Below are 42,041 nucleotides of genomic sequence, written 5' to 3' on the forward strand. Positions count from 1 at the left end.
GATTATGTTGTTTATGATAACCTTCCCGAGGAAGATCACCTGACTGGAAAGACGTTTACTCAGCGTATAGAGAGAACGAATTTAACTCAGCGTACTCGAATAAAAAGACTGAATAGAAAAACTATCAGTTATTCAAAATCCGAAGAAATGCACGATAAGGTGATAGGAACTTTTATTGAGCGTGAGTACTATTTTTGATATTCAATCTAACTATTTAATACATGACCGAAAACTCCTCTTCTTCCAGGTTAGGCTCTAAAATTTCAGGAGTAGGTTTTGTTTTAAAATACGGACTTAATGTCATAACATATACCTCATTTGTGAGACTTATAATTGTCTATATCTATTATTTCAAATTTAGGTTGGTGTAAAAAATCCATTACTGCTTCAGAAACACCTCCTGAAGTTTTACCTTCTGGAACCCAATGTTGGTTTGCTCCGAATTCGTTTCCAGAAGGTACTTTTAGATTTCTAAAATCTTCTTTCTTGATATAAACCGCCATAGTATCTGAATTGCTTAAATACCCTTTATTCAAGCCTGATTTTTGCTCAACTAATATCTAATTACTTTTAGATTAAATCATTATTTGATCAAATTCTGACGCAGGCATAACAAATCCACCATCCGGCCCGGCTGTACCATAATTTTTGTATGAGTTTTTAGACGTAAACTTAACCGCCCATCATCAAATTTAGATAGGTGGGCATCAATTTTAGACTTAGGCATATACGTCGTTGGATCAGGTCGGTGCCCTTTTTGGTCATGTATTCAATTTGTTGTTCATCGTGTATACTCCCTATTTTTTGTAGGGAGTTAAATGGCAACGGTAGAAGTAAAATGTCGATTTTGTCGACAAACAGAGTCGGTGAGAAAACATGGTTCCGCTCAAGGTGAACACCAGCGTTATCGTTGCCTGTCCTGCCGTCGCACTTTTCAGCTTGAATAGACTTATCGAGCTTGTCAGGCGGGCATAAAAGAACACGTTGTGGATCTTGCGATGAATAATGCAGGTATCCGTGACACTGCGCGGGCATTGCATATTAGTATTAATGCCGTCGTTCGTGTTTTAAAAAATTATCCCCACGATGTGTAACCTCATTATCGTTGGATAATGTGGAAACTCAGATCATCTGCGAAGTTGACGAGATGTAGTCATTTGTCGGAAATAAAAAGCAGCGACGTCGGTTATGGTATGCGTGGGAACCCCGAATGAAGCGCATTGTTGCCCATACCTTCGGCAGACGAAGTAAAAAAACATTGAAGAAATTACTCAAGAAATTATCCCAATTTAAAGTGGCTTTTTGGTGTACAGATCATTTCAAGGCTACAACTTGTTGCCCGCAAATAAACACCTCACCGGGAAAAGTTTCACATAGCTTATTGAACGTGAAAATCTCACCCTTCGAAACCGAATTAAGCGGCTGAATCGCAAAACATTGGGTTATTCAAAATCACCGGAAATGCATGACAAAGTCATCGGTACTTTTATCGAAAGAGAATATTATGTTTAAGGCTAATCAACATTTTTAATATGTGACCATTTATCCCATATTTTCCTGCTGCGATCACCCAAAACATGGGCCACAATGCGTTTCATTCGGGGTTCCCACGTATACCAAAGCCAGCGCTGATTCTTCTTACTTCCTACAAACGACCCTTGTTCATCTATCTCGCAGATAAGTTGAATATCACTGCCTCCAGACGGTAAGGTAGTCACGTTCCGGGGATTGAGTTTTTGAGTGTTGTCATGACGGTAGAAGTGGCAACTTTCAGTACATGCGCAGTATCACGAATACCGCTGTTATTCATTGCCATATCCACAATCTGCTCTTGAACGCCTAGTTTACAAGCTTGGTAGGTATATTCCCACTGCAAGACCTTACGACAGGCATAGCAGCGATAACGGGGATGCCCTCCGTTTCCTTTTCCATGTCCTTTAACGTCTTCTGATTGATGACAATAACGACAATGAACATCAACTTTAGCCATATTTCACCATAAAAAAGGCAGAAGCATATCATAACAACTAACTATTCAATACATGACCTTTGTATCTTGTTCTACCTAGCAAATGTCGTCATTCAGAGTATTGCTGTTTTCTTAATTATTAATGGGCTGGGATACTCAATCGACTATGACACCATATCACCTATTCTACAGGCTGTAGTTACCGCCGCTATATGGATACCTTATTTTATGGTATCTGTGAGAGTTAAGAGAACTTTTGTGAATTAATCAGCTCAACGCATTCTTTTGCATTCCCTGCAATCACCTAAAATGTGGTAGTTATTGTAGTCCTAATTGTTCAAAGGCTAACTGACACTGTGTTTTGATATATCTCAGCAACCACAGGATCACCTGTCTGAGGTGGCAATGTTTTCTCCGATTTCAAATTGGAAAATTTGCAACTTTCAACATGCGGGATACATAATCGGCGCATCAAATCAGTGAATGAGCAAACCTATTACACTGATGACGAACTGTGTGATTTACCTGCTGGGACTAGGCTGGACGTCCGTGTCCAGATGCTGGCAGATTCGGTGTGGAATCAGAAAATGGTAAAAACCATACCTGATATCGCCTGATCTGAATAACAGGAAGGGATAAGGGCAATGTGTTCTTATTGTTATTTTAATTCAGCTAATTTTTGTTGCTGTTGATTCCAAATAGAATCCTCTGGCATTTGCACTCTAACTGAAACAAACCTGCCATCAGGGATATCGATCAAATCACCGTCAGCGTAGCCTTCTCGTATATTTCTGGCGAAAGCAGGGACGTTTGTGTGTTCACGGTGGTAGGTCATTAATTTGATGGAGCCATCGGGCAGGACTTCGTGATTGACCCAGATTAATGGTAGATCGTTTTGGCATCGAGGGGTTTCTATGCTACCCGATACTCCAGCGGCATTGAAGCCCTGAACATTTTTGATGAGGTAAATACCCTCAGATAGATGCTCAACAGTAGCACCTTCGGATTCGTTGTTCGTGGTGAAATTGCTACCTCCACCGGAACCACCGGGGATGACTACGCTGGGGGCTGTTTTATAATATCCGCTGTCATCCACAGTCCACATATTTGACGTCATAACCGTGTAGTTTTCCCATGCATTACCACCGACATGCCTCTTTACGTACATGATAGTACGACCATAATTTGGCATTATAATCATCTGGTGATTACCGGAGTTGTAACACGTTTTAATAACAGAGCCAAAATCGCCTAATCGGTTAGATGTGCTAGATGTATACGAATAACACCCTGTTTTATATCCAAATTCCTCCATATTGCCCATGTGAGATTGATCAACCATACTGCTTGTACCAACGCCATAATCCCCCACTTTCAGTGCATTTTCTAACCCAATATTCCTCACAAATACCTTTTTATCTGGAATATCTGCCCCGTTCTGCTCTTTAGATAAACGAATATTTGCATTATCATTTGCGTTGTTGGCATTTCGATTGGCTACATTTGCTAAATCGTATGCCGTTTTCACTGCCTTGGATGTAGCAGCATAAGTCTCGTCATCTCTATCTACTGCGTTACTCAGGATAACGAAACCTTTTTCTCTGAGTGTTGCATCTGGATGGTTGCGGCTTTTGGCGTGGTCTTCAATTGCTTCTTTAACTGAGTTTTTGACATATTCCGGAGTTGGAACGACAACAAAATCACCATCTTCTGAAACAGGTATATCAGGCTTTTTATCTTGAATACTCATATTTATTCCCTCATTTAATCAACAATACAGATTGCTAAATATCATGAAGGCGGTGGGATACTGCTCCGCCAGTGAACATCAATAAAATCGGTTTATCAATACTGGAGAGTACGGCTTGACTAACTGCAATGGGTGAGTGGCATATTTTGATGGCAGGATGACATAAAATAACAAAGGAAGGATCAATAAAATCTGTTCCTCTACTGATAAAACATGATAGGGGTTAAAAAGACAACTCCTCTTTAACCTAATCCCTTGATCTTCCTTATTTCTGTCAGAAATGAGAATTCCCGTCCTGAGTAGGAATTAAGTAAAGTCAATAACTTATATAAACGCAGAATTTCCCGATTTTAAATCGGGAAATTCTTTTAGCTGATATTCTGCATGTTAAAGAGCAGACTTCTGGCCTATAGTGACAGTAGTTTTTCCCCTAACTTGTATACAACGTTACCTCTTACGACCCAGAATTTAATATTATTAATTTTTGATATTGTTTTGGAAAATATCGAAAAAATTCATGAAACGTCAGACGTTGCTAGTAGATTAATCTATTAGTGATATTTAAGAGGGTAGAATAATGACTGCTACACGCGATAATATTCATCAATATAATATTCAAACTCGCCATGCTGGTATTGCAGTAATAGATACCGGAGGTAATGGATTGCCTATTCTTTTCATACATGGCAATTCAAGTTGTAAAGAAATATTTCGTCATCAAATCAACTTATTGAGAGAGAAATATCGGGTTTTAGCACTGGATTTGCCCGGCCATGGGGCATCATCAAATGCCAGTGACCCACGTCAAGCGTATTCAATGCCCGGTTATGCACATACTGTCATTGAGGTATTGGAAAAAATTGGTATTAACAGAGTGGTGGTTTTTGGTTGGTCATTAGGAGGACATATTGGATTAGAAATGTTGGCTCTGTTTCCTAAAATGATTGGGTTAATGATTTGTGGTACTCCGCCAGTATCAAATGGTGTAGATAATGTCGCTAGCGGTTTTCGTCCTAGCAAACATATGAGACTTACCGGAAAAGCCGAATTTACTGAGGAAGACATTAAAAATTTTGCAGCTGAGACTTGTGGTGTTAATGCACCGCATGAACCGTTTCTTATTGAAGCGGTAGCAAGGACAGATGGATTGGCACGGCAGTATATGTTTGAAGCCTTTCTTTCTCCTCAAGCAACGGATCAGAAAATATTGGCTGAAAACAGTAAAATACCCTTGGCTATTGTTAATGGTGCGAGTGACCCATTTATCAACATTGACTATATTAATGGACTAATTTATCAAAACCTTTGGAAAGGGCAGGTGTTTAATTTAGCAGATGTTGATCATGCACCTTTCTGGGAAGCTCCTGAGTTATTTAATCCTATTTTGGCTGATTTTATCAATGACTTTCAATAGGCATAAGTAATAAAACTACAACTTAAAAAACGACAGATATAATAGTAAGTTAGGATACCCGTTCAATTAAGAATGGGTATCCTGATTTTTTATTCATATATCCATTTTATTTTTCAGGTTAAAAAATTTTTGATTATGCTACACCATGTGTAGCTAGTAGAATTTTTAGTTTGCAGAATATAGCTTATACACAAGCTTTGTGAGCAATGTCCCACGGGATTTTGTCACAAAAATTTTTAATGCACATATCTTTGAATGTATCATTAAGGCCATTACAAAGATATGCACTAGCGTTAGCGGTGACGGTTGTTCCGATAACAAATGCAAGTATACAAGCAGCTAATTTTCTGTTCATGATTTAATACCTTATATTGAATGTGTTGATAATTATGTGACAGGGTTTGCACTAACTTTACAGCAACTGCATTTACATTATTTTCTGTGAAGGATGTTGTTGTTTAATAATATCTCATGATAATAGTGAGATGCTTTTATCCTACTTTTTTGAGGGTGAAAGCATGATTAATGCATTGTAATAAATGAATTTTCTATTATTACAGTATATTTAATTCATGTCAGTTACTAACTTAATTGTATTTCACATGTTTTTAGAATTTTAAATACATTTATTGAATGTGAAAATAATAATCAGGTAAACTAATTTTCGCTCTTCATGGTTTATGCTCATTAATTTTAGAATCTATGAGGATAAACACATTAAGTATAATCACAGTGGCATTCTTGCAAAGGTTTTATCTTTTTACTATTTATTTTTTATTTGAGTTGATGGTTTATTTAAAAAACAAGAGTTATATTTCTTGAGTTTTTACTTTTAAAATAATGGCGAATGATATTTAAATAATGCTTTCAATAGGATGAGGGGATTTTAATGAGTTAATTTTCTTAGTGTAATTATAAATTAAGTTATTTATTGCATGTTAACTAGTGGAGGGATTTTTTATTTTTTAAGTTATATCTCTGTTGATTAAACCTATTCACCCAGACAAGTTATTAACTATAAAAAAAATCCACGCATTTGCGTGGATCTTAAGTACGTTATTCAGCCTCTGTAATATCGTGTGATACCGAGAGGCTTAAACAATTTAAACATTAAACAAGAAATTCATCACATCACCATCTTTAACGATGTATTCTTTCCCTTCAGCACGCATTTTGCCGGCTTCTTTCGCACCTTGCTCACCTTTGTAAGCAATAAAATCTTCAAACGCGATAGTCTGAGCGCGGATAAAGCCTTTCTCAAAATCTGTGTGGATTTTACCCGCTGCTTGTGGTGCAGTCGTACCGACAGGAATTGTCCATGCGCGGACTTCTTTCACGCCTGCGGTGAAGTAGGTTTGCAGGTTCAGCAATTCATAGCCAGCGCGGATCACACGGTTCAGGCCTGGTTCTTCCAAACCCAGTTCAGCCATGAATTCTTCGCGGTCAGCATCTTCCAGCTCTGCGATATCAGATTCAATAGCAGCACAAACTGGAACAACAACAGAGCCTTCTTTTTCTGCAATAGCACGAACGGTATCAAGGTGTGGGTTATTCTCGAAACCGTCTTCATTGACGTTGGCAATGTACATGGTTGGTTTTAACGTCAGGAAGCTCAGATAGCGAATCGCTGTTTTTTCTTCTGCACTCAAGTTTAAAGCGCGCAACATTCCCGCTTGTTCAAGGTGAGGAAGGCATTTTTCCAAGGCTTCCAGTTCAGCTTTCGCGTCTTTATCTCCGCCTTTGGCTTTTTTCTGAACGCGGTGGATAGCGCGTTCGCAGGTATCCAGATCCGACAGGGCCAGCTCGGTATTAATAATGTCAATATCGGTGGCAGGATCAACTTGACCGGAAACATGGATGATGTTGTCGTTTTCAAAACAGCGTACAACATGGCCAATAGCTTCTGTTTCACGGATGTTGGTCAGGAACTGGTTACCCAGACCTTCACCTTTTGACGCGCCCTTTACCAGACCGGCAATGTCTACAAATTCCATAGTAGTTGGCAGTATGCGCTGTGGTTTGACGATTTCGGCCAATTGGTCGAGACGTGGGTCTGGCATCGGCACAACACCGGTGTTTGGCTCGATAGTGCAGAACGGGAAGTTTGCTGCTTCGATACCTGCTTTGGTCAGCGCATTGAATAATGTAGATTTCCCAACGTTAGGCAGGCCAACGATACCGCATTTGAATCCCATAGATTTATCACCTTAGATCACTTATAAACCAACGAGCTTACGCCTGTCGGTGGGTTATAAAAAATTGGCGCTATTATACACGCAATAGCCCTTTGCGCCATGCACTCCCAACTAGGCGCTGGCTTTAAATGCATGTAAACGGTTAATCGCCTTGTTCATGCCATCTTTAATAAGAATGTCAGTGCAGCTCAATGCTTCACTGATAGCATCGTCAATCAGTTTTTGTTCATTGGAGGTTGGCTTGCCTAGTACGAAACCCACGACTTTATTTTTATCACCCGGATGGCCGATACCAATACGCAGGCGATGAAAGTTAGGGTTATTGCTGAATTTGTTTTGGATATCTTTCAGACCATTATGGCCACCATTGCTGCCACCCTGTTTCATTTTTGCCACGCCGGGAGGGAGATCCAACTCGTCGTGAGCCACCAGAATTTCGTCTGGCTGAATGCGGTAGAACCCAGAAAGGGCAAGGACTGATTTGCCACTGAGGTTCATGAAAGTGGTTGGTACCAACAGACGGATATCCTGCCCATTAATGTTAATACGGGCGGTATAGCCAAAAAATTTACTTTCTTCTTTCAGGGACTGGTTATGGCGTTGCGCTAATAAATCGACAAACCATGCTCCGGCGTTATGTCTGGTCTGTGCATATTCAGCTCCAGGGTTTGCCAGGCCAACGATTAATTTTATGTTACTCACAGTCTTGGTTCGCTTATTGGCAATATACTCTTCATCGTTCAAATGGCCATTTCATCGGTTGCCATTCTAAATCTATTGAGTATAAAACAAAAAAAGAGGTTCATTTTACCTGCCTCAATGCTTGAGTACAAAACTCATTATGATATTAAAACATGTCATAATGTTTATCTGTAAATTACCTCGGTTACAAATTTATTGGGCCTAAGGTGCTTTTAATAAATTTTAATGTGTCAGAATGTAAAATATTAGGTGTAATTTCGTACAATTCGTGATCTTTGCCGCAATAACCTTTTGGATGCTAAGGCTATAATCAATACAACAGGAGATATCTACTACTTTCGTGCTTTTGAGTTCGTTACGTTCAAAAAAAGTATTGGAGGTTGGTTATGAAACGTAAAATGATTCTTGGTAACATTCTGATGGGATTGGGAATGGCGGGAATGTTTGTCAGTCTGGCTTATGTATTGGTCAGCCATATCTTCAATATTGAGCAATCTGAGTATCTGACAGGTATTGCACTAATGGGGCTATTTGTAGGTGCCCTGATTTGGCTGGTAGGGGCCAGTGTTGGTGGAAGAGAGCGGGTTACTGACAAATATTGGTGGTTGAAAAATTACGATGAACGTTATCGCCGTAAAAAACCTCGTCACCCATGATTTTTATAAATGTTAAAATACAGCACATCTAAACAAGGCGGCAATTTTTTCACCGCCTTGTTTGTGTTTTTTGTCTGCATTTTTCTTGTCTTATCATTTGTTCGGCATGTTAAAAGCGAACATTGATACCAAAATTGAAATTATAGTTATTTCTTGCTTCTGTTCCTTTATCTTCATGAGACACGGCTGCGAATGCCCGAAAGCCATTGTTCAGATTGGCATTGACGCCGATTGTGTATTGAAAACGATTTCTATCTTGTTTTTCTCTCTTTTGTACAAAACTTGTTTTGGTGGAGTTGATGGCACTGCGAAGTGTGCCGCTTTCATTGTCGAATTGATGATTAAACAGGATAGAAGCGTAGGGGTTGAAACTGCCTAATTGGGTATCTAAGCTCCAGCCCACGGAGCCACTTTGGGAGTTATAGTTTTGATCCCCAAAATGCATGGAAGTGCTATTGTTGCCGGATTCCCGATAGCTACTAATACTTCCTTTGTCCCAGACATATTGAAGAATTGGGCTGGTCGTCAGGTAGTTGGTGATAGGGATATTCCAGCCTGCCGTGATGCGTACTCCCCATTGGTTACCTGTGGTAGAGCCGATTTCCCTCCGTGTGGCCTTTCCAAGTTGGATGGTACGGATCAGACTATCATAATTGGCATGTGAATAATGTACGTCACCGCTCAGCCAACCTTTGTGATAGTAATTCAGCAGCGCATAAGCGGTTACAACGTGAGCTGTATCTGCATAGGTAAAGTCAGAGCTTGTATTTTGTTCATCCCGATAACGTGAAACTGTTGCTCCCAGCAGGAAATTATCTGTCAGTTGATAATCGCTCCCTAATGTGAAGGTGTTATTGCGGTATCCTGTATAACCCCCGAATACACCAATTTCTCCTTGGGCATTACTTCCATTGCGAAGTTGTTGCAGGTGCCCGTCAAGTGAGGACTGAGCGGCTGTAACAGGCATTCGGTTGATTTGATTAAGCACCATCACCTGTAACGGTGCGTTATAGATAGACATAATATATTGCCCGATCACCTGATGAGCATAAGGTGTGGGATGAAAGCTATCGGAAAATAAGAATGATTGACTTTTATCAAAATCGGGATCAGTCGAATCGCATAAAAGAGCAAGAGAACCTTGTGGGCAGGCATAACCGAGAGTATTGGAGACACCATAAATGGTGGGGTTATCGATGACTTCTCGTAAAAGGCGATTAACGTCGGCTCGTAAGATATTCCCATTACCGAGTTGATTGTCTACTTTCTGGTTATATTCGTCAGAAGATTGGGAAGCAATTTGGCTGTTTTTATCGTAGGCGGTAAGGAGTTTCAGGTAGATTTTTTGAGCCTCGATGGGATCTTTGGCTGCTGCATTATCAGCAACTTTTTTAAAAATCCCTTCAATTACTTGACGTCTGATCGAGGTATTAGGGGTCGGGTATTTATTGATGGTTTCGTGAGTTTGTTTCAGGATTGCATCAATTTCTTCGCTGGGAATTTTGCTCTGTTCTAATGCTCCATTAAGTACTTTTTCCAGCACCTTTGGCGTGGTACCAATATCGGGAACATTGGGAACAATAATCAGACCTGCACCGGCATTAATCAGTTGATTGACTTGTGATGCTGCGGCTGTGGAGCTGGTGTCAATGATCCTTTGTGCCTCGTCTTGATTACCCTTTGCCGCATACTCAAGGGCTTCAGAAAGATTATTTCCACCGACCCAATGTATATACAGGCCATTAGGTTCAGCGCGTCCAGCGTGTGTATCCAGATAATTATTAACCTGTTTTTTAGTCGTAGGGTCAAATAATATTTCCTTAGTCACCCAGTCAGTTGAACCATCCGCCGTCGTGCCACCTTCGGCATAATTGGTTCCACCGTCATTAGATGTGATTAGCTTTTTACCAGTGAGGATTCGGGCTATATACTCATCGTATAGCTCAGAATCGTTTCCATTTGTTGTGAATCTTCCCAAATTTCCGCCGTCACTTAAACTATCACCAAAAACATATACATTGTTATAAGCGTAGGCATTTGTGATGAAGTTAATTAAAAATACTGTTGTAGCTGATGTTACCCAATATGCTGTTTTCATTGGCGTTCTCCTAATAAGGTAGCCTGATGATTACTAGTGAGTACTATTTCAAACCACATAGATAGAGAATTAACACTACATTAACATGTGTATATAAATGCTGAATGACGAGAAAATAAAAACGCAAGGCAGTGATATTGTGCCCTGCGTTTTGAATTGGGTATTCTAATTCTGTTTTTCTACGGTTTTGTGGACAACGGTTTTGTACACAAGAAAATTAAAAATTAGAAACTGGCGTTAATACCTAAACTGAAGTTGTAATTAGGGTCTTGAGCACTGCCTTCATTACGGGTAACGGACGCAAATCCACGCACGTTATTAAACAGGTTTTCATTCACTCCTACAGTATATTGACGCCAGTCGGTGCTCTGTTTACTGCTTTCCTGCACAAAGGATGTTTTGGTGGAGTTAATGGCGCTGCTCAGTTTATATTTCGTATCACCAAATTGATGATTTAATTGGACAGAAGCATAAGGATTGAAGCGACCTAACTGAGTATCGACTCTCCATCCCAGTGTTCCGACTTTGGAGCTATAGTTTTGGTCGCCAAAGTGCATGGATGTGTTGTTGTTGCCGGATTCACGATAGCCATCGATATCACCTTTATCCCAAGCATACTGAACGATTGGGCTGGTGCTCAGGTATTGAGTGACAGGGATATCCCAGCCTGCTGTAACGCGCATACCCCATTGCTTACCTGTGGTAGAACCGGTTTCGCGACGTGTGGCATCACCAAGTTGGATAGTACGGGTCAGGCTGTCATAATTGGTACGTGAATAATGGAAATCACCACTCAGCCAGCCGTTATTATAGTAGTTCCACAGTGCATATCCCGTCAGGATATGACCAAGACCTTCATAAGAGAAGTCGGCGGCAGGTGTGCGCTCATCTTTATAGTTAGAATACATGGCTCCTAACAGCACGTTATCCAGCAACTGGTAATCACCGCCCAGCGTGAAGGTTTTATTCTGGCTACCGGTATAACCGCCGAAGACACCGATTTTGCCTTGATCGTTGCCGCCATTACGCAATTGTTGCAGATGGCCGTCTAAGGATGAACGGGCACTTTTGACCGAAGTACGGTTAACTTGATTCAGGGTCATTACCTGTGTTGGGGCTGTGTAGATAGAGGTAATGTATTGCCCCATGAGTTTGTGCGCCAACGGCGTTGGGTGGAAATTGTCAGCGAATAAAAATTGCTTGTCTCTTGTGAATCCTGGGTCATTGAGGGAACAATTATTGGCATCTTTTCCTTGTTCACAGGCATAGCCTAACGTATTTTGGATGCCATAAATCATTGGATTGGCGATCACTTCACGTAGCAGGCCATTGATATCAGCACGTAAGATATTGCCATTACTTTGGCTGATTTGCTCATCGACCAGATTGTTATAGAGATCAGTGAGGTTTGAGGCCCCTTTGTTGGCTTTAGCGTAAGCGGCACTAAGCTTCTCATACGTCTTCTCCGCTTGGGCTTTGTCAGTTGGGAATGCGCCTTCTGCGATTTTTTTCAAAGCACCTTCAAGGACTTGACTGCGGTAATCATTATTAGGAGTAGGAAATGTGTTAATGCCATCGTGGGTTTGTTTCAGTGCCCCATTGATTTTTTCATCGATGGCATTTTTTTGTTTTTCAGGTAGGTCTTTATAATTTTCAGGGGATAAAGCTTGACGAAGCAATGTTTCTAAAAATTTAGGTGTAGTACTAACATCGGGAACGGTAGGTGAAATAACTAATCCAGCCCCTTTGCTGACAAGCTCGTTGATTTGAGCAGCGGATGCATTGGCACTGTTTTTAACAATGGAGTAAGCATCAATTGGGTTTACTTGTCCGTCTTCTAAAGCTTTGGCAAGGTCATTACCTCCGACCCAGTGAATATAGATGCCGTTAGGGTCAGCTTTTCCATTATGGGCATTAAGGTACTCATTTACCTGAGTTTGTGTATTAAACCCATATTTACTGTATTTCTCAAGAGCTGTAGCTCCGCCTTGAGCATAATTAGTACCACCTTTATTGGATGACGTTAATTCACTGTTCGTGATTTGTTGCGCAATATACTCATGGTATAATTGACTGATTGCTCCATCTGTCGTATATCTTCCGTTATTTCCACCATCGCTCAGGCTATCACCAAAGACATAGACTTGGTTGTAGGCATTGGCAGTAGAAATAGCATTGATTGAAAGCGCTAACAGTGCAGGTGTGAATAAAAATGCCTTTTTCATTGGCACTCTCCTTAATAGTAGTTTTTTTATTTATGTATTAGCATCTCGTCTTTTAATGAAAAGCGTCCGGCGGCTCCATTGATGAAATTGGAGATGCTGATATGTTTAGATTTCAAATAAATCGACGTTATACCCGTTATCTTTCAGGTACCGCTATTCTCATCCCAGTTACTATAGTTTGCTGTGCTCCTGAGAATGCGTTCTTTTGCCACCACGCTGTAACTCGAAATCCATTGGGATATAGGCAGTTAGCTTATTGACAATGACTGTCTTTTGTTAAGTATGGTTCCCTGTCAACGATATTCCATATTGCTTTGAATTTTTTATATAATGTGATGTTAAAACGTTCAGCCTTTAAATATTTCCCTCAACATAATTTGGCAAAGTACTCCTGTACTGGATTCAAGTTGGAGGACGCTATGACTTTAGTTTTAGATATCGATAGCTCACCACATAAATAATACTTATTTTTTGTCATAGGAAATATTAATTATCGATACTATTTTGGTATTAACAATTGATATTTTTTTATTGATCGAACACTTAATGCTTATTTGGCTTACGGCAAAATGGGTAGAAGGGAGTCGTACTTCATTTTTCCAAGGGAACCAACATAACGCCAACAGGTCTAAACCTACCGCTATCGACTTAGCCACAGGTTAGCAGCAACCTTTTAATGACACCAGTATTTGGCTACTGGACGTACCAGATGAATTGGTATACTTGCAGAGTATTAATTTGTTGTTGTTTATAACTTCAGCGGTTCATTGTGTTTAAATAGGCTAAGAAATACCTTAATTAACTTATTGATAAAATTAATTATTTTCTTTGGTTTAATATTTCTTTAAATTATTAATCCACTATGAAATTATTATTTTTGTGTGTTTTATATACAGAAATCCCCGTTGTCGCATTTGCGGCAACGGGGATTTTTAAGCAATGATTAATTTAATCACTTGAATAAGTTAGCGCTTAATATCGACGCTAAGGCTTAAACATTAGTGTTCAAACATAGCAGAGATAGATTCTTCATTGCTGATACGACGAATAGCTTCAGCAAGCATGCCTGACAGTGTCAGAGTGCGAACTTTGTTCAATGCCTTAACCTCATCAGACAGAGGAATAGTGTCGCAGACAATAAATTCATCTATCACTGAGTTCTTGATGTTTTCCACTGCATTACCAGAGAAGATAGGGTGGGTTGCATAAGCAAATACTCGCTTCGCTCCACGCTCTTTTAATGCCTCAGCCGCTTTGCACAGTGTGCCACCTGTATCGATCATGTCATCAACCAGAATGCAATCACGGCCAGCCACGTCACCGATTATATGCATCACTTGAGAAACGTTTGCACGTGGGCGACGTTTATCAATGATAGCCATATCGGTATCATTCAGCAGTTTGGCAATCGCACGGGCACGAACAACACCACCGATGTCTGGAGAGACAACAATTGGGTTTTCCAGATTTTTCTGGAGCATATCTTCCAGAAGGATTGGACTACCAAATACATTATCAACCGGAACATCGAAGAAACCCTGGATTTGTTCGGCGTGCAGGTCAACTGTAAGAACACGGTCTACACCAACGCTGGATAAAAAGTCTGCGACGACTTTAGCCGTGATAGGCACACGAGCTGAACGGACACGACGATCCTGACGAGCATAACCGAAGTAAGGAATAACGGCAGTAATACGACCCGCGGAAGCACGACGAAGAGCATCAACCATAACGACTAATTCCATTAAGTTGTCGTTGGTTGGCGCACAGGTGGATTGGATGATGAAAACATCACCACCACGTACATTTTCATTGATTTGAACACTGACTTCACCATCGCTAAAACGACCGACGGCTGCGTCTCCCAGGCTAGTGTACAGGCGGTTGGCAACACGTTGTGCTAGTTCAGGTGTGGCATTACCAGCAAAAAGCTTCATTTCGGGCACGGGAAAAACCTCAGGCTTGCGTCCAGAGAGATATTGTTGACCAATCGAACAAATATTGCTCATTGGTTCAATAACACGGTTATCCCAGAGCGGAATGTATGCAACGGAGAGATGTTGACACCACGCGCAACAAAGCCCTGCATCCACTCTGGGGCTTGATTTAACACCTTACGGGCCGATGCTTCTGATTCGAACTCGCCGAAAACACATGCACCGGTTCCGGTCAGACGTGACGGTGCGTATTCTAACAGCCATAAAAGAAGCTGTTCAACCTTACGAAAACGTTTTCTTGCGATTGGTTCACAATCATTTGCGAATGGTGCCTTTAATAATGCGGGGAGAGAGCGAATCGGAGAATTTCTTTTTAATTCAGGATCTGTGAAGATCGTCGGGGTTGAGATCTCAATTCCGGGATGAATAACCAAAAACCATTTCTCTTCCGGTGAGGCTGGTTGGAGTTTATCCCCGATACCTTCAGCAAAAGCGGCATGGCCTTTGACAAAGACCGGAACGTCTGCACCAAGGCTGACACCGAGCTGTGCCAGTTCGTCATCGGACAGCTTGGCTTGCCAGTGATGGTTCAGAGCAATTAATACCGTTGCAGCATTGGAAGAACCTCCCCCCAGGCCACCGCCCATCGGTAAGCATTTATCAATGCGGATATCGGCTCCCAAATATTCGGTGCCAAATTGGCTTGCTTCACCGTGATCCTGCAATGCCCGCTTTTGTAATAGATAATCCTGCAATAATCGGGCAGCCCGAACGATTAGATTATCATCGTGAGCTACACCGACAACTGGCGTTAGTAGGTGGATTTGATTATCCTGACGGGGCGTAATGGTGATTTCATCGCCATAGTCTAGAAATTGGAACAGCGTTTGCAGTTCGTGGTATCCATCAGGCCGTTGTCCTGTGATATACAAAAATAAATTCAATTTTGCCGTTGAAGGCCAGGTTAAAGTCATTATTGCGTCGTCCAGTTATCCATTTTTAACTTTATGCGGTTTTTTCCTTGAGTGAGTTCCAGACGATTGGGTAAAGCAGGGATCGTGGATGTATCGTATCCCTGATAATTTACCTGCCAAACGTCGCCATTTTTTCGATCACTCACAGATTTAAGCAAATAATTAGCATCCAGTTGGAAGTTTTTGGCATTGCCGGGCAAGCCGATAATCCAATTTTTCAGATTATCCAAAGGAATATCCATATCGGTAAGCTGATGAATCAACGTATCGGGGTCATCACTAAAATATTTCTTTCCTTCATTATCAGTTAGTTGGATCATGTTTGGTTTGACGAATAGTTCTAATTCTGTTGTGCCCAGTGGATTCAGCAGCAGTAATTTATAATTATCAGGCGAGTATTGTTGCCAGAAAAAACGGGCATACACTTTTTTCTTATCGGCCAGATAAGCGAAAGAGCCTCGGGTCTGGTAATGTTCCAGTTTTTGCAGTTGCTGTTCTCGGGCTTGCCATTGTGGGGTATTCGCTGATCCCGTCCCTGTAGGAGGCTGAGTGATTGTACAGGCAGTCATTAATACAGCGGATAGGGGAAGTAAGCGGAAGAATGAAGATATTTTCATACGGTAACCCTTGGCAATAAAATAGTCTAATGGGGGTGGTTTTTGTGATTGGATTGTGCCACCAAAGTCTATAATCAAAGCGTTAATTTAGCGAAAACTTGGCAATAATTCTCGAATAAATTACAGCAGAACTGTCCGATTGACTTTTATTGAACTGATGCATCAAGTAAAATGCTCAGCCATGAGAGTCCTTATGAAGGGTGTGAGTTTATGAAAATGGTTCTTAATATCAATGATGAATTTGATCCATGTGATAGCTCAACGCAGTTAAAATGACTTTATTAGCACTCGGTATCAATCATAAAACAGCGCCTGTTTCTTTACGTGAACGGGTGGCCTTTTCTCCTGACACGATAGGGCTTGCGCTTGATAACTTGCTCCAGCAGCCGCTGGTGCGAGGTGGTGTTGTGTTGTCAACCTGTAATCGCACGGAACTTTATCTTAGTGTTGAACAACAGGATGATTTTAAAGAGGAATTAATTAATTGGTTTTGTGGGTATCATCAGCTCAATCCTGATGACCTGAAATCAAGCCTCTATTGGCATCTGGATAATGAAGCAGTCAGCCACTTGATGCGAGTTGCAAGCGGTCTGGACTCACTTGTCTTGGGGGAGCCACAGATTTTGGGGCAGGTGAAAAAAGCCTTTGCCGAGTCGCAAAATTATCAATCCCTATCGGGCGAACTGGAACGGTTGTTCCAAAAATCGTTTTCGGTAGCCAAACGAGTCAGAACAGAAACAGAAATTGGGGCAAATGCCGTTTCTGTGGCTTTTGCTGCTTGTACGCTTGCACGGCAAATTTTCGAATCTCTTTCCCGACTGAGCATTTTGCTGGTGGGGGCAGGGGAAACTATTGAATTGGTGGCGCGTCACCTCAAAGAACATGGCGTGCGTCAAATGATGATCGCGAACCGTACGAAAGAGCGGGCACAGACACTTGCCAGTGAAGTTAACGCAGAAGTTATTTCTTTGCAGGATATCGATACCCGATTGTCTGAAGCGGATATTGTCATCAGCTCTACCGCAAGCCCACTGCCGATTATCGGCAAAGGTATGGTCGAACGAGCATTGAAATTACGCCGAAATCAACCGATGTTGTTGATCGACATCGCTGTTCCCCGTGATATTGAACCGGATGTTGAAAAATTGAGTGATGTTTATTTGTATAGCGTTGATGACTTACAGACCATCATTCAGCAGAACCTTGCCCAACGTAAAGCCGCTGCGGTTGTTGCGGAAAGTATTGTGCAACAAGAAAGCAGCCATTTTATGGATTGGTTGCGTTCTCAAGGGGCTGTTAATACAATTCGTGAATATCGGGAGCAGGCAGAGAAAATCAGGGCTGAGATGACGGCAAAAGCGTTGATGTCCATAAAGCAGGGTGCTGATGCTGAACAGATTATCAACCAATTGACTCACCAATTGACGAATCGTCTGATCCATACACCAACTAAATCACTCCAACAGGCCGCCAGTGATGGCGATTTGGAACGCCTGAATCTATTACGGGACAGCCTCGGGCTGGATCATAACTAACCCTATTCTAAATAAGGTCTGATATTACGAATGAAGCCTTCTATTGTCGCTAAATTGGAAGCATTGCAAGAACGCCATGAAGAAGTTTTGGCTCACCTCGGTGATGCTGAAGTGATCGCTGATCAAGAGCGTTTCCGTGCGTTATCAAAGGAATATGCTCAACTTACCGATGTGACTAACTGTTTTAAATCCTGGAAAAACGTTCAGGATGATATCGAAACAGCCGAAATGATGCTTGATGATCCCGAAATGCGGGAAATGGCGCAGGAAGAACTCAAGGACGCAAAAATTCGTAATGAAGAGATGGAACAGCAGTTACAGCTATTGTTGTTACCGAAAGATCCGGATGATGAACGCAATTGTTTCCTTGAAGTTCGTGCAGGCACAGGTGGTGATGAAGCTGCGATATTTGCCGGTGACTTATTCCGTATGTATAGCCGCTACGCAGAATCCCGCCGCTGGAAAGTTGAGATTATGAGCGCCAATGAGGGTGAGCACGGTGGATATAAAGAAGTCATTGCCAAAGTTTCCGGTGATCAAGTTTATGGGCATTTGAAATTTGAATCGGGTGGTCACCGTGTTCAGCGAGTGCCGGAAACAGAATCTCAGGGGCGCATTCACACCTCTGCCTGTACTGTGGCCATTTTGCCTGAAATTCCAGAAGCAGAGTTACCGGAAATTAGCGCCAGTGATTTGAAAATTGATACATTTCGTTCTTCCGGTGCGGGTGGTCAGCACGTCAATACCACCGATTCCGCGATTCGAATTACCCACCTTCCAACGGGTATCGTTGTGGAATGCCAGGATGAGCGTTCCCAACATAAAAACAAGGCAAAAGCGATGTCTGTGCTTGCTGCGCGTATTCGCGCTGCGGAAATGCGAAAACGTCAGGAAGCTGAAGCTTCTGAGCGTCGTAATTTGCTCGGTTCAGGCGACCGCTCAGATCGCAACCGCACTTATAATTTTCCGCAGGGACGAGTGACTGATCACCGTATCAACTTGACGTTATACCGTCTTGAGGAAGTAATGGAAGGCAAACTGGATATGCTTATCCAACCAATCATTACTGAGTATCAGGCAGACCAATTATCCGCATTATCAGAGCAGGATTAATGAATTACCAACGTTGGCTACAATTTGCAGCGAAGCAACTGTCAGAGAGTGACAGTCCTAAGCGTGATGCGGAAATTCTGTTGGGGCATGTGACAGGGCGTTCCCGTACTTACCTGATTGCTTTCAATGAAACACGCATTTCAGAGGAAGAATCTCATCGGCTTGAAGGCTTGTTGGCTCGCCGTATCAACGGTGAGCCTATTGCTTATATAGTTGGTGAAAGAGAATTTTGGTCATTACCGCTTACGGTATCGCCAGCAACATTGATTCCTCGTCCTGATACCGAATGTCTGGTTGAAAAGGCGTTAGAATTATTGCCGGATTCGCCCGCCCAGATTTTAGATCTCGGAACAGGAACGGGCGCGATTGCGCTGGCGTTGGCAAGTGAACGGCATGATTGCCATGTGATGGGCGTTGATATTAACCCTGATGCTGTAAAACTGGCGAAACATAATGCAGAGAAAATAACGGAAAAATTGGCGATTCACCGTATGGATTTTTTGCAAAGTGAGTGGTTTGCTGCGGTGGGTAATCATCAATTTGATATGATTGTTAGCAATCCTCCGTATATTGATGAGTCTGATCCTCATTTAAGCGAAGGGGACGTCAGGTTTGAACCCGCCACGGCATTGATCTCCGCCCAAAATGGCATGGCGGATTTGCAGATAATTGTAGAGCAAGCCCGCCACTTTCTGTTACCAAATGGATGGCTATTATTGGAACATGGCTGGAGACAGGGAACCGTTGTCAGAAACCTATTTTTGGAGAAGGGTTATCAACAGATAGCGACTTTTCAGGATTATGGTGGTAACGAACGTATCACGGTAGGTCGATGGAATAAAAATGAAACCCATAGTTAATTATGAATTCAATAATGCTCCCCTGATTGACGGTATTATTTTAGTAACACAGGCCATTCGCCCGGATTTTCCTCAAACTTCGGTGGCTGAACAGTTATCGGGTTTGGTTGAAGAAGCCCGGCAGAAACTTTCTTCTATTACTGATCCAAAAATAAAATTGCAGTCATTATTGACGCTTTTTTATCGGGAATGGAAATTTGGCGGGGCGAATGGAGTGTATTGTTTATCTGATACCCTGTGGTTGGATAGTGTACTGCGGACACGGCAAGGTGCGCCAGTGGCACTGGGGACAATATTTATACACATTGCTCAGGCGCTGGCTTTGTCAGTACAGCCTGTGATATTCCCCACCCAATTGATCTTGCGGATGGATTTGGCTGAAGAACCGACATGGTTTATTAATCCCATGAATGGCGATTCTCTTAATGAACACACACTTGATGTCTGGTTGAAAGGCAACATTGGCCCTACAGTTCATCTGGAAAAAAAAGATTTACAGGAAGCGGACAATGTCAGTCTTGTCCGCAAAGTCACCGATACCATTAAAGTTTCCCTGATGGAAGAGAAAAAGATGGAATTGGCGCTTAAAGCCAGCGAAATTGTGCTGATGTTTGATCCGGATGACCCATATGAAATCCGCGATAGAGGGCTGATTTATGCACAACTCGATTGTAGTCACATTGCTGTCTCGGATTTGAGTTATTTTGTGGAGCACTGCCCTGAAGATCCTATCTCAGAGATGATAAAAATGCAGATTAACTCCATTGAGCAGAGATCGATCGTTCTTCATTGAGCAGCATCATAAGAATAAGACGAAACTTCTCGGCTCCCATTTATTTTTTATGGATACAGCAAATTTATTTGCCCTTAACAAGAAGGTATAAGCATGCAACAGAAAGTGGTTAATATTGGTGATATCAAGGTCGCGAATGATCTGCCTTTTGTACTGTTTGGTGGTATGAATGTCCTTGAGTCACGGGATTTGGCCATGCGCATTTGTGAGCATTATGTGACCGTGACACAAAAACTGGGCATTCCTTATGTTTTCAAAGCGTCTTTTGATAAGGCTAACCGTTCTTCTATCCATTCCTATCGTGGGCCGGGTTTGGAAGAAGGAATGAAAATTTTTCAAGAACTGAAACAGACTTTTGGCGTGAAAATTATCACAGATGTGCATGAATCGGCACAAGCCCAGCCTGTTGCAGATGTGGTTGATGTTATTCAGCTTCCTGCTTTCCTTGCTCGTCAGACCGATTTGGTTGAGGCAATGGCAAAAACCGGCGCCGTGATTAATGTTAAAAAACCACAGTTTGTTAGCCCAGGACAAATGGGAAATATTGTGGATAAATTCAAGGAAGGCGGTAACGAGCAAATAATCTTGTGTGATCGCGGCAGCAACTTTGGTTATGACAACTTAGTCGTTGATATGCTGGGCTTTGGTGTCATGAAACAGGCAACTGATGGTGCTCCAGTGATTTTTGATGTCACGCATTCATTGCAGTGTCGTGACCCATTTGGCGCAGCTTCCGGTGGTCGCCGTGGTCAAGTTTCTGAGCTGGCTCGTGCGGGTATGGCGGTAGGGATTGCGGGTCTGTTCCTTGAAGCTCATCCTGATCCAGAAAATGCGAGATGTGACGGCCCGTCAGCGCTGCCACTGGCAAAATTGGAACCCTTCCTGATGCAAATTAAAGCGATAGATGATGTGGTGAAAAACTTTCCTGAGCTGGATACCAGCAAATAATCACATAATCGGTTGAGTTTTTTTATGGGGCGATTACAGGTCGATAACCTGTAATCGCTTATTTTGATATGGTTTGATAAAAGTAATATATTAATAGTGGGTTGATAATAGGGGCAGCAGAATATTTTTTTCATCAGTTAAAAGAAGTATTACATGCTGAAAAATTAACTTATCTTATTTATCGATTGTAGTATCTTCAAAGTGAAATGATTTATAATTATTTTTATTTCATTGGAGAGATTTCCATAATTATCGTGGAAAGTAAAATGTGGGGTATGATTAGGTTGAACATCCCAGAAATTTCTATTAGGTGGTGATTGGAAGTACAGTCTACTGATGCTAATAGCATCTACGCGAGGTGTCGTTGTTATCTGCGCTTCTGGAGTGGAACTAATTTAAAAAACATGGTTTATGATAAATCCAATTGTTGTTTTCATGAAATTATTAATAATTAAATTTACTTAAAGTTATTATTTTTTATTTTTATCTTAATTAGTCCGTCATTAATTACTTTGTTATGATTATGTTAGATAAAAATGCTTTGGTAAATATTAAGACTGGCAATGTCTATCTTTAGTCAGAGTATTTTATATATTATATGTTTGGCATTATATCTTTTATTTTTCAAGTTGCAGCTTTATAAGCTGCAACTTGAAATTCATTGAGAGTAGCCGGAATGGTAACCTGCTGAATAGTAGATCAATCCACTCCTGTTTCCTTCAGTGCACCGGGTAATGTGGCATGAAAACTCAATTGCCCTTCAATGGGCGCTATTTTGGCTCGTGCTAATGTTTTCAAAGGTTGGAAAGGGATATCACACACGACAATATGTTTTTCCTCTCCTGCCTCTTTAACAAAATTCTGGAAGGCGTTCAGACCACCCGCATCCAGAACTGGCACAGCATCCCATTGCATGATGATGGTTTTATAATCGGTCCCTTTCTCTTTCAATTCCGCAAAAATACGCTCTGCGGCAGCAAAGAACAGAGGGCCATTAATCCGAACAACCAGCAAACCTTTGTTGCTATTTGTTAACGAAGAGGTGCTGATCCGCGTCATATTGGCAATTTTGCGCATAAACAGGAGGGACGCCAGAACAATCCCAATCGTGATTGCTATCACCATATCAAACAGGACCGTCAATGATAGGCACAGCAGCATGACGATGATATCGTCTTTAGGAGCATGGCGAATTAAATCCACGACCTTATGTGCCTCACTCATATTCCATGCCACAATCAGCAAAATAGCTGACATCGCTGCAAGTGGCAGATAAGAAAGCATCGGTGCGAGAACCAGAAGCGTCAATAATACCAGCAAAGCGTGAACGACTGCGGCGATCGGTGAGGTTGCTCCAGCCCGAACATTGGCGGTTGAACGAGCTATTGCCGCAGTTGCGGTGATCCCACCAAAGAAAGGCGCAATAATATTACCCATTCCCTGACCAAGCAGCTCACTGTTGGAATGATGTTTTTTTCCCGTCATACCATCCAGAATAACCGCACATAACAGGGACTCAATGGCTCCCAACATTGCCATAGAAAACGCAGCGGGCAGTAGTGCCGATACCGTATTCCAGCTCATGTTAAAAGAATGGGCATCAGGCAAATGCCACGGCAGAACAAATTGGGGAAGGATCGGCGGAATACCCTGACCTTGTGTACCATCGGCCAATGTATAACTAAATGACGAACCTATCGTTGCCACATCATGGCCCAGTAGATGCATGATACCCATGATGCTGGTGCCCGCAATCAAAGCTGGTAAGTGACCCGGTAACTTTACCCTCATTTTTGGCCAGAAAATCAACACTAACAGCGTTGTCAAACCGATGAGCGTATCGCTCAACTGTAGAGAAGGCATTGCTTGAAAAAGCGCAATCACTTTATCAATATAATTTTCCGACACGTGATTCAGCGTCAGACCAAAGAAATTTTGCACCTGCATCGTGGCGATAGTGATCGCAATACCAGAAGTAAATCCCAGAGTGACTGACAGGGGAATATATTCAATCAGTCGGCCTAATCGTGCTAACCCCATAACGAGCAAAATAATACCCGACATAAGTGTCGCGATCAGTAGACCACTTAAGCCAAATTGCTGGGAAACAGGGTAGAGAATCACCACAAAAGCAGCAGTTGGCCCCGAAACGCTGTAGCGTGATCCTCCGGTGATAGCAATCACAATGCCTGCGATCGCAGCTGTATATAATCCATACTGTGGGGCAACACCACTTCCTATTGCCAGTGCCATGGCCAGTGGGATAGCGATAATCCCCACAGTAATTCCCGCAATTATGTCTTTGATTAAACGGGAAAAAGAGTAAGACTCATTCCAACAGGCGTCAATAAACGCACTAAATGGACGTATTCCCTTAATTTTATGAGTATTCATTGTAATAGAAACCAAAAGTAAGACATTGATGATAGTCTGAAAAAGTGATACTAGAATATCGCTTTTACCAGACCAGAAAGGTGTTGCATGTCAAAAAGTTAACTACGTTACTTATTGTTCGGGCATCTTCCAGATGAAATTGCTCAAAAGTATCTATGATGAGTCGTATTTCATCAGAGCAATTCCCATACTAATGGCATCCACGTGTGATGTGGTTTGTATCTGTGCTTCAGAGGAAAACGGTATATGTCATAGCTTGGGAACAACCACTTTTCATAGGTTCTATATCCAATAGATTTCGAGTTGCCGCACGACGGCAAGAGAACAAATCCCCAAATAAACCAAAAATAAAGATTTTCAGCTTTCGTGTAGTGAGTAAATTTACGGAAGCCGGTATTGCTCCTATTATTATCATCCACAGTATTCCATATTTTGACCTCCTTTACGTCGTACTCAGTTTGAGGAGTGGTGTAATTTATCTGAGACCCATGGTAATTGGTAGTATAATGAGATACTCGGTCAACAATATTTGTTACATATTTAGAAACTATTTATATATCGGCGGCGATATTTTCGCCTAAAAAATTCAGTAGTTCAATTCCTTCCTGTTGGCGATTATTTGTCATTTTAAAATTCATTTGGTCTTTTTTAATTTTTAAATAAAAAATGGAAATGCTGTAATTGTTTTTTAAAACAGCCGGTCAGTCTAATTAAACTCAGTTCGGATTTTGTTATTTGTTTAATGAACAATATTTATCTATAAAATCTATTGTGTTAAGGCTATTTTTTCGTGAAGAATAAGCATTACACATATACCCAACATACTCACATAAACACAATGGATTTCAAGATGCAGAACGACGGTAAGGGAACGAATTCCAGTAGCATAGCTAACTATGTGACTTGGGTAAGAGAGTAGCCGACAAAGCAGCAACTTGAAAGACGACGTATAGACGTGTATATAAAGGAAAACGCCTTGAACAGCATCCCGGTTCTTCGAGACAAGTTCGAACACCACCAAGTCATCATTTATTTCGCTGCCGTAGTGGCTGCGGCTATCATCTCGCTCTCGATTTCTGGCACCTCTGACCTTAAAGACGCGATCAATCCAGCACTGGCGTTGATGCTCTTTGTCACCTTTTTACAGGTGCCGCTTGCCGATCTGGGACAGGCCTTCACGCGCATACGTTTTCTTGGCGTACTGCTTGGCACTAATTTTCTGGTAGTGCCGTTACTGTTGGTTGTCCTGATTCAGTTACTGCCTCCCGACCCCTATGCTTAGACTCGGCGTCCTGTTCGTATTGTTGACACCTTGCATTGACTATGTGGTCACATTTTCGCACTTAGGACGTGCTGATGCCGCCTGCTGCTGGCAGCCACTCCGGCGCTTTTCATTGCTCAAATGCTGCTGTTGCCTGCCTATCTCGGCGTGTTTTTGGGGAGTGCGGCGGCCGATCTTGTTCATCTGGTCCCGTTCGTTCATGCGTTCGTATGGTTGATTGCCATACCGCTTACTCTGGCTGCAATGATGCAGATTTGGGCTGCTCGTAGCGATATCGGCCAGCGTATCGCCACCGGCCTTGGCCTGCTCTGCCAGTGCCCGCGACGGCCCTGGTTCTGTTTATCGTTGTGGCTGCTGTAGTGCCTCAGCTCGGAGCTGCAAGCGAGGACGCCTTGCGTGTAGTTCCGCTGTATGTAGCTTTTGCAGTGACCGCTCCGCTTCTTGTCTGGATGGTTTCTCGTCTGTTCCGCCTTGATGCAGCGGCTGGTCGAGCGGTGGTATTCAGCGCGGGAACGCGCAATTCCCTGGTAGTGCTTCCGTTAGCCTTGGCAGTGCCCGGAGCCATTCCCGTGCTGCCGGCCATCATCGTGACGCAAACGCTAGTCGAGCTGATCAGCGAATTGGTTTACATACGCCTGATACCGAAGCTCGGCCAAGACAGTAAATTATGACGAAGAAATTCTGATTATCCATACTTGCAGGATGTTCAGAGTGACATAATAGGCGTGCTGGAAACTAGATTGGTCATTCCATTATTCCCGAAATCAAATTTTAATGGACAGGTTTCGACTCGATTATGTCCTACACTCATTATTGATGGTAAGGAGTGCTTGGTTATGATTCATGAAATGGCGAACATCAGGCTCTCTATGTTAGGAAGTGAGGTAACAATGTTATCTCACATCGGAAACTGATTAAAAATGCAATGGATTTTCTGTTTGATGGGTTTTGATTGAATATAATTGCCTGAGAAAAAGCAGTGTGGATTTAGGCGAATACCCATAATTTTATAACAGTATAACTAAGCTGATAATTATTTTAGAATCGGAAGATATGCTCAGTAATTTTTCCTACTGGTGTCACATAATTAAATGAATAAGGCAGCAGTCTTATGAAAGCATTTCAAAGTAACGCAGTTCACTCGGTATTTAATCATTATCCTGAACGATATAAAAAACTGCTACTGACGCTAAGAGCGTTAATATTTGACGTTGCATCAAAGACGGAAGGGGTAGGCTCAATGACTGAAACCTTGAAATGGGGGCAACCTAGTTATCTTACTCTTGAAACTGGATCGGGAACAACAATCCGATTGGATCGTTTCGGTGACTCGCATGTGGCTATTTTTTTTCACTGTCAGACCACATTGGTTGATACGTTCAGGACACTTTTTCCCGAACTGAATTATTCAAAAAATAGAGCAATAGTTTTGGATCCAAAAGCCGATTTGCCAACAGATGAGTTGAGTATATGTATTGAAATGTCACTCACTTATAAGTTGAGGAAAAAAAGATAAAGACTTCATTCAGAAAACAGATATTGACGATAAAAATATGTACCTCCACAATGTCCCTCAGGCAGGAGACCCAATTTCAAGGCATGGGATGCGATCTGTTTGATAAATATGAATACCATAAGTTGCCTATGAAGTGATTTTTACTTTATATAGCTAACTAATCATGGGTAAAAATAAACCAATTTAAGTATGGTAGTTCATGAAGCTAATCCTGCCTGCTAATGCCAACGAATTTTTAATACTTAACCTGAATTCTGGTTAAACCGTCACTAAGATATCCATTTCTAAACGGGTAATATTCAATGATGGTTTATTCTTTTTGAGGCAATAAAAGACAAAAAATCGGAATAGGATGCTATTATTTTTTGCCGTTATTCTATATTATTTGTGATAGATAACTTAATGAATGAGCTATTTTATAAAGTAGAGTGGTTATATCAAAATAATATGGATTTTATGAAAAATAATTTTTTTGTTTTTTTTGTATTTGAAGGGCTATCAATAATCACCATGATTATAATATCTTTCATAATGATTTATGAATCAGGAATGCCGGAACATTTTTTTAACAGTTGGCTTTTTTTAGGCATTTTGATAGTTTTCTTTTATTTTTTTATCTTTGGATTAATTATGTTTGTGCTCTATATAATCACCAAAGATAAAAGAAATTTTTTTCTGATTGCGAACATATTGAATTTAGGGATAGTTCTTTATAATGTAATGATTGGGTTTGATTTCATATCCTCCTTATCTTTAATCATCCCGCTAACGGCTATACAAATCATAGGGTATTTGATTTTATTGCGTTTAAATCTTACGTGAGTTAACTAATCTGTGGCAAAAATATAAAATAGGTTAGTGTAGATCAGATTGGGTGAGGATGTTTTCAGCAACTTCTTCCCCACTCTTCCGGTAAAGCTCTCGCCTTTCTCTGATCACTCTCTGGTATTCAGGCTATTGGTTCTCAATTTCTTTCGTGCTTTTAAAACGGACACCGTTAGTCAAGAGATAGCCATAAAGCTATCGTTATTTCAGATTGCCTGAACTGGGCGGTGATCCATCATATTGCAGATCTGCTGCTATTCTTTATCAGCCGCCGGTCCACCCGCCAGCTTTAATGTGTTTCCCTAAATTACCCTGTCCGCCGTAAAGCCCCATCCTTCAACGGCTGTCGCAATAACAGAACTTCCATGTACCAACATGTTTCCTATTGCATTCGTGATTTAAATAACATATTTATAACATATATTGTGATCTTAATAACATGTTAATAACATTGAGCGAGTTAGCCCCTTGACCTGCTAAAACAATAATCCCAATACTTACATATCAACCCCAAATCCCAATGTAGTGAGGACACCTTGGCAGCAATAAATCCTCCTGAGCCTAAATTTAGTTTCGGCTCCTATGTCCGCTTGTTGTCTTTTCCCGGACACGCATTGCTCTCGTTGTCCGGCATGGTCATTCGATTTCCGGTAGCCATGCGCTCCATTTGCTGCTTAATGCTGATTTCCGCAGTCACCCATTCGTTGTCCACCGCGGGGACTGTCGCTGGGGCATTGATGATAGCTCAGGGAGTAGCCAGTCCGGTATTGGGTAGGCTTGCCGACCGATTCAGCCAGCGAAATGTGTTACTCGTCTCCTGTTGCTGCCACTGCCTTGCAATTACCGCACTCCTTGCCTCGGTGCTACTGAATTTACCTCTATGGATGATATTAGCCTCTGCTATCTGCGCTGGTTGTTCGGCTGTTCCGGTTGATGGATTTATTCGTACCCGGTGGGCTGCCATGATTGCCGATGACGCCCTGAGAACTGCATATGCTCTGGAAACAGTGATCGATGAAGTTATTTTCCTATTGGGACCATTAATAGCCATCGTTCTCTCCACGACATTCCATCCCGCTGTCGGTCTGGTTTTCTGCGCAGTGCTCACACTTAGTGGTTCTGTAGCCCTTGTGCTACATCGGCAATCTGAGCCTGTTACAGTGCAAAAGAGAGACGACAAATATGAAAGCAGAGCCATTAGCATGCCATGGGTACGTATGTTAATGATTTCCTATGCCGCAGTGGGCATATTTCTTGGCTCGGTCGATGTGATGATGATCGCCTTTTCTCAGGCACAACAGACTCCGGCGCTCGCAGGGGTACTATTGTCAATCTGTGCCGTGGGTAGTCTCGTTGGTGGCCTCTGTTACGGTGCGATGAACTGGTCTCTGCAACCATCCTGGTTGCTGTTGTTTACGTCGGCCGCGCTATGCGCGGGCACCATTCCTCTTGCGCTCACCACTACCTCAGTAGTTATGGGGATCAGCGTTTTTATTGCGGGTATCTCGGTGGCTCCTGTATTAATTTCCAGCAGCACTCTCTTGGGATCGTTGACTCCCAAAGGTGCCCTATCAGAGGGTTTTGCCTGGCTTTCCAGCGCTGGATGGCTTGGTTTTTCCGTGGGGGTATCGGTAGGGGGGAAACTTTCTGATCTGGGTGGTTTTAGCCAAGCTGCCTGGATGGCTGTTGGCGGTGGAGCCATCGCCTTGTTAGCCAGCGTTATCGGTCGGACTTATCTTCACAAGAGGTTAATTCCATGAGATTTATCCCTATCTTACTGAAACAAGAGAGGCAGCAATTGTGAATCAGTCATCAATGGGCGTTCCAGCCCCACGCATCACTTTCAATGAATTTGTTGCCTTTGGTGTTGAAGCAATTATCCGGGCTGACGTACCCGTGATTATCACTCACTTACCTTTTGACGTCACCACTAATGTTAAGACTCTCATCGCGCAGCAATTGGGTGACAACAACGTAACACTATTCAGAGAGCCCAATAATAAGCAAAATACCGAGCGATGGCAGACCACGAAAGTTCAGCTCCGTCACTTTCTGGAAAATGAGGAATACCGTGCCGACGATAGTACATGGTATCGTATTGTTTCCAATATCATGCACAATCCAGAAGACATCAATGCTCTCCTCGGTTTTGATGCATTTTCACTGCTGGCTTCACGCAGGGGGCTCCATGCCGCCAACTTGTGGGTCAGTTACCATGGCGTATTCACGCAAAGCCACTTCGATGAACTGGAGAACTTCAACATCGCCCTGCTGGGCAGAAAGAAGTTCATCTTGCTGCCCCCAGGCAGGCGGGACTACTACCCGCGTTCTGTCTGGCATGGCTTCGGCGACAAATCTCAGGTTTTCGATTTTGACAACGTTGACCCTCAGCGTTTTCCCCGGCTCGCGGCAAAAATCCCGCAGCGCTGCGAGGTTATCTTAGAACCCGGTGAAATGCTCTACCTGCCTTTGGGATGGTGGCATCAGGCCGAATCGTTAGACGAGCTGAACATCAATATTAATTTCTGGCTGTGGGATTTGAAAATCCTGCTCAGACCGTATGTTCTCTATTCTGCACTATACACCGCGGTCTACCGTAAGCTCAAAGGCGTCTACAACTACCAACCAGAGTCAGAGTCTACTAGGGGGAGGGGAAATAAATGACCTATCGTAAGAATATTATTCCAGCCAACAAATTCCGTAACAACGACAAAGCTATTAGCGTTGGTAATCCATTCTGGGATATGTCAGAACACCACGGACTTGCTGGAATTGTCGCCGACCTTGACAATGATCTCCTGCATATCCGTCACGGTCATCAGTTCGTAAATTTCAGTTGCTGTTCCTATTTGAATCTGGACTCGCATCATAAGGTTATTGAAGGTGCCCTTGATGCAGTGCGCCGATATGGCGTCCTTGATCACTGTATTGCCCGCAGCCGGGTACAAATTCCTGCCTTGAAGGAACTGGAAGAGTCTCTGGGTGAGCTATTCGGTGCTGATGTCCTCAGTGGCGTGTCGGCCAGCAGTATCAGCGGTGGTTTGCTACCCCTCATCGCTTCCGGACATTTAGGTAACGGTAATCGACCTTTAATGATCTTTGACAAGCATGCTCATGTGTCGCTAGCTGCCGCTAAACCCGCCTGTGCTGATGAAACCGAGGTCGTTACCTGTAACTACCATGACCTGAATTTCATTGAAGATAGCTGCAAGAAATATGAACGGGTTTGCTACGTCGTCGACGGTAGCGACAGTCTCGGCGGTTATGCACCGGTTAGGGAATTGGCCGAACTGCAAGATAAATACGGCCTGTTGGTGTTCTACGATGATTCGCATTCAATTTCAGCCTATGGTGAGCGCGGCATCGGTTATGTTCGATCACACAGTCCGGCGTTGAATGAGAACACCATCATGGTTGTCACACTCAACAAAGCTTTTGGTACCAGTGGAGCAGCTATCTTGCTCAATAACTACCCGCAGTCTGTGTTACGCCTGGTTGAACGATTTGGTGGTGGTCTGAATTACTCACAGAACCTGAACACTGCCGCCGTCGGTGCCAGCTTAGCTTCAGCAGAAATTCACCGTACCGCTGAATTACCAATATTGCAGAAGAAGCTGTACAACAACATCGCACTATTCGATTCTCTCATCCCCACAACGCAAAGCGGACAGACTTACCCAATACGGTTAGTTCCTGTGAGTGATGAAAGGGTTATAGACGCAGGACGCCAGATATTAGAGGCTGGTTTTTATGTGTCTCCGGTGTTTTTCCCCATTGTTGCCAAAGGTACTGCGGGTTTGCGGGTGATGATGCGTGCCGGACAAACTGAGGAACAGATACGCCATTTGTGCAGAATATTCTTTGATGTGAGGGCAGTCCAATGATGGGTAGTGGACGAGCAATTCCACGCAGCATTCTGTATACGCCAGCCTTGTCACTGGATCGCGTGGTTAAAGCGTGGTCTTACGATGCCGATGTGCATTTGATTGATCTGGAAGACTCCGTACCAGGCCCATTCAGGGCCGAGGCAAGGACCCTCTGCCGTACAGCCTTGGATAATGCACCCCAGCCCTCGAATATCGCCGTGCGAATCAACGCATTTGGTACGATTGATGCTGTATATGACCTTGTCATGCTCAATGAAAGTAGCGTGACTCCGGGGTTTATCGTGATGTCCATGGTAAAGTCCCCAACAGAGGTCATCCTATTGCGGGAAACACTGGCTTCTACCGGGAAATACCCAGAAATCTACCTCACAATTGAGACCGTGGAAGCGATCACTGATCTTGATAAACTCGCCGCTGTGGCGGATGGACTGATTTTGGGTTCAGCGGATCTGGCTGCTACCCTCGGTGTGGAGATCACCTGGTCTGGAATGCTGGCCGCCCGTCAGGCGATGGCGTTGGCGAGTGCCAGATATGGTATTGGCTGTATTGATACCGCGAATTATCGTCTTTCTGAATCTGAGGTGCTGGCCGATGAAGTTCAGCGAGCCAGAGAATTGGGGTTCCACGGCAAAGCTACTGTCCATCCCGGCGAACTTGACCTGATCAATTTGGCGTTACGGCCCTGTGAAGAGAAATTACTGGCCGCGCGCCGAATAACCGACGCCGTGCAGGCAGCAGCTGGGGGAATAGCGTTGCTGGATGGATGCATGGTTGGCCCGCCATTTGCCCGTCTAGCTCACAGTACTATACAATCAGGAGAGGCTTGGGCCGCTCGTTTCGGTAAGGGGAGTATATGACTATTTCTGTAGCCGTCATCGGGACCGGGGCTATCGGTATGGACCTGATCAACAAAATCCATCGTTCACTCACCCTCAATTGTCGCTTGTTGGCCGGACGTAATCAGCACTCAGCTGGTTTTGACATCGCAGCTCGGTTTGGCTACCCGACTAGCGCCGACGGTATTGACGCAATCTTGGCAGCCCCAGAACCATTCGATGTGGTATTCGACGCGACCAACGCGATGTCGCATGTCGAACACTGGGAACGGCTGCGTCCCCTTGGAACCCTACTTATAAACCTGACCCCCTGTCACCTGGGGCAGATGATAGTACCGACCGTGACTGGCGCAGACGCGTTGACAGATCGCCATGTCAGTTTGATCAGCTGCGGTGGACAGGCGTCGATACCGATCGTACATGCACTCAGCCAACGTTTTCAGATTGAAGATATCGAGGTGGTGGCAACAGTAGCCAGCAATAGCGTGGGGCGGGCCACAAGGATTAACATCGACGAATACGTAGAAACCACGCAAATTGCACTCAGTACTTTCACGGGCGTACCAAATACCAAGGCGATCCTCAACATCAGTCCAGCCGTGCCACCTGCCATGTTCAGGGTAACTATCTTTGCGGGGATAGTTGGGGCAACGACCGAAAAGGTTAGCTCGGTTGTTGCAGCGGCGGCTGATAAAGTTCGGGCGTTTGCACCGGGTTATACGCTCACCGCTTGCCGTGTCATTGACGGGCGCGTGTTTATCTCTTTAGAAGTGGTCGCGAGCAGCAAGGTGATGCCAGAATACGCCGGGAATCTGGATATCATTAATTCTGCTGCTATCCTGGTTGCCGAGCAGTATGCGGCTCACCAGTACCAATCTCAGAGCCTAGTGGTATAGGTAAGGGGGGCTGATGACAATCTTAATTCATGATTCAACCTTGCGTGACGGCCAGCACGCGGTGAAACACCAACTTACTGCTGCGCAGTTGCGGAACTATGCGACAGCCGCCGACCAAGCAGGTATTTCGGTTGTCGAGGTGGGCCATGGCAATGGGCTTGGAGCCTCTTCGTACCAGGTTGGTCGTGCTGTGTTGAATGACGACGAAATGCTGATCACCGTACGGGAGGTCTTGAAAAACAGTAGGATGGGCGTATTCATGCTGCCAGGCTGGGGCACCATTGCCGACTTATCGAAAGCCCTTGCACACGGCGCTGATGTGGTGCGTATCGGCATCCATTGCACGGAAGCCACTCTGGCTGAACGCCACCTGGGATGGTTGCGTGAGATGGGGGCGGAGGTGCATGCGGTATTAATGATGAGTCATATGGCCAGCCCTATACAGTTGGCCGAACAAGCAGCTTTATTAGTGAATTATGGGGCACAAGCTGTCGGCATCATGGACTCTGCGGGCCATCTTTTGTTCCCGGACGTCACTGCGCGTATTACGGCGTTGCGGACGGCGGTCGAGGTGCCTCTGATTTTTCACGGACACAACAATTTGGGGATGGCAGTAGCTAATTCGGTGGCTGCTGCTCAAGCCGGAGCTACAATAATCGATGGCTGCTCCCGGGGGTTCGGTGCCGGGGCAGGCAATACCCAACTGGAAGTGTTGGTTCCCGTTCTGGAACGTTTAGGATTCACGACCGGCATTAGTCTTTATGATCTTCTTGATGCCGCTGACCTTGCGGCCCGAGAATTAATGCTGGCTCCGCCAGTGATTGATTCACTGGGCATCGTCAGTGGTCTGGCCGGCGTATTCTCGGGTTTCAAAAATCCTGTCATGGAGCGAGCAGGTACAGCAGGGGTAGATCCTCGCGATGTGTTCTTCGAACTTGGAAAACGGCAGGTCATTGCCGGGCAGGAAGACCTTATCGCCGAGGTTGTTGCTGGGTTAAGAAAGGTGACTTTGTGACGATGAAAATAATCAACGCGGATGAAATGTCTGGTGATGACCGATTTCGGCAGGTGATGACAACACTGACTGATGTTTTCCGCGACCTGAGTGCCGGTAGAGAACAATCACCGGCGCGGCTCTTATTGCAGCATGGTCCGTCTGAGATGTTGATCAGTCCGGCGGCTTGGATGCAACGTGGTGTGGCCAGTGTCAAGATCACTACACTCACCCTGGGTAACTCAGGTCAAGGGCTTCCTTTGATCCACGGTATTGTCGTGCTTACAAACATCAACACTGGGCAGGTGATTGCGTTGTTTGACGGCGCAGATTTGACGGCAGTGAGAACCGGCGCTGTTGCCGGTCTGGCAACCAACCTGTGTGCTCCCGTCGATGCCGGTGACCTTGCCATCCTCGGTGCTGGAGTTCAAGCACGCGCTGTACTACAGGCGATGCTGGTCGTACGCAAGATCCGCTCGGTTCGGATTTTTTCCCGTTCAGCGACTAGAATTACCGAGTTCGTGCAGTGGGCTCGCACGGTTACGGGGATTAAGGTCACCGTATGTGACTCGGTGTTCGAAGCAGTACGCGGTGCCGAGATCATCTGCACCACCACGTCAACCAGCTCCAGTGTACCTCTGATAGAGGCTGATTGGGTGGCTCCAGGGGCACACTTGAATATCATCGGTGGTACCCATGAAGACGCCATTGAAGTTGCCCCTGCCTTGCTGAAAAGTGCGTTTGTTGCCGTAGAAAAGAGTTCTGCTGCTCAGGAAGAGGCGGGAGAAATCCGGGCTGCTCTCCTTCTCGGGTACATTCAGTCAGAAGAGCTGCATGAACTCGGCGCGCTGATCCTTGGCGAATCGGCTGTAGAGGAAGGCAGAATCACCTTGTTCCGCAGTGTAGGACTGGCTATTGAGGACACCGCCGCTGCGCTAGCCTTGTACGTCCCCCCGGAGAACATATGACACTAAGACAGATCGGCAAGAACGAATACATCGAAGAGCATGGCGGAGACTATGAGGACTTCGAGCCTGGAATGGTCATTAAACACTGGCCTGGCCGTACTATATCTGAGGCCGACAACACCTGGCTAACCTTACTGACGATGAATCAGCATCCGCTGCATTTTGATCAGGCTTACGGCGCTAAGAGCGAATATAGTCAGGTTTTGGTGAACAGTAGCATCACTCTGGCTCTGGTCAGCGGCATGACTGTTCAGGCGTTATCGGCTCGTGCGGTAGCCAACTTAGGATGGGACAAAGTGCGCTTGAAAGACCCGCTTTTCGTCGGCGATACCCTCTATGCTACCAGCAAGATCCTGGCTAAACGCCATTCAAACTCTCGTCCTGGCAAAGGGATCATCACAGTAGAGACAGTTGGCATCAAGTCGACAGGAGAAACGGTCATCACTTTTGAAAGGTCCTTCATGGTTTTCTGCCGCGCAGATCTTTCTAACAGTCACCCTCACAGGATTTAGCCGGGGGCCACAACTTGGTGCTGAGAGTGGATTGAATATTGAGAGCGTACTTGTTGATTTGGCTCAGAACTACTTAGCTGAATATATTGTTTCTAACCGAAAACCCAGCGCGTCGGATTTTAGCAAACAGGGCGATTTATTCAGTAGAGGCAGAATAGATCACTCTGTTTCTTATTTGAAGGTTAAAGCAGCCTTTAACTCAATGAGTCAGGATGTCGCCAGCAAAAACAGAAAAAATACTCCCCATTGCAGGATTAAACTAACAGTTGCCCGTTTTAATAGCCTGACTGCACCATAGAAACGAGTATTCATAGTTTGTGATTTTGGTGATTTATTAAATATCAGTGATAATGCCTGATCAAACTCGGCGCTTTTTTCAGGGTACAAATTGAGGATCTGAAAATAGTGACAATCCAACCAAAGACGCCAGCAATAATATTGGCAAAACAGGGCGGTGAATAGCAACACTGCATAGAGAGTGATGTTATTTAAGTTAGCCATTAATATTACTGTTGCGATCAGGATGGAAAGTACTGAAAGTGCTGATATGAATCGCCAGCTTTTTAATGTAACAATCATCACCTGACTGGTCAGATATTCACAATTTAATTTTTCCGAATTCATATCAGATCCTCCGTCCCAAATAAGATTCTGCCCATAGAGTCAATACATTGAGGTGTGTTTGCCTGAATGTGACATGGGGTCTGGCTTCGCGCAGAATATTGACCACTGTGGATATATCATACTCAGGGTGCTGTTTCAGCAACCATGCTGCTACGACCATCGCACTACGGGATAAACCGAGCGTACAATGTACGAATACCTCTCCCTGCTGATGTAACTTACCCAGTGAACAAACCGCAGATTGTACAGCTTCGGGGGTTAGTGGCAGCAAGTCAATTTGTGGCTGGCAAATATAGTTAGTTATCTGTACATAGGGTTTTCTGTGCCATTCTGCGGTCATATCAAGTACACAGACTGTCATGGTGGAGTTACGTGGCAGGCTGCCGAGAATAATTCCTTCTGTTATTTTATTGAAAGGAGCGCTTTTACGCCGGAACCAGAGATAAGAGAACCAGGCACCCAATTGGTACGGTGCCAGTAGCCAGCGTGCAGACAGTGACATTTTTCCATCCGGCTGTTTTTGGAACACGGAGCTACCTAATCCTGCATAACCGAGTGCCACCACCAGTAACGATATGGCAGGCCACAGTAATATCCAAAAAGCTCCACCTAAAAAACTAGCAGGAAGTGCAAATAATATACTGCCTGCCAGATAATAACTGCATAAATTCCACGCGTAGTGATCTTGGTTAGATTGCCATTGCCATCGATGTGAAATAGGTAATAAGTAACTGATTATTATGCCAACGGCAAAGCCTGTGATGATATCAATAAAGTGATGTTGCCATGTGGTTAAAACAGATAATGCAATCAAAATAGACCAAACATGCAACAAATGGCGCGAGTAGCCATGCAAATTTGCAGAATAGCGCAGCCAAAGTAACCATAGCAGCATAATATGCAGAGAAGGAGCTTGATTATAAGGCAAATCAAATAATTCCAGTTGTTCAAAGAACCATCCAAAAATGCCTTCAGTGACAGGGCGTGAAAACGAAAACTTTAATGGAAATAACAAAAATCCAGTGCAGGCAACAAGTGACGCCGTCACGAGTCTCCAGCTATGAATCCACTGTTCACGGCGATTGGTACAGATAAATAGCGATATCCCATAGAACAGATCGATGCTCCAGTAAGGAATAATCGTCCATGGCCAGAAAGGGATATTATGCTCCCAACTGAATGCCACAACATGAACATCATCTCTATGAGCAGTGAATTGGTTAACTTGACCGTATGTAAGAAAGAAGAACGGTACCAGAAATAACAACCAGATAACGGCGGTTATCCATAAGCGTTGTCGGCTATCAAAAGAGAAATGCATGAAGTGTTTTATCCCGTATTTATTCTTAGCGGTGAAGACGTCTGGCAATCGAAACAGAAAAGATGCCCCAGTTATCTGTTAACTGGTACAGTTTTTCAAATCCGGCTTTTTCCACCAAGGCATCCATTTCACCTTGTGTACGGCGACGCATAATCCACGGTTGATTTTTACGGTGACTGGAAAGAACGCGGGCAATAACTTCGAGTTGAGGATGCCAGGGTTGCCCTGTGTATATCAGATAACCATTTTCTGTAATGGCGTCGGCAAGTCCACGCAGAGAATCCCTGACTAAGTCATTATCAGGGAATAATTCATATAGACCAGAGACAATACCGAGTGTCGGGGCTGGCGTTGTGGCAGCGATACTTTCGGCATCGAAGGCATTACCAATAATAAACTTGATCTTGTCTGTTAAATGACGTTCTGCAATGTAAGCCTGTCCTTGAGTTACATTGAGTTCGCTGTAATCCTTGAGCAAAATGGAATCAACTTTGCTGAATTCGTTAATTGCATCAAAAATATAACGTCCGTGACCGGCAGCGATATCAACGATATGAACAGGCATATTTTGTTTATGGAGGTTGCAAATAGCATGGCGAATCAATGTCTCAAGATGAATTTTACGTTGTCGTATACCTCGCCAACCAATGTTGCTCAGATAGTACTTATCCAGTACCCGCCCCAAAAGTCCTTTGCCCTGCGGTTGATTGCGATAGGCATAATCAAGTGTAGAGCCGGAATCAAACCCTGTTTCAAGCCCGATGCGTATGCCTTCAGAAGCTCTGCCCACATGAGTGTTTATTGCTTTTCTCATCAATTGATAAATAAAATTTTTCGGGCTGAAACGGGGTAATGGTGTCACTAAAGAGCGAAATTCATCCGCAGTATTACTCCAGATATCTTCATGACTGTAATCATGTTGATAGCGTGGAATAGAGAAAATGCGTTCAATGAAGGTCCTGATCTTGTCAAAAGCTAGGTGGCGATGTTTTTCGCCCAGTGTATCGTGATAGAAATCTTCCATCACATATCTCTCTTTTATTGGGCTCGTGAGTTGTTGATAAAATTGATGTTGTGGCTTTGAATTCACAACATAATCACTACCTGAAATAAACAACAGAGTGGGAAGTGTAATGGCTGCGGCATCTTTAACTACCCGTTCTGCGGTTTGGTAAAGTTCCAATAGAATATTGACCGCGATTTCCCGGGTAATTAATGGATCATTATTATAAGAAGCAATTCTGGTTTGATCATGTGTCAAAAATTTCGCTTTCACATAAGAGTTAACAAAGAAAACACCTCATGCTTTTTGCATGAGGTGCAGCCCTTGTGTGGCGAAAGGAACATATAATTTAATATCAAACGCGGGGGCAGCAAGGATCATGGCGCGGATTTTAGGGGCATAATCGTGTACCCATGCAGATATCAACACTGCCCCAACGCTTTGGCCGATAACCACGATATTTTCCATGGCAATATCGTATTCCGTGGCAATAAATCTGATGAACTCATCCACATCATGAATTGATGTGCCCATTGATGGGCTATAACCGCGTGCTCCCTCTGTTTTTCCGTGTCCACGGGCGTCCCACGCAAACATGGCAACATCAGGGAGAGCAAGCTCATCAACGATATGTTGGATTCGTCCTGAATGTTCATGACCACGGTGAAAGATGATAATCGCTCGCTCTGCATGGCGTTGTTCCTGTGGCCAGTAACGGTAAAACAGGGAGGTATTATCTGATGTGGTGAAATAATGTTCTTCAGCAATACGTTGGCTGGATGACGGCGTCATATGAATACCTTATTTGGATTATGATTGTACGGTTTGATTGGTTTCACGCAACGCTTTGACAATGCGCTGGTAGCAAGTCATCAAGAGCAAAATAATCATGAAGGGGAACAAATAACTACTCCAGCTCAGGGTCGAAGGAAAAATCGCGATTATCAATCCATAACACCCAAAGACAAAAGCGCGATCACTTTTTCCCATTGGGCCATCATAGCGACGTGATGCCCCGATTGTTTGAACCAATACACCAACGAACTCAGAGAGAATGGTGAGGAATAAAATAACCAGCAGGCTCACATTGTTTACTTCGGGTAGAAAACAGAAAGGAAGATAAAGTGCCACGTCCGAGACTACATCTCCCAATTCGTTATAAATGGCACCAAGATGGGATTGTTGGTTGTGCTCACGTGCCAACATGCCATCAATAGCGTTCAGCGCCATGCGAACAAAAAGAAAAACAGGCAGCAGCCAATAGAGATTGGATGAAGGAAATAGACTCAACAATAAACCGATAAAAATAGACAGGAAAAGGGCGGTTAATGTGACCTGATTCGCGGAGGCTCCTTGCTTGTGCAGATAGATTACGATGGGACGGAGTAGATTTTGGAAACGTGGTTTCAAATCATATATAGTCATGTTGCCCTAGATCCTTTAGTGGTCAAATCATCGTTAATATTAATAAAATAAAAGAAGTAATAGGCTATAACGGAGATAGCACTATTTGCAGATCCATCTTCCTGCTTTGGCTGACTCGGCAAGCCTTTTCAAGGTCAATGGCTCAGGTTCAGTATAAGGTATTATCATGGATTTAGGCAGCAAGAAATTCGGGAGACAACTTGGTTCTTCTGGCCAGTATATTGAGAATATTGAACCTTTCTTTATCAACCTAAAATGTTTTAAAATAACCATCCATAATTTCTTTTATTGTTTCCCAAATATATGGATGTGAACCCGTTGTCAAACTGGTATTAAGATCTAATTGCCATAATTTATTTTTTACAAACGGGGTCTTAGAGTGTGGATAGTCACTTTGCTCTAAATCCTTTAATATCCCCTTCATCTTTTTACTTTTAAGCTTTTCCCTTTGGGAATGCGAGGGGAATTTTGTCTAGGACACAGCGTTTGTTATCTCTTATGGAAATTTTGCGTAGTTATCACTTCCCCGTACAGGGAAAAGTATTGGCGCAAAAACTAAATATCAGTTTAAGAACACTCTATCGTGATATTGCTACCTTGCAGTCTCAAGGGGCAATTATCGAAGGCGAAGCGGGTATAGGTTATGTTTTACGGCCGGGGTTTGTGTTACCACCGCTGATGTTTACGCAAAATGAAATAGACGCTTTGGCATTAGGCGCCAGCTGGGTGGCTAAACGTGCAGACCCACAGTTAAAAGCATCGGCAAACAGTGCAATAAGTAAAATTGCAGCGGTAATCCCCACAGAATTAAAACAATTTCTGGAAACCAGCTCATTATTGGTCGGGTCAGCTTCCACAACAGTTCAACCTTTTGTTGATATTCAGCAGATACGACAAGCGATCAGCCACAGACATAAAATCACATTTTCTTATCTGGATCTAAAAGGAAATCAATCAGAAAGAACGATATGGCCATTCGCGTTAGGATATTTTGAAAATATCAGCATTGTTGTTGGCTGGTGTGAATTACGTAAAACATTTCGCCATTTCAGGTCGGATAGAATTATCCACCTGAAGACAGAAAAACAAGCTTATCCCCGATCAAGACAATCATTACTTAAAGAGTGGCGGGAAAGGGAGAAAATATCGAATTAGTGCTGGATGGGATAGGTATTTGGCTTTTATACATGGATCGCTTTTCGTGGTATTTTATTTCATTTTTAAATTAAAACCATCTTCAGGATAACCGCATGAATGATTAAATATTATCCATGTCTGCAAAATTTACCTTAATGCTTTTTCTAATTCGGTAAAAACTATTCGGATAATGATGTGTTTACATTTTTGTTTTTTGTCGCTTTTAAGGATTAAAGCGACATGGTAATAATAGGAGAAGAAAATACAAATCATTAACAATGACTTATTAAGGTAGAATTTATGAAGAAACCTTACCGTTGGTTGAGATTCACTCCTCTTATTTTTAGTTTTTTACTCTCAGCATGTAATGAAGACAATTACAGTTTTAAATTGCGCTCAGATGATTATGCTGAGGCGCATAATAAGTTCAAAACTCATATCGTTGATGACAGTTTTATTGGTGATGGACAACCCGCGGTCATGTATTAAATAGTTAGATTGAATATCAAAAATAGTACTCACGCTCAATAAAAGTTCCTATCACCTTATCGTGCATTTCTTCGGATTTTGAATAACTGATAGTTTTTCTATTCAGTCTTTTTACTCGAGTACGCTGAGTTAAATTCGTTCTCTCT

The 42,041-nt window shown here is 43.3% G+C and carries 36 protein-coding genes and 5 pseudogenes; 24 read left to right on the forward strand and 17 right to left on the reverse strand.

The annotated features are described in order from the left end of the window. On the forward strand, window positions 1-198 hold a 198-nt coding region (locus Xhom_RS17885), incomplete at its 5' end, for an IS1 family transposase (protein ID WP_244590771.1). A 116-nt stretch (window positions 199-314) separates the two neighbouring features. Here the strand turns inward: Xhom_RS17885 and Xhom_RS17890 are convergent. Then, window positions 315-536: a hypothetical protein gene (locus tag Xhom_RS17890; protein WP_145957475.1), complete on the reverse strand. Its 222-nt coding sequence runs from the start codon at window positions 534-536 to the stop codon at window positions 315-317. Window positions 537-818: 282 nt separating this feature from the next. On the opposite strand from Xhom_RS17890, the pseudogene Xhom_RS17895 reads away from it, so the two are divergent. Beyond that, window positions 819-1,512: pseudogene (locus Xhom_RS17895) on the forward strand (IS1 family transposase). 41 nt (window positions 1,513-1,553) lie between these two features. Here the strand turns inward: Xhom_RS17895 and Xhom_RS37060 are convergent. After that, window positions 1,554-1,990, reverse strand: a pseudogene (locus Xhom_RS37060) (IS1 family transposase); the annotation flags it as partial. A 63-nt stretch (window positions 1,991-2,053) separates the two neighbouring features. Here Xhom_RS37060 and Xhom_RS17910 point away from each other — a divergent pair. Together Xhom_RS17910 and Xhom_RS30580 are read left to right on the forward strand one after the other, a co-directional pair. Next, on the forward strand, window positions 2,054-2,236 hold the full coding sequence (locus tag Xhom_RS17910) for a DUF2569 family protein (RefSeq protein ID WP_476756457.1): 183 nt from the start codon (window positions 2,054-2,056) through the stop codon (window positions 2,234-2,236). A 212-nt stretch (window positions 2,237-2,448) separates the two neighbouring features. Continuing rightward, window positions 2,449-2,586 carry a hypothetical protein gene (locus tag Xhom_RS30580; protein ID WP_169928470.1) on the forward strand — a complete coding sequence of 46 codons (138 nt, stop codon included), beginning with the start codon at window positions 2,449-2,451 and terminating at the stop codon, window positions 2,584-2,586. 41 nt (window positions 2,587-2,627) lie between these two features. On the opposite strand, the gene Xhom_RS37065 is transcribed toward Xhom_RS30580, so the two are convergent. Further along, window positions 2,628-3,719, reverse strand: coding sequence for a phage tail fiber protein (locus tag Xhom_RS37065; protein ID WP_069315574.1), 1,092 nt, complete (start codon window positions 3,717-3,719; stop codon window positions 2,628-2,630). A gap of 577 nt (window positions 3,720-4,296) precedes the next feature. Here Xhom_RS37065 and Xhom_RS17925 point away from each other — a divergent pair. Beyond that, on the forward strand, window positions 4,297-5,133 hold the full coding sequence (locus tag Xhom_RS17925; RefSeq protein ID WP_069315575.1) for an alpha/beta fold hydrolase: 837 nt from the start codon (window positions 4,297-4,299) through the stop codon (window positions 5,131-5,133). A 1,103-nt stretch (window positions 5,134-6,236) separates the two neighbouring features. Here Xhom_RS17925 and ychF read toward each other — a convergent pair. Both ychF and pth read right to left on the reverse strand, forming a co-directional pair. Continuing rightward, entirely contained in the window at window positions 6,237-7,328 is a 1,092-nt protein-coding gene (ychF, locus tag Xhom_RS17930) for a redox-regulated ATPase YchF (protein WP_069315576.1), read from the reverse strand. A 111-nt stretch (window positions 7,329-7,439) separates the two neighbouring features. Beyond that, window positions 7,440-8,030, reverse strand: a complete 591-nt coding sequence (gene pth, locus Xhom_RS17935; RefSeq protein ID WP_069318411.1) for an aminoacyl-tRNA hydrolase — start codon at window positions 8,028-8,030, stop codon at window positions 7,440-7,442. Window positions 8,031-8,416: 386 nt separating this feature from the next. Here pth and ychH point away from each other — a divergent pair, with 386 nt between their 5' ends. After that, entirely contained in the window at window positions 8,417-8,686 is a 270-nt protein-coding gene (gene ychH, locus Xhom_RS17940; RefSeq protein ID WP_069315577.1) for a stress-induced protein YchH, read from the forward strand. A 109-nt stretch (window positions 8,687-8,795) separates the two neighbouring features. Here the strand turns inward: ychH and Xhom_RS17945 are convergent, their stop codons facing one another. The 5 genes from Xhom_RS17945 to lolB all read right to left on the reverse strand — a co-directional run bounded on the left by Xhom_RS17945 (window position 8,796) and on the right by lolB (window position 16,537). Further along, window positions 8,796-10,784: an autotransporter outer membrane beta-barrel domain-containing protein gene (locus Xhom_RS17945; RefSeq protein WP_069315578.1), complete on the reverse strand. Its 1,989-nt coding sequence runs from the start codon at window positions 10,782-10,784 to the stop codon at window positions 8,796-8,798. Between the two features lie 224 nt (window positions 10,785-11,008). Then, the gene (locus tag Xhom_RS17950) at window positions 11,009-13,009 is read right to left on the reverse strand and encodes an autotransporter outer membrane beta-barrel domain-containing protein (protein ID WP_069315579.1); all 2,001 of its coding nucleotides are present in this window, start codon (window positions 13,007-13,009) and stop codon (window positions 11,009-11,011) included. A gap of 998 nt (window positions 13,010-14,007) precedes the next feature. Beyond that, window positions 14,008-14,955 carry a ribose-phosphate diphosphokinase gene (prs, locus tag Xhom_RS17955; protein WP_145957477.1) on the reverse strand — a complete coding sequence of 316 codons (948 nt, stop codon included), beginning with the start codon at window positions 14,953-14,955 and terminating at the stop codon, window positions 14,008-14,010. A gap of 59 nt (window positions 14,956-15,014) precedes the next feature. Further along, window positions 15,015-15,920, reverse strand: a complete 906-nt coding sequence (ispE, locus tag Xhom_RS17960; RefSeq protein WP_069315581.1) for a 4-(cytidine 5'-diphospho)-2-C-methyl-D-erythritol kinase — start codon at window positions 15,918-15,920, stop codon at window positions 15,015-15,017. Then, window positions 15,920-16,537 (reverse strand): lipoprotein insertase outer membrane protein LolB, encoded by a 618-nt coding sequence (gene lolB / locus Xhom_RS17965; RefSeq protein ID WP_069315582.1) that lies wholly within the window; start codon window positions 16,535-16,537, stop codon window positions 15,920-15,922. Before lolB ends, ispE begins: the two co-directional genes overlap by 1 nt. 272 nt (window positions 16,538-16,809) lie before the next feature. Here lolB and hemA point away from each other — a divergent pair, with 272 nt between their 5' ends. The 5 genes from hemA to kdsA all read left to right on the forward strand — a co-directional run bounded on the left by hemA (window position 16,810) and on the right by kdsA (window position 21,786). Then, entirely contained in the window at window positions 16,810-18,072 is a 1,263-nt protein-coding gene (gene hemA, locus Xhom_RS17970; protein WP_069315583.1) for a glutamyl-tRNA reductase, read from the forward strand. 30 nt (window positions 18,073-18,102) lie between these two features. After that, window positions 18,103-19,185, forward strand: coding sequence for a peptide chain release factor 1 (gene prfA / locus Xhom_RS17975; protein WP_069315584.1), 1,083 nt, complete (start codon window positions 18,103-18,105; stop codon window positions 19,183-19,185). Then, window positions 19,185-20,045 carry a peptide chain release factor N(5)-glutamine methyltransferase gene (gene prmC, locus Xhom_RS17980; protein WP_069315585.1) on the forward strand — a complete coding sequence of 287 codons (861 nt, stop codon included), beginning with the start codon at window positions 19,185-19,187 and terminating at the stop codon, window positions 20,043-20,045. The genes prfA and prmC overlap by 1 nt, the downstream gene beginning before the upstream one ends. Then, window positions 20,029-20,838 (forward strand): invasion regulator SirB1, encoded by an 810-nt coding sequence (gene sirB1, locus Xhom_RS17985; protein ID WP_069315586.1) that lies wholly within the window; start codon window positions 20,029-20,031, stop codon window positions 20,836-20,838. The genes prmC and sirB1 overlap by 17 nt, the downstream gene beginning before the upstream one ends. Window positions 20,839-20,931: 93 nt before the next feature. After that, window positions 20,932-21,786, forward strand: a complete 855-nt coding sequence (gene kdsA, locus Xhom_RS17990) for a 3-deoxy-8-phosphooctulonate synthase (protein WP_069315587.1) — start codon at window positions 20,932-20,934, stop codon at window positions 21,784-21,786. Window positions 21,787-22,485: 699 nt separating this feature from the next. On the opposite strand, the gene dauA is transcribed toward kdsA, so the two are convergent. Continuing rightward, a complete protein-coding gene (gene dauA / locus Xhom_RS17995; protein ID WP_069315588.1) occupies window positions 22,486-24,180 on the reverse strand; it encodes a C4-dicarboxylic acid transporter DauA in 1,695 nt (564 codons plus the stop codon). A 961-nt stretch (window positions 24,181-25,141) separates the two neighbouring features. Between dauA and Xhom_RS18005 the strand changes: the two are divergent. From Xhom_RS18005 to Xhom_RS18060, 11 genes and pseudogenes are all read left to right on the forward strand, one after another. Further along, window positions 25,142-26,133: pseudogene (locus Xhom_RS18005) on the forward strand (arsenic resistance protein). Window positions 26,134-26,157: 24 nt separating this feature from the next. Continuing rightward, window positions 26,158-26,414 (forward strand): annotated as a pseudogene (locus Xhom_RS18010) (CcdB family protein). Between the two features lie 159 nt (window positions 26,415-26,573). Continuing rightward, entirely contained in the window at window positions 26,574-26,978 is a 405-nt protein-coding gene (locus Xhom_RS18015) for a DUF1801 domain-containing protein (protein ID WP_069315590.1), read from the forward strand. Window positions 26,979-28,339: 1,361 nt separating this feature from the next. After that, complete coding sequence (locus Xhom_RS18025) at window positions 28,340-29,563, forward strand: MFS transporter (RefSeq protein ID WP_232326268.1); 1,224 nt, start codon at window positions 28,340-28,342, stop codon at window positions 29,561-29,563. 40 nt (window positions 29,564-29,603) lie between these two features. Beyond that, window positions 29,604-30,467, forward strand: coding sequence for a cupin-like domain-containing protein (locus tag Xhom_RS18030; RefSeq protein ID WP_232326270.1), 864 nt, complete (start codon window positions 29,604-29,606; stop codon window positions 30,465-30,467). Next, the gene (locus Xhom_RS18035; protein WP_069315592.1) at window positions 30,464-31,687 is read left to right on the forward strand and encodes an 8-amino-7-oxononanoate synthase family protein; all 1,224 of its coding nucleotides are present in this window, start codon (window positions 30,464-30,466) and stop codon (window positions 31,685-31,687) included. The genes Xhom_RS18030 and Xhom_RS18035 overlap by 4 nt, the downstream gene beginning before the upstream one ends. Continuing rightward, window positions 31,684-32,547, forward strand: coding sequence for an HpcH/HpaI aldolase/citrate lyase family protein (locus Xhom_RS18040; protein ID WP_069315593.1), 864 nt, complete (start codon window positions 31,684-31,686; stop codon window positions 32,545-32,547). The genes Xhom_RS18035 and Xhom_RS18040 overlap by 4 nt, the downstream gene beginning before the upstream one ends. Then, the gene (locus Xhom_RS18045; protein ID WP_069315594.1) at window positions 32,544-33,422 is read left to right on the forward strand and encodes an acetaldehyde dehydrogenase (acetylating); all 879 of its coding nucleotides are present in this window, start codon (window positions 32,544-32,546) and stop codon (window positions 33,420-33,422) included. Before Xhom_RS18040 ends, Xhom_RS18045 begins: the two co-directional genes overlap by 4 nt. Before the next feature lie 13 nt (window positions 33,423-33,435). Continuing rightward, window positions 33,436-34,437, forward strand: coding sequence for a 4-hydroxy-2-oxovalerate aldolase (gene dmpG / locus Xhom_RS18050; RefSeq protein WP_069315595.1), 1,002 nt, complete (start codon window positions 33,436-33,438; stop codon window positions 34,435-34,437). 2 nt (window positions 34,438-34,439) lie between these two features. Further along, window positions 34,440-35,384, forward strand: coding sequence for an ornithine cyclodeaminase family protein (locus Xhom_RS18055; protein WP_069315596.1), 945 nt, complete (start codon window positions 34,440-34,442; stop codon window positions 35,382-35,384). Beyond that, on the forward strand, window positions 35,381-35,896 hold the full coding sequence (locus tag Xhom_RS18060; RefSeq protein ID WP_069315597.1) for a MaoC family dehydratase: 516 nt from the start codon (window positions 35,381-35,383) through the stop codon (window positions 35,894-35,896). The genes Xhom_RS18055 and Xhom_RS18060 overlap by 4 nt, the downstream gene beginning before the upstream one ends. 207 nt (window positions 35,897-36,103) lie before the next feature. Here Xhom_RS18060 and Xhom_RS18065 read toward each other — a convergent pair whose 3' ends face one another. The 5 genes and pseudogenes from Xhom_RS18065 to Xhom_RS37070 all read right to left on the reverse strand — a co-directional run bounded on the left by Xhom_RS18065 (window position 36,104) and on the right by Xhom_RS37070 (window position 40,542). Then, window positions 36,104-36,520: a hypothetical protein gene (locus Xhom_RS18065; protein WP_069315598.1), complete on the reverse strand. Its 417-nt coding sequence runs from the start codon at window positions 36,518-36,520 to the stop codon at window positions 36,104-36,106. 1 nt (window position 36,521) lies between these two features. Continuing rightward, the gene (locus Xhom_RS18070; RefSeq protein WP_069315599.1) at window positions 36,522-37,841 is read right to left on the reverse strand and encodes a phosphatase PAP2/dual specificity phosphatase family protein; all 1,320 of its coding nucleotides are present in this window, start codon (window positions 37,839-37,841) and stop codon (window positions 36,522-36,524) included. A gap of 25 nt (window positions 37,842-37,866) precedes the next feature. After that, window positions 37,867-39,636, reverse strand: a pseudogene (locus Xhom_RS18075) (bifunctional alpha/beta hydrolase/class I SAM-dependent methyltransferase). 18 nt (window positions 39,637-39,654) lie between these two features. Beyond that, window positions 39,655-40,269, reverse strand: coding sequence for a CDP-alcohol phosphatidyltransferase family protein (locus Xhom_RS18080; RefSeq protein ID WP_069315600.1), 615 nt, complete (start codon window positions 40,267-40,269; stop codon window positions 39,655-39,657). A gap of 81 nt (window positions 40,270-40,350) precedes the next feature. After that, window positions 40,351-40,542, reverse strand: a complete 192-nt coding sequence (locus Xhom_RS37070) for a DUF1493 family protein (RefSeq protein ID WP_232326271.1) — start codon at window positions 40,540-40,542, stop codon at window positions 40,351-40,353. Window positions 40,543-40,737: 195 nt separating this feature from the next. Between Xhom_RS37070 and Xhom_RS18090 the strand changes: the two genes are divergently transcribed. Beyond that, the gene (locus tag Xhom_RS18090) at window positions 40,738-41,424 is read left to right on the forward strand and encodes a helix-turn-helix transcriptional regulator (RefSeq protein WP_069315601.1); all 687 of its coding nucleotides are present in this window, start codon (window positions 40,738-40,740) and stop codon (window positions 41,422-41,424) included. A 282-nt stretch (window positions 41,425-41,706) separates the two neighbouring features. Next, complete coding sequence (locus tag Xhom_RS33745; protein WP_069315602.1) at window positions 41,707-41,895, forward strand: hypothetical protein; 189 nt, start codon at window positions 41,707-41,709, stop codon at window positions 41,893-41,895. Window positions 41,896-41,911: 16 nt separating this feature from the next. Here the strand turns inward: Xhom_RS33745 and Xhom_RS18100 are convergent. Beyond that, on the reverse strand, window positions 41,912-42,041 hold a 130-nt coding region (locus Xhom_RS18100), incomplete at its 5' end, for an IS1 family transposase (RefSeq protein WP_244590775.1).

Origin of the sequence: Xenorhabdus hominickii (genome assembly GCF_002632725.1) — a bacterium.
GTDB classification, from domain to species: domain Bacteria; phylum Pseudomonadota; class Gammaproteobacteria; order Enterobacterales; family Enterobacteriaceae; genus Xenorhabdus; species Xenorhabdus hominickii.

What these genes read in the sequence shown, in the direction of transcription:
- lolB (WP_069315582.1), bottom strand. Translation starts at nt 16,537, where the DNA reads ATGAAAATATCTTCATTCTTCCGCTTACTTCCCCTATCCGCTGTATTA.
- Xhom_RS37070 (WP_232326271.1), bottom strand. Translation starts at nt 40,542, where the DNA reads ATGGTTATTTTAAAACATTTTAGGTTGATAAAGAAAGGTTCAATATTC.
- Xhom_RS17925 (WP_069315575.1), top strand. Translation starts at nt 4,297, where the DNA reads ATGACTGCTACACGCGATAATATTCATCAATATAATATTCAAACTCGC.
- Xhom_RS37065 (WP_069315574.1), bottom strand. Translation starts at nt 3,719, where the DNA reads ATGAGTATTCAAGATAAAAAGCCTGATATACCTGTTTCAGAAGATGGT.
- prfA (WP_069315584.1), top strand. Translation starts at nt 18,103, where the DNA reads ATGAAGCCTTCTATTGTCGCTAAATTGGAAGCATTGCAAGAACGCCAT.
- ispE (WP_069315581.1), bottom strand. Translation starts at nt 15,920, where the DNA reads ATGACTTTAACCTGGCCTTCAACGGCAAAATTGAATTTATTTTTGTAT.
- Xhom_RS18035 (WP_069315592.1), top strand. Translation starts at nt 30,464, where the DNA reads ATGACCTATCGTAAGAATATTATTCCAGCCAACAAATTCCGTAACAAC.
- Xhom_RS17950 (WP_069315579.1), bottom strand. Translation starts at nt 13,009, where the DNA reads ATGAAAAAGGCATTTTTATTCACACCTGCACTGTTAGCGCTTTCAATC.
- Xhom_RS18060 (WP_069315597.1), top strand. Translation starts at nt 35,381, where the DNA reads ATGACACTAAGACAGATCGGCAAGAACGAATACATCGAAGAGCATGGC.
- Xhom_RS18015 (WP_069315590.1), top strand. Translation starts at nt 26,574, where the DNA reads ATGAAAGCATTTCAAAGTAACGCAGTTCACTCGGTATTTAATCATTAT.
- prmC (WP_069315585.1), top strand. Translation starts at nt 19,185, where the DNA reads ATGAATTACCAACGTTGGCTACAATTTGCAGCGAAGCAACTGTCAGAG.
- sirB1 (WP_069315586.1), top strand. Translation starts at nt 20,029, where the DNA reads ATGAAACCCATAGTTAATTATGAATTCAATAATGCTCCCCTGATTGAC.
- dmpG (WP_069315595.1), top strand. Translation starts at nt 33,436, where the DNA reads ATGACAATCTTAATTCATGATTCAACCTTGCGTGACGGCCAGCACGCG.
- kdsA (WP_069315587.1), top strand. Translation starts at nt 20,932, where the DNA reads ATGCAACAGAAAGTGGTTAATATTGGTGATATCAAGGTCGCGAATGAT.
- Xhom_RS18040 (WP_069315593.1), top strand. Translation starts at nt 31,684, where the DNA reads ATGATGGGTAGTGGACGAGCAATTCCACGCAGCATTCTGTATACGCCA.
- Xhom_RS18065 (WP_069315598.1), bottom strand. Translation starts at nt 36,520, where the DNA reads ATGAATTCGGAAAAATTAAATTGTGAATATCTGACCAGTCAGGTGATG.
- Xhom_RS33745 (WP_069315602.1), top strand. Translation starts at nt 41,707, where the DNA reads ATGAAGAAACCTTACCGTTGGTTGAGATTCACTCCTCTTATTTTTAGT.
- dauA (WP_069315588.1), bottom strand. Translation starts at nt 24,180, where the DNA reads ATGAATACTCATAAAATTAAGGGAATACGTCCATTTAGTGCGTTTATT.
- Xhom_RS18070 (WP_069315599.1), bottom strand. Translation starts at nt 37,841, where the DNA reads ATGCATTTCTCTTTTGATAGCCGACAACGCTTATGGATAACCGCCGTT.
- Xhom_RS18055 (WP_069315596.1), top strand. Translation starts at nt 34,440, where the DNA reads ATGAAAATAATCAACGCGGATGAAATGTCTGGTGATGACCGATTTCGG.
- ychF (WP_069315576.1), bottom strand. Translation starts at nt 7,328, where the DNA reads ATGGGATTCAAATGCGGTATCGTTGGCCTGCCTAACGTTGGGAAATCT.
- hemA (WP_069315583.1), top strand. Translation starts at nt 16,810, where the DNA reads ATGACTTTATTAGCACTCGGTATCAATCATAAAACAGCGCCTGTTTCT.
- Xhom_RS18080 (WP_069315600.1), bottom strand. Translation starts at nt 40,269, where the DNA reads ATGACTATATATGATTTGAAACCACGTTTCCAAAATCTACTCCGTCCC.
- Xhom_RS17945 (WP_069315578.1), bottom strand. Translation starts at nt 10,784, where the DNA reads ATGAAAACAGCATATTGGGTAACATCAGCTACAACAGTATTTTTAATT.
- ychH (WP_069315577.1), top strand. Translation starts at nt 8,417, where the DNA reads ATGAAACGTAAAATGATTCTTGGTAACATTCTGATGGGATTGGGAATG.
- Xhom_RS18045 (WP_069315594.1), top strand. Translation starts at nt 32,544, where the DNA reads ATGACTATTTCTGTAGCCGTCATCGGGACCGGGGCTATCGGTATGGAC.